We start from the raw sequence: 57,671 nt of genomic DNA on the forward strand, positions 1-57,671 counted from the left end.
ACGGTGTAGATAACATTGCATTGCATTTCTTAAAAGGCGCTGCTGATGCTGAAGTGCAATCTAACACTTTGTACGAGTACATGAATGAAAAATGCCATGCCAAATCGATAGAGGTAGGCATGCAACTTCCTGCTGCAGTCCAACCACAATTAGCTCAGATATGGGATATTGTTACTACTGCAATCAAGGTTAATGATAAGCCACATTACGATGCTTATTACGCTTAAACAAAACAAAACAAAAATGGAACGCCTGAGCGTTCCATTTTTCTTATCTGATTTATCTTAAACTTGCTCGCTAGGGTGTCCCCACATTCGCTCACTTGCGTAAGGGTCAGAGATGCTTGAAGTCGATTCACCCACGCCGTCTAATGCGCCTAAAGGTTGTGATCAATTTGTTTGCTCTGCTCTCAACCAAAACTCAGAAAGATCTTCAAACAGGTCGTCGTTATCTAAAATGCTTAAATGGTTTTCGTCGTAACCAAGAATTTGCTCAGCATTCAATTGAGCTGGGCGCGACAACTGGCTTGATAGGCTAATGACGCCATCGTTACTGCTGGTATTAAACAGTTCGCCCGAGTTATAACCAAAGGCTAGGAAGTGAGGGATTTGAATCTTATTGTTATCAATGAATAAGTCAGCGATAAATTTACCTTCTGGGTTTAAATCAACCCATGCAGGCATTACCACGGGGGAGTACTCAACCCCTTGTTTAGCTGACTCAACACCACCGAACGGCGAAGAGATGGTCGTCACGCTGCTTACAAAGTCGCATAACTGTCCAATTCGGCACTGACGAATGCTGTTGGTGACGATAAGCCCGCCCATGCTGTGGGCAACAACATGTAGTTGTTGGTTCTTATATTCATTTACAACCGTATGTAACAGATTGTTCAAGCCTTTCGAATTTAAAGATAAAGACAGGCCAGAAGGGTAGTTAAACACCCATATTTGGTATTTAGATTGGTCGATTTTTTCAATGAGAGGGGCGAAATCTAAAGCGGTGGCATTGATCCCGTGCACAAATAAGATTGGGATTTTATTTGGATCATATTCAGATAGAAAATAGAGCCCTGCATTATCTTCGAGCAAGAATGTGAGTGGTTGCCACATACCGAGTTTTGCATTGCCTTTCTCAAAAGGAGGATCCGATAAATCCACCACGGTGCCTATATCGACGAGGTCTAACTCAATTTTCAGTAATGAGGATAATGAACGATCAACAAAGGCGCTTGGGACTTCATTTTCATTAACTTCTAGGGATACTTCTATTGTGGATTTGTCTTGATGGTTACGAAGGTTAATGACACTGAATGCTTCGTCTGCTTGTAGGGTTAAGTCTTGATTTTTATCTTCAAAGACAAGTAGGTAATGGATGTTGTTCGATAGCTGTAAGTCGATACGGTCACTAGCGATTATTCCGTCGTAACCATCCACTTCGCTTTTATTGATGTCTTTGATTTGCTCAATCACCACGGCCGAACCTGAGGCGGGTTGGCTCAAAATGAGTTGGTATTGGTTGGTAATGGAGTCGATCGCATCTATCTCATGGGATAGGTTTCTAAAGTTACTGCACCCGAACAGTGCTGAACTGATTAGCAGCACAGTAAGTAATCGCTTCATTACATTTTCATCCTTAGATCAACTCGTTCCATCATTGAATCAATAGCCTGTGTTTAATAGTAGCAATAAAACAACGCTTAACAAAAAGGCAAGCAAGCGACTAAAAAGTTCGCTTGCCTGCCTTTGAGTTTTAGTTACTCAGTGAGTGAATATTGAACGCTAAAGCGTGTTTTTGTACACCTTACCGTCTTTCATGATCAGTTTCTGTGTATCGGTGTTTGCCACACATGCCACGCCTTCCAGTGGGTTACCGTCGATGATCAATAGGTCGGCATATGCCCCTTCAACGATTTGGCCTAGTTTGCCTTCTTGATAAGGGTGTTGGTAAGTTGACATCTCGAATAAACGTCCACAGTTTGATGTTGCCATACGAAGTGCTGTGATGATGTCGAATACTTGCTCAATCGCACCTAGTTCGTTCAGTTGGGTCGCGTGAACATTGGTTTCGCCCACACAATCAGTACCAAAAGCGATGTTTTTGATGTCGTATTTCTTAATCAGTTCTGCTGACTTGAACATGGCTTTGCCTACGCGTTCTGTCTTGCGGTATGTCTCTTCATTTGGCAACGGGATCTTGCGCTCTGCAATCAATGAAGAAGTAAAGTAAGAAGGAATCACCCAAATACCTTTCTCTTTAATGATCTCCGCAATGTCGTCGTCCATGATGGTCGCGTGTTCGAAAGACATCACGCCTGCTTCAGCAGCTCTGCGCATCGCATCAGAAGTGTGGATGTGCGCAGCAACATAAGTACCGTAGTCTGAAGCGGCTTGCACAGCGGCTTCCATCTCGTCAGAAGTAAATTGTAATGTGTCTAGTGGATCGAAGGTTGATGATGCACCGCCGCCTGCCATGATCTTGATTTGTGACGCGCCCATAAACAGTTGTTCACGTACCGCTTTCAATACTTCTGAACGGCCATCGGCCACTCGCATGCGCCAAGCTTCATCATTGGCGAGTCTTCGTGCCCATTAGCTAAACGTTCTTGCGCTTGGTTCTGGCGGTAATCTGAGTGACCACTAGTTTGTGAAATCGCCGCCATTGAAGGCAGAATACGTGGGCCAGTTGCGTAGCCGTTATCGATACTTTTCTTAAGGCCAAGCGTGTTACCCGCTACATCACGAATGGTGGTAAAGCCGCGCATCAGCATCTCTTCTGAAATCTTCGCCGAGCGAATCGCCACTTCTTCACGTGTCATGGTATCAATCACATTGAAAGGTGCAGATAGCGTGATATGAACGTGCGCATCAATCAAACCTGGCATTACCGTGCCACCCTGAGCATCGATAATTTCATCCGCTAACGTTGTATCAACCTCGCCAATTTGTGTAATCAAGTTGTCTTCAATAAGAATTGATACGTTCTTGATTAGGTTGTTATCAACACCGTTAAATACGTTCGCGTTAGTGATTAGCTTTTTCATAGTCTGCACCTTTTGGAAATGAGAGTGTGTCGCTGATGGAGTTATCTTATGGCGGGCAGTATTTGAAAAATGGCCATTTGGTGACAAGCAATGATGAGAGTTATCTTTTGGTGCATTTCTATATTTTTGAAAATTGCTTTATAGAGGGAAGCGAATTATTGGTGTGAGAAATGATGAATCGATAAAAACTAATAATTTCGAATGGAATGGTTGTGGTGTCATCAAATGGTAAGTTTTGCTTCGATTCGAACGCTAAGATGTATTTCAAATCGAGGTTACTTATCCAATTAGAGAGAAACAGAATGACTAAATCAGACAAAGTTTACGGATTCAATACACCACAACGTCTATTCGTTGGTTACACGTTAGCTGTGCTGGTGGACTTAGTGGTTCTTAACTTCTTTGATGAGTACTGGGACTTTGTAAACATTGAATCTTTCACTATCTCTTTGATTGCGGCGTTGTTGTTGCAGTTGTTGTTGAAGCTCTCTATTGGTTTAGAGCACAAGATTGCTGAGCACTTCAAAAGCAAGCCGGGCACCGCACCTAAGGTTTACCGAGCAATCACCACTTACATCATTTTAGTGGGTTCAAAATTCGTGATGCTAGAAGCGATTAACTTGTTGTTCGGTGAGAAGGTGAGCTTTACTGGTCCTTGGAATGGTGTGGTTGCGTTCTTTGCTGTGGTATTTACGATTCTGATTGCCGAAGTGATTGTATCGAAGATCTACTTTGCTCTTGATGATAAGCAAGACGCAAACTTGAATGAAAAGACAGCGTAAGCGAAAGTTGAATAGAAATCGGGAGTTTGAAACGAACTCTCAACTGAGAAGGGTTAGCAGTTTTGCTAGCCCTTTTTGGTTTCTGTTTACCTGCATTCCATTTATCGATTTCTTACTTATTTAATAATCCACGCAGTTTTAAGTGTGGCAGTTCAAGGCTTTCTCTATTGACTATATGAAGAGTATAGCTCTGCCGAAACTATCTTCAGAATAGCAAAATACGCTGCTTACCCATGATTCTTTTTGTGTTCAAGTCGCACACCAATTTGTACAGTCAGAGTGGTGTGAATCAATACTAATTATTTCTATCTTGTTGAATATTAGAGTGTACTTTAGGTGTTGAGATTTCTTTACTGAAAATAAAATATGCATTTTGTGTCATATTGTTTATTAGCGCATATGTTTGTGGAGGGAACACTACAAATCGATATAGGAAATCTAATGAAAGTAATCTTATCTAACCTTGGGTTAGCGACAACATGTCTATTTTCTTCGTTCGTAAATGCGCAACCACAGCTCCTAGTTCAGCCACAGCTTTCGATTCAACCACACCTACCTGTTATTGCTGATGAAGTGATGTATCAACTGTCACATCAAACGTTGACTGAAACATCGGGCGATCGATACACGCAGCAAATTGAACACGCGAGCGCGTCATTCATTAAGCTTCATTTCAATTCGCTTGTTATACCCAAAGGTAGCCTGTTGCGCTTGAGTTCGAGCACCAGTGATGAGGGTGTTGAATATCATGAGAGTCAGACAGATTGGTTTGCTCAGTCTATTTCAGGTGACACCATGTTGATTGAGGCGATGCCAAACGCAAACGGCCAATACCCTGAATTCGAGATAGACTACTACATGGCGGGTAAGAGTGCAGATGAGGAGGCATTGGCAACACTATCGACATGTGGCGTTAACGAGCGCAGAGATGTTGCCTGTTGGGAAGAGTCTCATCCAGGTAAGGTGGCTTGGACAACACCCGTTGCAAGGCTATTAATCAATGGACGTAGTTTGTGTACCGCTTGGCGAGTTGGGCCAAATAACCATATGTTCACCAATAACCACTGTGTCGCATCAGAATCAGAACTGAGAAATACAGAGGTATGGTTTAACTATCAGCGCCGTACTTGTGACGGCTCTATGGCCACCACGGTTAAAGTCATGGGAAGTAAGATACTCAGCACCAATTATGATTTGGATTACACACTTTTCACCGTTGATGATTTTTCAAAAATTGAGTCGTTTGGTTATCTAGGCTTGGATGCTCAAGAGCCAATCTTTGGCGATGGTATCTACATTCCTCAACACGGGGCGGGTAAGCCGAAAGAGCTCGCTATTGAGAGTGATCAAAATGGTTCAGGATTGTGTCAGATCGATGTGGCTTCAGCGAATGGGCGAGGATTAAATACGGATACTGGCTATTTCTGTGACACGATTGGAGGCTCGTCTGGGTCACCTGTTCTGCGAACCGATAACAACAAAGCCATTGCTTTGCATCATTTCGGAGGCTGCGAAAACCAAGGCGTAAAAATCAGTAAAATTTGGCCATTAGTGGCTTCGTATTTCAATGACGAGCTACCTAACGGCTCAGTTGGTGAGCCTAAGAATGAGATCCCAGAAGTGACTTTAGGAAGCCTAATAACCGATCTCGCCGCGACGTCCGGCCAACAAAAACTGTTTGTGCTCAAAGCCGCAAACCGTACCAGTGATGTAACTGCAACTATCAAGCAAGGAGTGGGTGACGCCGATCTCTATATTCGTTCTGGCGCGCAACCAACGAAAAGTACTTACGATTGCCGACCTTATCGCTCTGGCAACTTTGAAAGCTGCGAGGTGCCTATGGCGGATGAAGATCTCTATATCATGATTAATGCGTTCCGAAGTTTTTCCGGATTATCCCTGTTGTTGTCAGAGTCTCAATAATCAACGAGAAGTCAGTTTACGAAATTCATAATAAAGGCGAGTCGGTTAGGCTCGCTTTTGATTATTATAATTAAACAGAATGATTAATAAAAATGGAGATGGTGGTGATATTTGATAGTTTTAAATATCTAATATGTTAATAGTAAATACCATTTCCTTAATTGTTATAAGGTAATTCTATTAATATAAATCCATAATTTTTTTGAGGCGTTTAATCCTGTTTATATAAAAATATACCCGACACCAAACTTTAATATTCATAAAAGTAATCATTGCTTTAACCAAGATCACAAATATCAATGAGCACTGTATTGCATATTTTGTTTTTGAGTTATTTTCCTGCCGCCAATCATAAAGGAAAAATAATAATGAAAAAAACAATAGCGTTAGTGTCTGTAACCGCCTGCCTAAGTCCGTTTACTTATGCTGATAATAGTAATGTTATCACCGGTGAATCGCCTGAAGGTGTCTACGTTCAATACCAATCGATGAATCAAGTGACTGAATCGATGAAGCAAGATGGCTTTACTTTGCATCGTTGTGGGATCAACACGCTTCGCAATAACATCCAAGCAAATCAAGGCTTGGAAGTCCCTCATAGTCAGATCCAATGTGTGTATTCAAAACCGGGTCAATCAACGAGTGATGAGTCTGAGCTAATCTATTGGCATTTGAACATTCTTTATAGCATGGAGAATGAAAACTTCGTTGCTGAGAGTGAATTTTCTGAGCGTTATACCAGCGAGATCTATACCCATAACCCTGAATATCTTCTAGACATTGGTCCGCATTATTACCGTCAACGCTCGGAAGTTGAAGCGTTGGGAATGAAGGTAGGTGAATGTAACCTACAAAAAATCTATTACTTTAGTGCACCTACGGAAGAGTCATACTTGTCAGATCTAGCATCTTGCCCTGTATATAAGGCCGACGGTGAGCTTTCTGGTAATATTACAGTGGAAATTAATCATACCCCGGCTAATTTGGGTTACAGTGAGCGTCTTGTCAAATTTTACGCTATTTAATCGTGTGAAAGTTTGAGCGGATTTTTATATTAATAATCTGGCCCATATTCATTTGAACATTCTAATTTAGTATTAAATGAAAAAGGGTTGGTAATAAATACCAACCCTTTTAGGTCTATCGAAGTTTATGTACATATAGAGATGCCACAGAAAACTCAGAATCGTGTTTTTATTAAAAAGGTTATGAGCTATATAGCATTCAGTTTATAAGCCTCTATTAAATAGAGATTTAAAAATCGTATTTTAGACCAACTTGTGGCATGAATTCGCCTAAGTTGGCACCTTGAGCTTTAAGCTTTCGATAGCCGAGAGCTGCTTCAAAAGCCCAATTGCTGCCGAATTTCGTATCGGAAATGGCATACGTTTCGTATAAGTCAATGTCCTGACCGCTCTCTTCAAGCTTACTAATGCTACCCAAAACTTTCAGTGTCCAATTCTCACTCATATGAATGAAAGAGCCTAGCTCTAAACCATAACCATCCGCGGTGTAGCTCGCATCAGATATATCAGGTGGTGTTATACCATTTTTGCCAGGAGTAGAGCTTCCGGTTGTACCTTTGTAGCTTTGTTTAAATGACGTCTTGTTTACTTTTATATAAGGTGAATAAGAGCCTAACTCAAAGTAGTAGCCGATGCCGAAATCTTGCTTTGTTGTTGAAGCATAGGTTGTTGTTGAAAAATGTTGGCTTTGAAAGCTAGGGCCATCAAATGAGCTATAACTGATGTTGTAGTCAGCAAAGATATGGTCGTAGAAATTCCAAGATAAACGACCGTACCCACCAAGGCTACTTTCTGCATGCCCAATTACTGAGTCAGATAGGCCATCATCAATGCCATATTGAGCACCAAATGAGATAGAAGAGAAGTCATTCGCAGCAGCAGGTAAAGACGTTAACGCAGCAAGTAAAATTAAATGTTTCTTCATGTGTAACTTCATTATTTGTAAAAAGTTGCGGCATTGTAATTACTTTATTTAACCTGTCTGTTGCGGAAACTAACATTCTGAAAATGATATGTAATGATTGTTTTCTTGTGGTGAATAATGTTGCTTATTGTTGGTTGTAAAATCTATTCACCATTTTGATACACCACATCGCCACGCAGTACAGTCATCAATACTTGAGTCTTGGCGATGCCTCTTGCTGACAAGGTGGTGATGTCTTTATCTAGAATGGCGAAATCTGCAGACTTCCCAACTTCAATAGAACCTGTTACGTCTTCAATTCCTAGGCTCTTGGCTGCGTTGAGAGTGTAAGCGTCGATGGCTGTGTAGATATCGGTTAGGCCTGTTTTGCCCATGATTAAGCTGTTTGCGATTCCGACCAAAGGGTTGATGTCGTGAACATTCCAGTCACTGCTTAGAGTGATATTGGCGTCGGTTTTGAGTATTGCATCGAGGTTCATCATGGCTTTAGCACGGCGGGCGCCAAGGAAAGCTTCCGCCCATTGGTGTTGATGCCTTGCAACGTAATCAGAGCCGACTTGAAAATCTGCAGTTACGCCAAGTTGTTTAAATCGTGGAACGTCCTCATCATTGATCAATTCAACGTGGGTTAACGTGTATGGCTTTTGCGAACCTTGTTTACGCACGCTCTCTATGGCATCCAAAGATTCACGAACCGCACCGTCACCAATAGCATGTATATGAGCGCTAAAGCCGATTTTTTCTAGGGCCGTTAACCACTGTTTCATCTGTGCTGGTGGAATGTAGTTCAAGCCATTAGGAGAGCTTGGTAAATAGGTATCTAAGTAAGGGGCAAGCGTTTTTGCTGTGCCATTAATGAAGATGCCATCGCTGTACATTTTCACCTGTTCGACCAGTAGTAGGCGGCTTTTGTTATCGGAATACATTTTCTCGAATACCTCGAGCTGAGAAGGCATTGCCATGGAAGGGTAAACCCAAGGACGCAATGAGACGCGTGCTGTGAGATCTTGGTTTTGCTCGGCTTCTAGCCAAACGTCATACCAACCGCGCTTCCAATACATTCTACCGTCACCTATGGTGGTGATGCCGTGGGCAGCCGCTTCTTCAAGGCCGTACATTAAGCCTTGGTAGCTCTGCTCAAAGAGCTCGCTTTGACTGTTCCACGCCATTTCCATGACTTGATCACCGGCGTTGTCCAGTAAGATGCCATTGAGCTTACCGCTTGCAGGATCTTTTAAATATGCTCCGCCTTGTGGGTCTGGTGATTGCGGACTAATTCGGGCGATTTTTAGCGCTTTGGAGTTAACCCACATTGAATGTGAAGTCTGCTCCATGATCACGACTGGTCGATCGGGGAAGACACTGTCGATGATCTCAAGTGGTGTGTATTCAGAATCGCTATCGAGAGTCGATTCCAAAGAAAAGCCATAACCCATTAGCCAACCTCTGCCAACGGTATCAGCATTGATCTTACAGGCTTCTAAGTAGAGGATTTGCTCTTCGAGTGTTGCTTCAGAATCGAGTTCACAGGTGCCACCCAGCTCTGAGGCCGCTTCGAAAACATGGTTGTGGTTGTCTATGAATCCTGGAAGGACGAAGTTTTGTTTTAGGTCGATAAATTCAGCGTCAGAGCTAGCAAATTGTCGCGCTTGTTGTTCACTCCCTATGAAAGAAATCTTGCCGTTCTGCGTGACGATACTGTTGGATTCATAGTGACCATAAATGATCGCGTCAGTAAAAACGCGACTATCGGAGGCTGTGACTGTTAATGATGTAGCCAAACCCATTGTACAAACGAGTTGTTTTAATAGTCGTACTTTTAGTTTTGAGTGCATTTTCATAGTGATTCACATTAATAACTTCCCCGTCTATTGTAAGGTTAGAATAATTGATTGGCTGAATCTAAGTTTTATTTCTAAAGAGTTAAACTTACGTTTGTCGAATAAATGTTAGGTAAGTCACTGATTAACAGAGTAAGAACTGAACTTTCCTTTAAAGTTAACGTATAGGGTTATCTATAACGAATAAATTTATCGAGTCGAGGTTAGGATGAAGAAAATATTATTGCTGCTGAGTGTCATTCTGTTGGGTGGATGCGTGGGGATGCCAGAAACCGTCAAGCCAGTTCAGCAGTTTGAATTGGATAGATACTTAGGGAAATGGTACGAAGTGGCTCGCTTAGACCATTCTTTTGAGCGCGGCTTAAGTAATGTGAGCGCTGAATACAGCCTACGCGATGATGGCGGCGTGAAAGTGATTAACCGCGGTTATTCGGCTGAAGAGGGCGAATGGAATGAGGCAGAAGGCAAAGCGTACTTTGTTGAAGGTAGCGACCAAGGTTACTTAAAAGTGTCGTTCTTCGGTCCGTTTTATGGTGCCTATGTGGTATTTGAATTGGAAGAGGAAGGGTACCAATACGCCTTCGTTTCTGGGCCCGACACTGATTACTTATGGCTACTAGCAAGAACGCCTGAAGTCGCACCTGAAGTGATGGAAAAGTTTAAAGCGATGTCGAAAGAGCGTGGGTTCAATACCGATGAGCTGATCGTTGTGGAACATACCCAATAAACCGATCGCTGTTATTGGTGAGAGTGATTGAGTGATGATTGATAAGGCACAGAGGATGAACTTCTCTGTGCCTTTTTAATTATCTGAGAGTTAGTCTTGCTTACGCACTTGCAACACGCTCAGTACTGATAGCGAAAGGAAGAACGCTGGGTCGCTCCAACCAAAGCCAACAAAGATGCCCGTGAAAGCGGCATACAGAGTGATGATCGCACCGAGCATATTGGTGACAACCAAGCCTTGGATGAGTTTCTTGGCACTGACTCCCGTTTCAATATCTCGCAGTAACCATGTTATCGCTGCAATACCACCAAGGAAGATACTGGTATGTTGAGAGAGAAAATAAGCGTACTTATCATTAATTTCCACGCCGTACATAGGCCACATGACCGTTGGTAGAAAAAACAACGCGAAGGCAAAACCTGCGTAAATGATGCCGTGTAGGCTTAAAAACGTTTTATTGTTCATTTGTTATCTCTCTATCTCGTGCCTTTCGCTAATTCTTTATTCATTCCATTAGCCGTTGATTGGGCCTTTGTTAATGGTAGTTAATGGCTGGTTCACGTCAAAAATCACGCCGCGAACTTCATCTACGCCCATCTCTTTCAAGCGAGCGGCATGCATGGCTAAGTAAGCCTCAGCACTGAGTTGATCTTCAAAAAGGTAGACACCACCGCCCAGTTTTTCGGTTTGGTTTTCTGTCCAGATTTTCCAGATCATGCCCGGCTCGTTGTTGATGGACTTAGCTAGGTCGACGAGTGCGTTCGACATCTCTTCACCGAAAGGGCCGTTAAATTCAAAATCAACTTGCAGTAGTTTCATGGTGTTTCTCCGTTTAACAAATTTCGTTTAACAAAATCCGCTGAAAATAGGTGTTTAAGACAAACAAGCCATTCTCGTTTGTTGTTGAGATTTATATTGCCTGTTGAAATAGATATTACCTGTAAAAAACAGACAGGAAAGTTCATAATATTGCCATTAACTGTCAGGATTTTAGACCGATGAGATTAAAGACCACCCTCGACCAATGGCAAACACTCTATGAGATAGACCGTGCTGGCAGCATTCAGGCGGCGGCACTGCAATTGAATAAGAGCCACACCACGCTGATTTATGCGTTGAGAAAACTGGAAGATCAATTGGGCGTGTCTTTGGTTCAGGTTGAAGGTCGAAGGGCAGTGTTATCGGAAGATGGCAAAGCCTTATTGCGTAGGGCGAGCAGCATGCTGGAACAAGCGCGAGAGCTTGAGCTGATCAGTGAGCAGTTAGCAAAGGGTGTGGAATCTGAAATTGTGGTCGCAGTTGATCACCTATGCTGCCTTGAGCGTCTTTATAAGCCGATGGCTGCGTTTATGGCAGAGAACAACACCACTTCAATCCAAGTGGTTGAAACATCCTTGTCGAAGACCACTGAAATGGTCACTCAAGAACGAGCCGATGTTGCCATCATCAACCTGCCAATTACCAATTACTCGGCCGAAGCCTTTGGGTTTACCAATATGGAGCCCGTTGTAGCCAGTTCGCACCCGTTGGCTAACGTGTCATCCATATCGCTCAACCAGTTGTCGTCGCTACCACAAATAGTGGTGAGAGATTTAGGCTCGGTTGAAAAACTGGGCGAGAAAAAGGATGTGGGTTGGTTGAAGTCGAGCCAGCGTATTACGGTCGATAATTTTGACCACGCCTTTGGAGCGGTAGAGCAGGGTGTAGGGTATTGCAGGCTACCTAAACATATTGTCGATAGCCGAGGAAGTGACAAGCTCACTGTGTTGAACGTGGAAAATGGCAGTGGCTATCAAGTGCCGCTGCATCTGACTCTGCCGAAAGGTGCGAAGACAGGCCCAGCCGCAAAACGTTTCTACGAACTGCTTCTTGAATCAGCCCAGAATGCGAACTAAGTGCTATGAGAAACTTAACTATGAACTATGAGTTATGAGCTATGAGCTATTAACGAGGCTGGTTGCCGTTCAAGAATAGCGCGACACATTCACGAGTGTAGTGAAGCCTTTCTTCTTCTGACTCGCCGCTATCGTGGCCGAAGAACGACCAATACGCCGACTTACCATGAAACATCAGCAACAGTTGACGTGCCGCTATGATTGGCGAGCTTGTAGAAGAGAGCGTTAAGTCGCCAGACTCTATCTTTGTCTGCAAGTAATCAGCGAGTAACTTAGTGGTCTTCTGTGGCCCTGTTTCTAAATAAATAGAGGCAATTTCTGGGTGCGTGTTGGATTGACTCACCGCGTTCTGAAAGGTTTGTCGAGACTGTTCATCAAGTAACAAATCCTGAAACTTCACACCAAATTTCACCAACTCATCACCCACCGCCGCATTCATATCAAAGGCAGCAGGGCTAAGTTCGCGCTCTGCACACTTGGTTTGCATGCAGGTTTCGAAAAGTTCGTCTTTATTTTTAAAGTGAGAGTAGACCGTTTGCTTGGAAACGTTCGCCGCTTTGGCTATCTGATCCATATTGATCTTGAAGCCATGCTCAGAGAAAAGCTGGCTTGCTGCGGTTAAGATCTGCGATCTCTTCTGTTCACTCTTGATGATTTTAGTCACGTGCTGTTTCTCATTGCTTGGTACTTGGTGTTGCTCAGTTCAATGCATTTCGTTCTGCGTTAAGCATTATGCTTTTTGTGATGGTTTTATCAATCATTAACGATGAAACTTACTTTTAACACAATCAAACTAGACAGTCTAGTTTGGTTTGGTTAGTCTAAAAAAAGAATAGGATTGAGTACCGCATAGGAACAGGAAGTATGTATAAATTGATGAAAGGAAGTGCGGTGGCGTTGTCTCTATCGGCTTTTCTTGTTGGATGTGGCGAAAAGGAACAAGCCCAAGATTCGGTTGATTCAACCAATCAAACGGCTTCGAGCGTCCAAACCATTTTAACTGTAGAAACGATGGCCTTAGCGCTGTCTTCCTCTTATGCAGTGCAGCGTGAATATGTTGGTGTGGTTAAGGCAGGTCAGCAAGCTAATTTAGGTTTCGAGCTGGCAGGTAAAGTGAATGAGATTCTGGTTGATGTCGGTGACATAGTAACCGAAGGTCAACCCCTTATTCGATTAGACACTCAACTGTTACAGACTGAATCGAGCCAGCTAAAAGCGCAAGCAGAAGAAGTGAAAGCTCAACTGAGCCTTGTTGCGGCGAACCTAAAACGTCAACGTTCATTGAAAGCGAAAGGCTTCAGTGCCGAAGCGGAGATTGATTCACTAACCAGTGAGCAACGTGTGTTACAGGCTAACTTACTGCGCATTGACGCCTCGGTAAAAGGTAACGACCTAAAATTGGTTAAATCGACGATTCTTGCGCCGTATTCGGGCACCATCGCAACGCGTTTTGTATCGCTCGGCGATGTGGTCAATGTCGGCAATCCAACTCTTACATTGCTGGCATCGGAAGGCAAAGAAGCCTTCATCGGTATTCCTGCTCACCAAATGCAAAAAGTCACCTCACTTTCTTCCCCTAACATTCGAGTTGGACGTACAGATTATGCCGTGGAGCTGTTGAATCCGGGAGCCATGGTCGACACGCAATCCCGGAGTGTCGGCTTACGTTATCTTTTCCCCGAACAAGCGTCTGTTTTAGAAGGTCAACTTGCGTACCTTAAATTTGATGAACAGATTGATGAGCAAGGTTACTGGGTGCCATTAACGGGTTTGATTGATGGCTTGCGCGGTGTGTGGAATATCTTTGTGATTGGCGATGGCAACAAGGTTGAACGTAGAAGTGTTCAAGTGTTGTTTGCTAACAATCAACAAGCGTACGTGAGTGGTGCGATTGAAGATGGTGAGCAGGTTATTGCGAGTGGTTTACATCGCTTGGTTCCGGGCCAAACCGTGAAGCCAGTAAGCACTGCTGCTGAATAGGGAATAGTATGAAAATCATAGAGACTATTTCCAATACTCGACTGCTCATCTTGATGACGGCGCTACTGATGGTGAGTGGTATTTCTGCGTTCATGACACTGCCTCGTGCAGAAGACCCAGTAATCATCAACCGTTATGCAAACATCACAACCAGCTTTCCCGGTGCCAGTGCCGAACGTGTAGAAACCTTGGTCACTGAGGTGATTGAGAACAAACTGCGTGAGCTGAGTGAAGTTAAACTGGTGAGCTCAACCTCAAGGCCGAGCGTGTCGATTGTCACGCTAGAGCTTAATGACACCATCACTGAGCCCGAACCCGTCTGGTCGCAAGCGCGTGACAAGCTATCTGATATCGAATCCATTTTACCTGCGGGTGCGCATTCTCCCGATCTCGATAGCGACCATACCTATGCTTTCACGACCATCGCATCTCTGACTTGGTCTGGCGCAGGTGAGCCTGACCGTTTAACTCTCGGGCGTTATGCCAAAGAGCTCGCCAAGTGGTTACGAACGTTGTCGGGTACCGAATTCGTTGATGAATACGGTATGCCGCAAGAAGAGATTCAAATCAGTTTACGTACGGCCGATGCCGCTGCTTTAGGGCGTTCAAGTGCCAATATCGCCGAATCGTTGGAAGGGGCAGATGCTAAGAACTCGGCGGGTGAACTGGTCAGTGCGTATTCACGTTTTGGTTTAGAGATTGAATCAGAACTTGATTCCATTGAACGCATCAAGCAAGTCCCAATTGCCACCGACAGCAATGGCCACATCATCCGTATGGAAGATATTGCTTCTGTGAAACGTGGTGAAAAAAAACCACAAGACCAAATTGCCATTATTGATGGTGAGCCGGGAGTCATTGTCGCGGCAAGAATGCACCCTGATCTGCGTGTTGATAACTGGACGTCTCGAGCCAACGCGCTGATTAGCAAGTTTGAGCAAGAGTTACCAAGTAACGTTAAGGTGACTGTACTATTTAATCAGCAAGGTTATACCGAGACTCGCTTAGACGATTTAGGCAAGAGCTTGATGATCGGTTTCGGTCTGATTTTGATTGTTCTATTTGTCACTTTAGGCGTGCGTGCCGCGATCTTAGTGGCAATTTCTCTGCCGTTAACCTCATTGTTGACCCTGTCGATCATGAAAATGACCGGTGTACCGATTAACCAAATGTCGGTGACAGGCCTAATTGTAGCGCTGGGGATCATGGTCGATAACGCGGTGGTGATGGTCGATACTATTCAGGCATATCGCTTGAAAGGGCAACACAGAGCGGAAGCGACCATGAATGCGTTGAAGCACTTGTGGGTGCCGTTATTAGGCTCAACCTTAACTACCGTGTTGGCGTTTGCCCCGATTATTTTGATGCCGGGTGCATCGGGTGAGTTTGTCGGTGGTATTGCGATTACCGTTTCGTTCTCGTTGATAGGTTCTTATGTGATTTCGCATACCTTAATTGCTGGCTTAGCGACCAAGTTACTGCCGAAGCAACTCAGCGACGTTGATAAGAAAGGGCAACATCATTGGTATATGACAGGCTTAAGAATTCCTGCATTAACACGTTGGTTCTCATCTTCTGTTCGCTTTGGTGTCACGCATCCAATCATTACTATTGCTTTGGTGTTGTTGGTTCCGTTTACTGGCTACTGGAGTATGTCTCAACTGACTGAGCAGTTCTTCCCGCCATCAGACCGAGACATGTTTGAGATTCAGGTATACATGCCACCTCAAGCCAGCATTTATGCGACGAAAAATACCTCGGAAAAAATAGACGACATCATTCATCGCTATCCAGAAGTGGAGCGCATTGATTGGCTAGTGGGTGCTAACTTCCCATCTTTCTATTACAACTTGCAAGCAAGGCAAAACAACGCGCCTTACTTCTCACAAGCGATGGTTAAAACAGAGAACTTTGACCAAGCCAACGCACTAATCCCTGAGTTGCAAAAAGTGCTAGATAACGAGGTGCCGGAAGCACAAATCTTGGTACGAAAGCTTAATCAAGGGCCTCCATTTACTGCGCCCGTTGAGCTGCGTGTTTATGGTGAAAACCTCGATACATTAAAAGCGATTGGTGAAGATGTTCGACTGATTCTGGCAGGTGTGCCTCATGTGACTCACACACGAGAAACACTGCAGCCGGGTACGCCGAAGGTGTGGTTGAAGGTTGATGAGGACACTGCGAAACTTAACGGGATTTCACTCAACCAATTTGCAGGTATGCTGCAAACTACGCTAACAGGCCGTGAAAGTGGCTCTGTGATAGAGGGCAGTGAATCGGTACCAATCCGTGTTCGTGTTGCAGATGATGCGCGTGAAAACTTAGCGCATCTGAGTAACATTCGTTTGCCGATTAGTTCTGATGTTTACTCAACGGGGATTAACGTTTCAACTTTAGCAGAGCTTGAACTGACGACCAGTCGCGGCGCGATTACTCGTCGTAACGGACAACGAGTGAATACCATTGAAGGCTACATTGAAGCGGGCGTCTTACCACAAACCGTCCTTAACGAGTTCCAAAAACGCTTAGAAAGCTATGAGATGCCATCGGGTTATACGATTGGTTTTGGTGGTGAATCAGCTGAGCGTGACAATTCAGTCAACAGCCTTATTTCGAATGTCGCCGTTGTGGTGGTATTGATGGTGTTAGTGGTGGTGATGTCGTTCAACTCGTTCCGAATGAGTAGCATCATCTTCATGGTGGCAGGATTAGCTGGTGGCCTAGGGTTGCTGTCGGTGTGGATCTTCGGGTATCCATTTGGCTTTACGGTGATCATCGCTATGCTCGGGATTGCGGGCTTAGCGATTAACGCTGCTATCGTGATTCTGACGGAATTGAAACTCGATGAACAAGCTTCATCCGGTAATGTGGATGCGGTAGTTGAGGCGGTGATGTCGTGTACGCGTCATATCAGCTCAACCACGATAACAACCGTTGGCGGTTTTATGCCATTGATCATCGCTGGTGGTGGCTTCTGGCCTCCGTTCGCGGTCGCGATTGTTGGCGGAACGGTATTAACCACGCTTATTTCTTTCTACTTTGTGCCTGTGGTTTATCATTTAATGACTAAAAACCAGCGTAAGAAAGTCGTCATAGCAACAGCATAATCCCTCTCTTAAGGACGATTACTCCTCTCCTTTGAGGGGAGCAATACTCACTGAAATACATCAAAATACTCATCAAATCGGCTTTTTAGATCGATCTTTTCCATTGTTTTTCGGTACCTCACTGGCATTATTATCAATGAAAAGTAGTGTGTTATTCGAATATCTAATGGGTTGCTGTCTGAAGTGATGTCTTTTCTAAATACCTTTAAAATCGTATGTGAATTCATAAATTTGACATGTGTCACACTTTACTTAATTCGCTCTTTCTAATGTAATCAATCATTGTTGCTTCTACTGCGTGTTTACTTTTCTCTCTCCCGTTTCGCTTTAATCCTTTTCCGCACATGGCTCAACTCGTGTGGCACGTATATGGTGTGCGTCTGAATTGCATCAATTTCCCACATCTTACTTTCATAACTGGAAGGTTAGTTTCCAAGTTTGTTTGGTGAGCTTTCAATTTCAACTCCTCATAATGCGCCAAATGTAACAATGTATTTCAAAGTGTAACAATTAAGTCATATTTTTTGTGTGGTTTTAACTGTGCGGCAATGTTTCGGCTACGCTGTGCTGTCGTTTTAATTCGGCAGTTTTAACTGTACTGAGAAGGGTTTAATTCAGTTTCGCTTTGAGATGCGTCGTTTCACATGCTCAACACATAAATATTCTAATGACCATGACAACCAGTACTCGGGCGTTCGTTCTGAGGCTGGATAACCATCGAGAAAGTTAATGGAAGCTTCAAGATATAAACGCATTTTATCGAGAGCAAATCTGTCGAGGATTGGTTTGGTGGGAACCGTCCTGATGCTCGAAGGATGCAATTCAGCATTGCTCGACCCAAAAGGTAGCGTTGGCGTTCAGGAAAAGGAGCTAATTATTACTGCTCTGTTGCTGATGCTGATTGTAGTCATCCCCGTGATTCTGATGACCATCTACTTTGCTTATAGATACCGTGAAAGCAACACCACAGAAGAGTATGCACCTGACTGGGCGCACTCAACCAAGATTGAAATAGTGGTATGGACGATTCCAATCATCATTATTGCGATTCTGGCCACCATCACTTGGCGAACAACACACGAACTGGAGCCTTCCAAGCCTCTGGAGAGTGACGTTAAGCCTATGGTGATCGAAGTTGTCTCTCTGGACTGGAAATGGCTGTTCATCTATCCGGAGCAAAACATTGCGACGGTTAACTATGTTGCGTTCCCGAAAGATGTACCGGTGACGTTTAAGCTGACTTCAGACAACATCATGAACGCGTTCTTTATCCCGCGTCTTGGTTCGCAGATTTATGCGATGCCGGGAATGGTGACCAAGCTGAACTTGATTGCTAACCATGAAGGCGACTTCAAAGGTTTTGCATCGAACTACAGTGGTAAAGGGTTCTCTCAAATGAAATTCACCGCATCAGCAATGCCTGACCAAGTGGCGTTTCTAAACTGGGTGGAAAAAGTGAAGGCTAGCCCAGACCGTATTGAAGATTGGGAGCAGTTCCGTTCATTGGCTGCGCCAAGTGTTGCTGAACCTGTGACTTTTTTCTCCAGTATCCCACCATTTTTATTCACTGATGTCGTGACCCAGCACCCTGGTTCAATGAACTGTTTGCCGGAAACCCAAGGATAATCGTCATGTTTGGAAGATTAACTCTAGACTCAATTCCCTACCACGAACCCATTATTGTAGTCACTTTAACCATGATTGCTTTGGTGGGTGCTTTAGTGGTGTTCGCGGTAACTAAAGCAGGTAAGTGGCAATACCTTTGGAATGAATGGTTTACGTCTGTAGACCACAAAAAACTGGGCTTCATGTACATTGCGGTTGCGATGGTGATGTTAGTTCGTGGCTTTGCTGATGCGGTAATGATGCGTAGTCAGCAATTGCTTTCTGCAGCCGGTGAGACGGGCTATTTACCGCCACATCACTACGATCAGATCTTCACGGCTCACGGCGTGATCATGATTTTCTTCGTAGCGATGCCATTGGTTATCGGTTTGATGAACATTATCGTGCCGCTGCAAATTGGTGCTCGTGATGTTGCATTCCCTTACTTGAATAACTTAAGCTTCTGGCTGTTTGTGGTGGGTATCATTCTAACCAACATGTCACTGGGCTTAGGTGAGTTTGGCCGTACGGGTTGGTTAGCGTATCCACCGCTTTCCGGCATTGAGGCAAGCCCGGGAGTAGGTGTCGATTATTGGATATGGGCACTGCAAATATCCGGTGTGGGTACCACACTAACGGGTGTGAACTTCTTTGCGACCATTTTGCGCATGCGTACTCCGTCTATGCCAATGATGAAGATGCCAGTGTTCACATGGGCATCTCTGTGTGCCAACATCCTGATCATCATCTCTTTCCCGATCCTAACTGTGACCATTGCGTTACTGACTTTGGATAGATACATCGGCACGCACTTCTTCACCAATGACCTTGGTGGCAACGTGATGATGTATGTGAACCTGATTTGGGCATGGGGACACCCTGAGGTGTACATCCTAATCTTGCCTATTTTCGGAGTGTTCTCTGAAGTTACTGCGACTTTCTCACGTAAAAAACTGTTTGGTTATACCTCACTGGTATGGGCGACGGTGGCTATCACTATTTTAGCGTTTGTGGTTTGGCTGCATCACTTCTTCACCATGGGTTCAGGCGCCAATGTGAATGCCTTCTTCGGCATTGCAACTATGATTATCTCTATCCCGACCGGGGTTAAGATCTTCAACTGGTTGTTCACCATGTACAAAGGTCGTATCCGCTTTACCACACCTATGTTATGGACGGTCGGTTTCCTTATCACCTTTACGGTGGGTGGTATGACAGGCGTATTGATGGCAGTTCCGGGCGCAGACTTTATTCTGCATAACTCGGTATTCCTGATTGCTCACTTCCACAACGTAATTATCGGTGGCGTAGTGTTCGGTTGTTTCGCTGCTATTGGTTACTGGTTCCCGAAAGCGACGGGTTTCACTCTGAACGAACTTTGGGGAAAACGCGCATTCTACTGCTGGATAATCGGTTTCTTGATGGCGTTCTTGCCGCTTTATGCTCTGGGCTTTATGGGCATGACGCGTCGTTTGAGCCAAGACATCAATCCTGAATTCTTCCCTCTACTGGCGGTTGCGGCTGCAGGTACGGGCGTGATTGCGATGGGTGTTGTTTGTCAGTTCGTTCAGATTTACGTGAGTGTTCGTGACCGCGACCAAAACCGAGATCTAACCGGTGACCCGTGGGGCGGACGCACATTCGAATGGGCAACGTCTTCACCACCGCCGTTCTACAACTTTGCAAAATTGCCTAAGGGCGATGAGATCGATTCGTTCTGGTATCAAAAGCAAAGTGGTGAGTTTGATCCAACTCAGGAAGAAGAATACGAACGTATTCACATGCCTAAGAATACACCGACAGGCATTTATGTGTCTGCATGGGCGTTGGCATTTGGTTTCGCAATGATTTGGTACATCTGGTGGCTAGCGGCGGCAAGCTTAGTGGGCATCGTGGTGACGTGTATTCAACACAGCTACAACGACGATGTGGACTACTACGTGGAAGTTGAAGAGATCAAAGCGATTGAAGCGGCTCGACGTGCACAGCTTGAAGAAGCTAAGAGACAGTCAGTGAAGGGCGACAACTCTGGTCGTGGTAACAGCGCTGACGGTGACAGTGATAACAACAATAAAGATGATTTGGAGACGACGTATGCAAGCTAATACTCCGTCACACACTTATGATCTTGCACACTCGCATGATCATCACCACGAAGCTGCGGGCAACAAGTTGTTTGGCTTCTGGGTTTACTTGATGAGTGACTGTGTCCTGTTTGCCACACTTTTCGCGACTTATGCCGTGCTTGAGAGTGGTTCAATCGCAGGGCCTACAGGCAAAGACATCTTTGAACTGCCGTTCGTGTTTGTCGAAACCATGATGCTGCTGTTCAGTAGTATCACCTTTGGCTTTGGCATGATTGCAATGAAGCGCAAAGACGTTACGGGACTGAAGCGATGGATCAAAGTTACTTTCGTATTGGGCTTAGCCTTTATCTGTATGGAAGTGTATGAGTTCCATCACTTGATTGCAGAAGGTTATGGTCCTCAAGAGAGTGCGTTCCTTTCTGCGTTCTTTACCTTGGTTGGCACACACGGGTTGCACGTAACGTTTGGTCTGATTTGGATGGCAGTGGCGTATCACCAGCTTTCAACCAAAGGCTTGAACGACAACATGTCGATGCGTTTCCAGTGTTTAAGCTTGTTCTGGCATTTCCTTGATATCGTTTGGATTTGTGTATTTACCATTGTGTACTTAATGGGGGTGATGTAATGGAACAGCATCTAGACAGCGGTGCAATGGATTATGTGAAAGGCTTTATTGCGTCACTAATTCTGACCATTATTCCGTTCTACATCGTGTGGTCACATGCGCTACCAAGCACGGAAACTTACGTGATCTTGTTCGGGTGTGCGCTGGTGCAAATCTTTGTGCACTTTAAGTACTTCTTGCATATGGAAGCGAAATCTTCCGATGGGCGTTGGAACTTGGTGTCACTGATGTTTACCGCCATCGTTGTATTGATTCTTATCGCTGGCTCGGTATGGATCATCTACAACATGAACGTCAACATGAAGTTGTAGGCTAGGGTATGCTGAAAAGATATCTGTCTATTACCAAACCGGGCATCATTTTCGGCAACCTGATTTCTGTTGCGGCGGGGTTCTTCCTCGCCGCAAAAACAGAACCAGCCAGTGCGATGTTGTTACTGACAACATTAGCGGGTGTGGGGCTTGTGATTGCATCAGGTTGTGTGGTCAACAACATCTTTGACCGAGATATCGACCAGAAAATGAAACGAACCCAGAACCGTGAATTGGTTCAGGGCAACATCAACACAGACGTCGCATTTATCTATGCGTTAGTCATGTTGTTGGCAGGCACGGCGTTGCTGTTTCAATTCGTTAATCCGATGTCTGCGGTGGTGGTGTTGCTTGGTTATGTGTTCTACGTTTTTTTCTACACCATGTGGTACAAGCGTAATTCAGTTTACGGCACCTTAGTGGGCAGTATTTCTGGCGCGGTTCCACCATTGGTTGGCTACCTTGGCGTGACGAACTACCTGAGCTTAGAAGCCGTTCTGCTGTTCATTATGTTCTGCTTATGGCAAATGCCACACTCGTATGCGATTGCGATGTTCCGCATTCAAGACTACCGAGATGCAGGCATTCCCGTTTTACCGGTTAAAGAGGGTGTGGATAAGGCCCACAAACATATGAAAGCGTATGTGGTCGCTTTTGGCGCGGTTGCTCTGGGGTTATTTTTACTCGGAGAGGCGGGTTATGAATACCTAGCCGTGTCGGCAGCCGTTTGCTTTATGTGGACCAAAGTGACGTTCCGTAAGGTCGACTGCCTCAACTACATTCAGTGGTCAAAGACTGTGTTTAAGGTGTCCCTGCTGGTGGTAATGAGCATCAGTGGTGTTCTTGGACTGGAGTTGATTCCACTGCCTTTTTCGTAAGGTTGGAACAAGATTAACCTATCAAGCAGTTCACACCAATAATATAAATACCCCGACGAGCGGGGTATTTTTGTTTATCTTCTATCCAACTCTTACGCGTAACTTGTTTACCAAGCACCTAAGTATGACTTGTAAGATTGTAGGCGAACGGTTGCTGCGCCAATCACATCAATGAAGCCCCAGAATGGGTGTGGCTTCTCAGCCGAGATCCAAGCCGCGCCAGTTGAACCAATCGGGATGTTGTAACCTTCTGGTTCGATGATCTCAAGTACGATAGTACGACCTAAACCATTGCCGTTTCTTACTACGTGTTGACCGACACTTTGTGGCCCCTGAAGTGGAGAAATACTCGACTCACCGGTACCTGCATTAAAGCTGTGTACTTTTGCCCGGAACACGTGACCTGGATAAGCGTCTACGAAGAACTCAGCAAAGTCACCCACTTGAACATAGCCGTATGTTTGGTCAGAGATGCGCATCTCTAAGAACTTTTTGCTGGTGTTGTAAAGGTGCATATTGCCCATTACCGAGCCTTCCGCAATGTTCACGATAGAGACTTGGCCATCAAATTCAGCTCGAATGGTTTTCTTCTCTTGTGCCCAGTTAACTTTCTGCAAGTCGGCTTTTAATGACACAAGTTCAGCGTGCAGCACTCGAAGATCGGAGTCGTATTTTTCCACGTCACGCATATTGAAGATTTCAGGTGACGTTTCAGCGCGCTCTAAGTCGCGATTCATTTGCTTGATCTCTTCTTCTTTCTGAACAATTGAAGATTCGATCTTTGCTTTGTCTGCGGCAGAGTCAATGTCGACGAGTGTGTAAATTACGTCGCCTTCTTTAACCATTTGGTTGTGCTCAACAAGCACTTGGTCGATCTGCTGGCCAAAGATAGGTGACATCACGGCGTGCGGTGCTTTCACTGTGGTTGAGTTGGTTAAATCAACGGGTGCCCACAAGCGAGAGATAACTGCTAATACCGCAAGAATCGTTACACCGCCAATGGCAGCCCAGGTGTAGTTTTTGAAATTCTTCTTAAGTGCGCCTGTCGCAAACAGTGACCATACAATTAGGATGTATGGAATCATCATCTCTTTCATTATGCGACCTCTTTATTTGTTGGAGTCTTTTCTTTTGAAGGCTGAGCTTCTGAAGACTGTTCTACTGGAGATTGTTTCGTTTGAGACGGCTCTGTTACCGATTCTTCAGGTGATACGTGGACTACGGCGGCCTCTGTACTTGTCGCATCTTGTTTAGGCTGTACACCACGGCGAATTACATCACTCAGTGATTGGCCAATATGTTTCCAGTTCGCCAATGCGATAACCAAGGCGATCACCCAGAATGTTTTGCTGATGAAGAGTCCGCAAAGTGATAGTGCAAACACGATCTGAACGTGAGCGCTCTTATGCTCTTTTGCTTTATGCACACCTAGTTCATGCAACTGCCACATGCCGTAAACACCGGCTAATACCACAGCAATGGTCACTGAGAACAAGTAGCCAGAGAAGTACTCCATCTGGAAGAAGTTCATCATCATTTCATTGGGATGATTGTTGAATTGAGACATGTCGATGTCTTTAGAATGGATTGTGCCTAACGGTGCAAGAGCCCATGCACCAGCAAACATCACCGCCATAAACAGGCAGAATTTAATCAAGACCATTACAATGGCCCAGATTTTCTGGAAAACGAGTTTTATAAAGTTCATATCTCAACCTACATCAATAAGAAGAGAGAATTTGCAGCCTAGAAGTGACCTTTAATGACATCTTAAAAAGTAGATGTCTATTATGTGGGTAGATTGGTACGCATAATAAACAAAAGTAATAGATGCTATTTAAAGTGATACTACTCAGTCCAGACAACCGATTCTCGGTATCAAGAAGCGAATATGCTCCCTTACAAATCAATCTTATTATTTGTCAGTAGACGCAAACAGAATGGTAATTAGACTATCGACTTAACCTTCGTAGCGACTGTCTTTATTATGGGCTGCGCCTCGACCATAGAGGGCTGTTTCATGATAATTGACATGCCACAGTAAATATTTGTCATTTTTCTGTTTGGGATAATAATTGATTTGCTGGCAGGATAATAGGAAGAGTTTTGAGCAGTATCTACCCAGTATACCGATTTAATAATATCGTAATTACGATGAATTGGCATGGCGCAAAATCGGCAAGTTGAATTATTTGCTAGTGCTCAAATTCGGCTTTAAAACATTGTTAATTAAATTGGCTTGGATCAATGAAATGACTAATAAAAGCATCAATAATAGAGTTGATAGAATTTATCTTTTTACACGCTTTTTACAATAAAAAGAGTAATACGAATGAATGATGAATTATATACGTACGACAATAAAATTCATTTGTCAGAAAGTATTCATAAAACCTTAAGAAACACATTAATGATACGCTCAGCATATGATTGTAGCTATTAACAAGAACATCTTCTTTGAGCGCTGAATTAAAAATATTGTAGCTATAATTATTTAGATGTATACCTCAATCACTCTGAACACAGTGTCATGACAAGCGAGACAATAGTCCGTTTTATCATTGTCATTAGAGCGTCACTAATTGGCGAGGTTTCTCATCTAAAAGAGTAGTGTATCACGGGATATTAGTGTCTCAATTTATAACTTTAAATTTGAGATTCTTATTTTATGCTATCGTTTTTACGATAGCATAGTGCTTATGGCAGCCTTGAGAGTAATGATATATGAGTAACGACATTCCAAATTTCAATTTACTTGCTGTCTTTTCTGCGGTGATGGAGCAGGGGAGTTTAAGTAAAGCTGCTGATCAACTTAGTACCAATCAATCGACTATTAGTACTGCCTTAGCACGTTTAAAGAGTGATATTGGGCAGGAGCTTTTTGTCCGAAAAGGACGGGGGGTGGTGCCTACTGCATATTCTCAAAGCTTGTATGAGCAAATTAAAGCACCGATCAATGAGTTAAATGGTGTCTTTCAATCGATGACAAATTTTGATGAGCAAGTTTCTGAGCGTAAGTTTGTTATTTCTTCACCTGAACACCTTCAGTGGGTATTGCTCAATAGTTTTGCGGCTCTTCCAAATCAAAATCTCTCGCTTGAAGTCTATGATCAACCAGATAATGATGATCGTATCTATGAAAATCTTCTGACTCAAGAGTTTGATGCGATGATCGATATTTTGGTTCCTGAACATCCTAGCATCGCTAGCGAAACCTTGTATCAGGGAGATTTTGCCATTGTGTGTCGTGAGGGGCATCCACGAATTCAAGGTGAAATCAATGAAGCTCAGTTTATGACCGAAAAACATGCTGTTTTAGATCGAACTCGCCGTAAAGTTCGCAGTTTGAATCACTACACATCTTTAGATCTGTCCCAGCGTAAAATCGTATTTCATGGGCGTTCGCTGTTCAGTAATATCTTGCTGTGTAGCCAATCCGATTACATCACTGTAGTGCCTTTATCCATGGCCGTGCAGTTTCAAGAAAAGTTAAGTTTACAGCTGTTCAAGCCACCTTTTGAATATCAGCCGATGTCTCATTACCTGATTTGGTTGAAGAAGCAGAACAGCGACCCCGCTCATAAATGGTTTCGAGAGCAAGTGATTAATACATCTGATGCGATGTCGAAAACGCTTAAAGATAGGCGTTTGCGGTTTTAATTGAGAGTCGAAATCTAAGGGGAGCATTGGCTTCCCTTTTTTGTGTCTCTTAGTTTGTATTAGTCAATATGTTAATAACAAAAAATTATCACAATGAGAATTTATGATAATTTCATTTATTTGCTGTCAGCTCGTATATTAACCCTAACAAAGAAGTGGATAACCTCCACTCACGATTATATCGGCTCAGGTTACTGGGCTTAAAAAGGGTGAAATATGAAATTCCTACACACAATGATTCGAGTTGCTGATCTAGACAAGTCTATTGAGTTCTACACCAAGGTATTGGGAATGAAGGAACTTGAACGCCATGAAAACAAAGACTACCGCTACACATTGGTTTTTGTTGGCTATGAGCAAGGCGGCACGACTATCGAGCTAACGTACAACTGGGATACGAATGAGTACGAGATGGGCAGCGCGTTTGGTCATCTGGCATTGGGTGTAGAAGATATTTACGTGGCATGTGACAAGATAAAATCGCTGGGTGGCAACGTCACTCGCGAAGCGGGTCCAGTGAAAGGCGGTTCAACTCATATCGCGTTTATTACTGACCCAGACGGCTACCAAATCGAACTGATTCAACTAGGTTAATCGAGGAAACCATTATGACAAACGCACTATTGCAACCAATTCAACTTGGTAACATTGAGCTTAAAAACCGTATTGTTATGCCTCCGATGACGCGCTCACGTGCGACGCAACCTGGTAATTCAGCAAACGACATGATGGCGGCTTACTACGCTCAGCGCGCTTCTGCAGGTTTGATCATCGCTGAAGGCACACAAATTTCACCTATGGGCCAAGGCTATGCTTGGACTCCAGGTATCTACTCTGACGAGCAAATTGCTGGTTGGAAAAAAGTAACCGATGCAGTACATGAAAAAGGCGGCGTTATTTTCGCTCAGCTTTGGCATGTCGGTCGTGTAACACACCCAGATAACATCGGTGGTGAACAGCCAATTTCGTCTTCTGCTATCAAAGCGGAAAATGTAAAAGTCTTCATCGATAACGGCACTGATGAGCCGGGGTTTGTTGACGTGGTTGAGCCTCGTGAAATGACCAAAGAAGACATCAAAGAAGCGGTTGAGCAATATCGCCAAGCAGCCCTTAATGCAATCGAAGCAGGCTTTGATGGCATTGAGCTTCACGCAGCAAATGGCTACTTGATTAACCAATTTATTGATTCTGAAGCAAACAACCGTAGCGATGAATACGGTGGTTCAATTGAAAACCGCCTGCGTTTCTTAGGTGAAGTGGTTGAAGCGATGGTTGAAGCGATTGGTGCTGACCGTGTTGGTGTTCGTCTTGCTCCGTTTACTTCGCTAAATGGCACGGTTGACGCGACGCCAGTTGAAACTTACACAGCGGCAGCCGTGTACCTAAACCTATACAAGATCGTTTACCTGCACATCGCAGAAGTAGACTGGGATGATGCGCCGGAAACGCCAAAAGCGTTCAAAGTTGCGGTTCGTGAAGCATTCAAAGGTGTACTGATTTACGCAGGTAAATACGACAGCGAGCGTGGCGAGCAAGCAGTCGCAGAAGGCGTGACAGATATGGTTGGCTTTGGTCGTCCATTTGTAGCAAATCCAGATTTGCCAGCTCGTATTCAAAATGGTTTTCCTCTAGCTCCGCACGATCCAAATACTCTGTTTGGCGGTGCTGAAAAAGGCTTAACGGATTACCCAGAATACGCAGGCTAAAAACTGCTGCCTGAAACAGAGTATTAAGATAGTATCTTGATCCTGTTGAGAGTTTATAAAAAGCAACCTTGCAGAGCCTGGTTGCTTTTTTGTTATTGGAACGAATAAAAATGATGAACGTGAAAGCAATGCGTGGCGAGCTTTACCTCTTGTGTGCCACTTTACTGGCAGGGGTAGGATGGATTGCATCTAAGCTTGTGGTCATGGAAATGCCGGGACCTGTGTTCATTGGTGTGCGTTTTGTTGTCGCGAGCCTGATTCTACTGCCATTCTGTATTCATCATATTCGCAATCTCTCATTTAAGCAGATCCTGTCATTGTGCGGTGTCGGCTTACTCTTGTCTGCCTCACTTCAGGTGTGGGTGTTTGCGGTTTCGGTAACGGAGAGTTTATCGGAAGGGGCATTTATCATGAGCCTCGCGATGATCATTGCGCCATTCGTCTCTTGGGTTCTGTTTCGAGTAAAGCCTAATCGCGCATTTTGGATGTCATTCCCTATCGCGATCCTTGGTATGTTACTGCTTACCCTCACCAATGGTTGGCATGTTGAACAAAGTCAGATCTACTTCTTGTTGGCTTCTATGTTGCTATCCATTCACTTTGTGATGAACAAGCGTGTGATCACCAATATTAAGCCTATCGCATCAATCTGTGTGCAATTGTTTGTTGTGGGTGTGAGTGGTTTAGCCTTTGCTTCTATGACAGCTCAGCCGGAGTTCGAAATCACCAAAACCTTAGTGTTCTGGTTTATCGTATCTGCGGTGATCGCAACGTCTATTCGTTACTTGCTGCAAACGGTCGGTCAGCACTCCGTGAACATGGAAGTGGCGGCATTGATCATGATTCTTGAGCCAGTGTGGACATTGTTACTGAGTGTCAGCATGTTGGGTGAAACAGTTGAGGTACAAAAGCTGGTCGGTGGAGCGGTGATCATTGCTTCGCTGTTTTGCTATATCAAATGGTCGCGGAAAAAATAAACCCTCGTTCAGGGCGAGGGTCTTATTCAGTTTCTAAGTGGTTACTTTAGCGTGAGCTATTGATCTAGACAGCTGCGACCATTTTTTTAAGTAAACCGATCATCTGTTGCTGCTCTTTTGCATCAAGCGAGGCCATTAGCTCTTCATTCAACTTCACAGGGATGGGTATTAACACTTCTTCAAGTGCTTTACCTTTCTCTGTTAGGTAGATTCTAAAAGAGCGGCGACTGTGTGGATCTACTCTACGCTCTACCAGTTCAAGCTTTTCCAACTTATCTAATGTTCGTGTTGTCGTTGAGTTTTCTACTTTCGACTTAGCGGCAATATCACGCTGGGTAACGCCTTCTTCTTCCCATAAACACATCAAGGTTGGCCACAATGCGATGCTTAAGCCGTGTTTCTTTAGCTCAAGGTCGAAATCTTTGGTCGCTTTGTTGGCGATAACATTGATCATCCATCCAAAACTATTCTGTCTATCAAACTCTTCTGGCATTGGTTAGCCCCTAATTCTTATGACATAACAACTATTGTCATCGTAACTAATACCGATGCAATTAGCACCAACAATGCTTTTCTATTTGATGAGAAAGCCAATTGAGTGCCATTTCCGGAATGAGCGGTAGATAACGATTGATTTTGTTTGCCTGTGATCATAGCGAGCACTAAAGGCTTTGAACGCAGTTTGTAGGTCAAGATAGCCAATAAATGCAGTGCTACAAAAGCGATTAACATACGTGCGGCAATAGTATGAGCTGTGCCGAGTAGGTCAAAAACATCGTCTGTGATGATGATTTCTGAATATGGCAATGTGTCGAAGAACCCAGCTATCGCTAGGCCAGTTATGCATTGGGCGAATAAGGTTGTAATCATCCCCACAACCATCCAAGCACCTAGAGGATTATGCCCCGGCTTAGGTTGAACTCGGCCTCGTAAGTACAGCCAAGCAGATCGAGGTGAGCTCATAAACTGCGAAAAACGGCTGGTATCGCTACCAATCATTCCCCAGACCAAGCGCCAAAGAATCAAACTAAACAGTGCTAGCCCTAGATAAATGTGTGGGCCATTGCCACTAAAGCCTGATGCCGCTAGACCAATGAATAGTGTGGCTTGTAGCCAGTGGTACAGTCGAGTCGGTAGATCCCAAATTTTCATTGTTCAATTTCCTGCTTGTCACTTTTCAAAGTGAGGTTAATTTACACAACAATAGTTGCGTGTGCAACTATTGTTGTGTAAATTAAATGCATCTCATCGATTCCCGATTGAAAGATCAACAAATCAACCGACCAATGAACAGGAGTGACACTATGAAAAAACTGACTATCGCTTTACTTATCGCCGCGCCAGTAATGGCTATTGCTGCAACTGAAGCTGTGAATAATCGCCAACAGGCTTTCAGCTCAATTGAAAAACTCAATAAACAAGTGTCTTCAGAATTAGGAAACCGAAATACAGATTGGAAAAAGGTTGAGGAGTTAAGTGAAATGTTGGTGGAACATGGTGATGTCTTGAACGCGAGTTTTGCTGAAGCTGATACAGGAGGTAAGGCCAAGAAGGAGGTTTGGAGCAAGCCTGAGAAATTTAACCAACTGATGTTGCAGATGAATCAAGGCTTTGCAGAGGTTTACCAAGCGAGTGTTGAACAAGACTTGTTGAGTGCAGAGCGAGGGTTAACTTCTGCGAATAAGACGTGCAAAGGATGTCACCGTACTTATCGTTCTCGTTGGTAACGATTCTAACAACGAGCTTTGAATATAGGTGGTAAAGTCGACCCCTTACCACCATAGTCCTATCGCGCAGCCTTCTTTTCTTTGTGCAATCAATTCGAATGCATTAGGGGCGGGAAAGTACGTGAGTGAATTAGTCGCGAACAGTGACTTTAGTAATCACAATATCTTCGCAAGGTACATCTTCATGTCCCCAACGAATGGTCGTTGGCGCGGCTGCGATCTTGTTTACCACATCCATACCTGCCGATACTTTACCAAATACAGCGTAACCCCAGCCTGCGTTGGTTGTTGAGGTGTGATCGAGGAAATCGTTGTCATCAAGGTTGATGAAGAACTGTGCCGTTGCAGAATGTGGTGCATCAGTACGAGCCATCGCTAGAGAGCCAATCACGTTCTTTAAGCCACGGTTTGCTTCGTTGACGATGGGTGCGCGAGTTGGTTTTTCTGTCATGTCGATAGTGTGCCCACCACCTTGAATCATGAAACCTTCAATAACACGGTGAAATGTCGTGCCTTCGTAGAAGCCATCTTGGCAGTATTTAAGGAAGTTTTTCGATGTTACTGGCGCTTTTTCAAGGTTCAGTTCAATTTCAATGTCGCCAAAGTTTGTGGTCAGAATGATCATAAAGGTCCCAATATTTGAGTGTTAATACTTTGAAGGCTACAGCACAGTGGTTAGCTTATTTGAGTGCAGTATATGAAAAATTGTGGAGGATGCCAGTTAACAATGCTTCCCAAGCGGATTTATGGGAATGGTGAGTGGCTAGGGAGACTTCATATATAAGAAAGCCAGCGATGAATCACTGGCTTTGAGATGAAAAACGGACTTAGAGCGTTAGTAGGTAATTCACTAGTTGGTTGTACTCTTCGTAGCTCTTGATTTGATCCGGTTTCACGATGTATTTGTTGTTAACCAGAACTCCAGGAACACCTGTTAGTGTGCTTTGCTCAAACTCTTTATCGAAACGTTTTTGCATCGAGTTCACTGCAAAGCTGTTGTATGCTGCATCAAACTTCTTCGCATTGATACCGTTATCAATGAAAACGTCACGCAGTTCTGCTTCATTTTTTGGTGTTTGTTGCTTCTCATGGATCTGAGCAAACATGGCAGGAACCATGCTTTCTTCAGCGTCTAGCGCAACCATGGTCGCGTAAGCCTTCGCCATTGGCACTGACATGTTGTTACCCATAAAAGCGACGTGCACTTTTTGGAAGCTTGCTGACTTTGGCAAGTCTGCTTTTAGGTACTTAATGACCCCTTCAAACTTGTAACAATGTGGGCAGTAGAAAGAGAAAAATTCGGTAACGACAGGCTTGTCGGCCTTTGCTACATCAAGGATTTTGTAGTGCGTGCCTTCTTCAAATTGTGCGGCGTTTACTGAAGCGCTTAAGAGTAGAGCAGCAAAGAGGCTAAATAGTTTTTTCATGTGTTAATTTCCTAAATTCGGATGTCATTTGATACAGCAAAAATGCTGTTATAACTTGGTGGCAGAGATTGCCAAACAGGGACAAACGATTAGGAAATAGGGGGGCGGTATGGCGCTTGTGGTGCAAAAATCGCTTTGTGCGAAGATTCTTTTTCTATCAGTGCCAGTGATTCAATCTGCGGTTCGAAAGATTCAGAAACGATAAGTGGTGGCATTTTCAGTAGACAGACCGATCCACAGCAGTGGTGCTCAACGTTGGATTGTACGCTGGAAAAAGGTGTTGGGGCGATCTCTACAGAACTGATGTTAGAAGCAGAGAAAGATAAGCTATTGGCAGAAGTTGATTGAGCTTGGGGGGCTTGCAGAGCATTGCTGCTCGCGATGCTGTCCACACTAATGGTGGCCATTAGCATAGCGAAGAGCATGAAAGCGTGTACCCAAATTTTGTTAATCAACTTTGGCATCAATTCTTAGTCTTGGTATATGAACGTGTGTTGGTGCGAATAAAATTGTGCAACCGCTAACCGTAAAATAGGTAAAGTGCAAACGTTCCGATAATACACGACTTGTTTCAGCATCTCTAATCAAACCCGATGAAACTTGCCAGGGTTCTATTTTGTTTGACCTATCAAGGTGCGCTGCATTCGTTAATTTTACCTCAATCCGTGTATTGATAATTAGGGAGCAGCTGTTGAATCGCTTTGCAATGGACTGCGGGTATCATAGAATCGAAAACGTATGCGAATTTTATTGATATCAACGGAAGAGAATAAACAATCAATGAGTAGTATTTTAGAGTGTATTCGTACAGTTGGACGAGGAGAAAGAGGGCGTAAGCCTTTATCGTTCGAACAAGCCTACCGCATCATGGATGAGTATTTAAGCGGAGAAGTCGGCAACGACCAAATGGCTATGCTACTGATGCTGATTCGTGTGCAGAATGAAACCAATGAAGAGATCGCTGGCTTTGTAAAAGCGTTTCAATCTCGAGTGCCAGATTTAGGTGCTGATATTGATTGGCCGTGTTATGCAGGTAAGCGTAACGATAACGCCAGTGGTAAACCTTGGAACTTGCTGGCAGCAAAAATCCTCGCTGACAGTGGTTATAAAGTCTTAATGCATGGCTACATGGACAAACCGAGCGGTAGGACACACGTTGAAAGCCATTTGCAAGATGTTGGTGTGCAAAGTGCAGAGAACCCTGAACATGCTAAGTCGATTCTTGAACAAGACGGCATTGCTTATTTACCGCTAGCTAACTTTGCTCCCGAAGCGCAAACCATGATCGGTTGGAAACACCGTTACGGATTAAGAACACCAATTAACACGGTAGTTCGAGCATTGAATCCCGGTGGTGGTCGTTTAGGTCTGCGTGGTAGTTTCCATCCTGGCTTCCCACAACTTCATGCGGAAGTTGAGCATGTCATTGGCAATAAATCCCACTCGGTGATTTCATTCAAAGGGATGAACGGTGAGTCGGAATATAATCCTAAAGTTAGCCAAACGGTGTGGATGAGCTCTCCTGATAAAGTCGAGTCGTTCTACTGGGAAGAGATGATGAACTTAGAACTGCCACTTCCTCGTCAATGTGTACTTGGTACGTCGACTGAAGAGATGGCGCTAATGGCGAATACCGTTGTCGACAGCATGACAGCTATTCTCTTTGCAGAAACGCACGATAAAACTGAGGCATATCAGAAAGCGGTGCGCTTGTGGCATGAGTATTGTGCGCGTTAGATGATGGTTTTTAACCAATCAGAGAAGGTCAGCGAGCGCTGGCCTTTTTTATGTTTGATTTATAGCAAAGGGCTTTTTGCTAATGCCCAAACAATAGAGCTACTTCACTCGCATCAATCGATGCATTTTGTCTTCGAACTGAATCTCAATGACTTGTGAAATTTTCATTTTCTCAACTCGTTCAAGCATTGCTGCTTGATAGGCTCGCTTCTTCATCCACTCTAACGGTTCTTTAAAGCCATCTTCATTAATCACAAATGACTGATCGGTAATAGAGTCTTCAAAGATATGAACCACCCAAATGCGTGATTGGAAATCCAATAACTCGCTAAAGTAGCTTTTTAACTTAGATAAGGAGTTAGAGAGATACGTTCGAGAAGACATAGTAAACCGTATTTAGACAATGAAAATCGGCAAGGGCACCGTCTGATCATTATAGCCTTTACCCGTTAGGCTTGTCAGGGCGAATTCGGCAGCCATTATGGCTAATGCTAATGCTAATGCTAATGCTGCTGTGGCTGCCAGTTCGTGATTAACCAAACCAGTGTCGGACTCACTATTTTACGAATAGGCCGAAGTCGATCTCTTGCTCTCTTTGATACTTCACCAGCTTCACTTTTAGGTCGTGTTTTGCTGCTAAGTCAATGGCTAAGCACGACATGCGTTTTATCTCATCAACGCAGCTTGAAATAAGCGGTTTTTCTTGATTATCTATAGTGGCGATGAGTGTGTTTTCTGTGCCGTCGTTACCTGCATAAACATACGCGTACATGTTGTTGTCGTGTTGCATAAACTTCCTAAATCCGGATTTCTAATTATTAGTGCGGAGAAGATTACAGGGTTTATCTACTCAGGCTAGTTCGGCTAAGTAAGGTTAAGCAAGGGAAAGTAAGGCTTTGTAAGGGCTCTTTTTTTTCCTTTTTTCTGGTGGTCTAAAACGTGCTCAAGCCTTTGTTTGTCTCGCTTTGTTGTCTTGTTAGGTTTTGCCTATCAATAAAATTGTTGAAATCCATTTAGTAAAATCAAGATTTTAGACAACAATTAACTTAACAAGATAGAAAAATATATAACGCAAAGTATTTAGGGAGAACGCAATGCATTCTATTAAAGTGAAAGATTACATGACGCAGCAGGTTGTGACATTTACTCCTGATATGCCGTTAAGTCTAGCGTTAGACAAAGTGATGCGTAGCCACCACATGGGTGGACCCGTAATCGATGATAACGAACAAGTGATAGGCTTCCTTTCTGAGCAGGATTTACTCGAGAAACTTGTGAAGGTCAGTTACTTCTGCCAAGACACACACCTTGTGGGTGATTGCATGCACCAAGAAGTACTGTCGGTGTCACCTGACTTATCCATTATTGAATTGGCGGACATGATGCAGGTGGGCAAACCTAAAGCATACCCTGTAATCGATAATCGAAAACTGGTGGGTATGATCACCAGAACCGATGTTTTGAGAGCAATCGGCAAGAACTTGGAAGAATGCTTCAAACATCAGGTATAGTAGCGTGTTAAGAACGATTATTTTTCTCAATACCCTCAATTGAAAAAAGGCGCACTAGCGCCTTTTTTATGTATAGCACTTTTCTTGGTCGATCCTTTCTTTGTGGATCCCTAGCCTGTTGATTAGTTGATAGGGCTTTAGCTCTTGGGTATTCCAACTTTTGGAGGTTTCATGTCAAATCAAACGGCAAAGTTTGTTGAAGGTTCAACGATGCGCCACATATTGGTGATGTCGGGGGCTGGCTCTGTCGGTTTGATGGCGTTATTTGTGGTTGATTTACTCGACATGTTGTTTATCAGTATGCTCGGGCAGGTCGAATTGGCTGCTGCGGTAGGCTTTGCAGGTACGCTGACTTTTTTCTCTACCTCTGTTTCGATTGGTACTTCCATTGCCATGGGCGCATTAGTGTCCAAAGCCATCGGCTCAAAGAATCAAGAACACGCTCGAAACCTAAGCACCAGTATCATGTTGACTGCGTTTGTTATCAGTTCCACCGTAACGGCAATCATGTTCGCTTATATTCCAGAGCTGCTAGCCGCGATAGGCGCCAAAGGTATTGCAGCCGAGCGTGCTCAAGCTTACCTACAGATTTTGTTGCCAAGTGGTCCATTTTTGGCGTTGGCGATGGCCGCGGGTGCGGGCTTGAGAGCGGCGGGCGATGCGAAACGTTCGATGTGGGCGACTTTGTCAGGCGGTATTGTTAACGCGATTCTCGATCCTCTGTTTATTTTTGGTTTTGGTTGGAACATCGAAGGGGCAGCTATCGCTTCGGTTGTTGCTCGCTTCTCGGTGCTGTTCTTCTCGCTTTATCCTCTGATTCGCAGCCATCAGCTGGTGGCTCCACCTTCGTTTGTGCAATGGCGCCTTAATATTCGACCAATATTGGCGATTGCGCTGCCTGCGATTATCACCAATACCGCAACGCCTATCGGTAATGCGATTGTGACGACAGGTATCGCACAATATGGTGAGGATTTTGTCGCGGGCTTTGCCGTGATCGGTCGTCTAACACCGGTTTGTTTTGCGGTTATCTTTGCCTTGTCTGGCGCTGTGGGACCAATCATTGGTCAGAACTTTGGTGCAGAACGCATGGACAGAGTTAAAGAAACACTCAATAACTCATTGCTGGTGACGACACTTTATACCATTGCCGTTTGTATTCTGTTGTACTTCGTTCAAGGTTATGTCATTCAAGGCTTTAGCTTACAAGGTGATGCGGCCGTTATTGTTGCTGCGTTTTGTACTTATGTAGCGCTGACCTTCACCTTTAACGGCGCACTGTTTGTTGCCAATACCTCCTTTAATAATCTAGGTAAGCCTCTTTATTCAACGGCGTTGAACTTAGGCAAAGCGACGTTAGGTACTCTGCCGTTCGTTTATCTAGGTTCACAATGGTATGGCGCTTTGGGTGTTCTCTATGGTCAAGCCTTTGGTAATGTTCTGTTCGGGATTTTAGGTATTTTGGTACTTCGACATCATATTGCTGAGTTAATGCAGGGCTCTCAAGTTGATCCAGTGGAAGATGATGTGTCGATTGTCAGCTTGAACACTCAGCCATTCTGTTCACACGATGCGGTTCTTATTGATGATGTATCGGCGAACCGTGAAGAGTGTGCGGAGCTTAAATCTCAGTAAGCCATCGGCGCTGGCATAATATTTTTGTTTTCTTGATAACTTCTTCTTGACCTTGGAGTAGCCTCCAAGGTTTATACTTTTGATGAACTTAAGGTTCTGTTGCTCGTGAGTCAGCAACAACCTCAAGGCTTTTGAGTATTAAGGAGATACATTATGTGCGCAAAACATGCAGCGTGCCGCTCAACAAAAGTGGACGTTCAACCTCAAGCGGTGGGAGCTGGTTGCTCTAGCCCTAAAATTTCCAGCATTACGGCAGCAGGTACTTCATCTGGCTGTTGTAGTTCTTCTTCTGCGGCTCCTTCATCGTCAGGGGATGATTGTTGTAGTTCGGACAGTGGAGAAGAGGACAGTCAGTCCTTACCCTCATCTTTCGACGCTCAATTTTCGAAAAGTTGGTTGGTTGCCGGAATGGACTGCCCAGCTTGTGCAAGAAAAATAGAAAACGCGATCAGCAATATTGACGGTGTTATTCAAGCGAAGGTTCTCTTTGCTACCGAAAAGCTGGTTGTGAAATTCGATAATGAAAGCCTTGCCGACACCATTGAACAGGTCTCTATTAAAACGGGTTTCCCTCTTACGGAAGTCGGTTCAAAGAAAGAAAAACAACAACCTGAGACTTTTTGGCAAGCTCATATCCAACCTAATTTACAGATTATCGCGATTGCAGCGGCAATGCTGTTTGCTGCGCTTCTGAAAAGTACCTCTCCTCAATTAAGTGAAGGCTTGTTTACGGTAACTTGTTTGCTTGGTTTATATCCGGTGGCGAAGAAAGCGGTTCAGTTGGCACGCTCAGGTACACCGTTTGCTATTGAAACCTTAATGAGTGTTGCCGCACTGGGTGCTTTGTACCTGGGTGAAACCGCGGAAGCGGCGATGGTTCTATTATTGTTCTTGATTGGTGAGCGCTTAGAAGCGTTTGCTTCATCTAGAGCAAGAAGTGGCGTTCAAGCGTTAATGGCATTGGTACCAGAAAATGCAACTAAGATTATCAACGGTGAACGTGTTGAAGTAGCAGTCAGTGAACTGGTTCCTGGTGATGTGATTGAAGTGGCTGCGGGTTCTCGTTTACCTGCTGACGGTCAATTGATTACAGACGCGGCGAGCTTTGATGAAAGTGCGTTAACCGGTGAATCTGTTCCTGTTGAACACACCGAAGGTAACAGCATTATGGCTGGTGCCGTCGTCGTGGACAAAGTGGTTCGTATAACCATCACTTCAAAACAAGGTGAAAACGCAATCGACCGTATTCTTCACTTGATTGAAGAAGCAGAGTCTCGTAAAGCACCGCTGGAACGTTTCCTTGATAAGTTCAGTCGTTGGTACACGCCATTGATGATGGTGGTGGCTTTACTCGTTATTATCACGCCACCACTGTTGTTCGCTCAACCTTGGGAAACATGGGTATACCGTGGCCTAGCGTTATTATTGATTGCTTGTCCGTGTGCGTTAGTTATCTCGACGCCAGCAGCGATTACTTCTGGTTTAGCGGCAGCAGCGAAACGTGGTGCACTAATTAAAGGCGGTGCAGCACTGGAGCAGCTTGGTAAAATCCAAACTATCGCCTTCGATAAGACGGGCACACTGACCGAAGGTAAGCCTCAGGTTACGGATATTCAGCCTCTTTCGGGTTGGCAACAAGATGCGATGCTGCGTGTGGTTGGTGCAATTGAAGTTGGCTCTATTCACCCATTGGCGCAATCACTTGTCGCTAAAGTAAAAGATCTGAATATTGAGATTCCTGAATCACACAACAAGATCGCACTTATCGGTAGTGGTGTTGAAGGTGATGTTGATGGCGTTAAGTATCAGGTTCTGTCACCGTCTAAAATAGCGTTCGATCTTGGTGCCGATGTGGTTTCTCAGGTAGAAGCATTGGAAGGCGAGGGCAAGACGGTTGTGGTTGCTCTTGAGCTTAAAGATCAAGAAGAATCAAAAGAGCAAAATACGACAGTGATTGGTCTGATTGCTTGGCAAGATACGTTACGCAGTGACGCTAAGTTTGCGATTGAACGACTCAATGATTTGGGTATTCAATCTATCATGCTGACTGGCGATAACCCGCGCAGTGCGGCTGCGATCAGCAGTAAGATTGGTATGCAATACAAGGCGAGCCTACTTCCAAGCGACAAGGTATCTTACGTTGAGGAGTTATCTCAACAGTCGCACGTTGCAATGGTTGGTGATGGCATCAATGATGCGCCAGCAATGAAAACGGCGAATGTCGGCATCGCAATGGGCGGAGGGACTGATGTTGCCTTGGAAACGGCGGATTCAGCACTAACTCATAACCGCTTAACAGAATTACCAGCGATGATTGAGCTATCGCAAGCAACTATGAACAACATCCGTCAAAATGTTGCGTTAGCGCTCGGTTTGAAAGGTGTATTCTTGGTGACGAGCTTATTAGGTATTACTGGCTTATGGGTTGCAGTGTTAGCGGATAGTGGTGCGACAGCTTTGGTGACATTGAACGCATTGCGTCTGCTTCGATTCAAGTCTAAGGCGGATTAAGTTCAGATCTCTGACATAGATTATGTCTTATTCAAAGCGACGAATATAGAAAGCGTCTAATCTAAAAAGCGCCTTTAGCGGTAATACGTTAAAGGCGCTTTTTGTCTCATTAGTATGCAACATAGGTATACGGATTGCTTATTTTTGTGATGCCAATCGGTTTTTTGTGAAACTTGAATTCTTGTTGCGATCATTCGTGTGACATGTGTCACTTCATTTTGTAATAAGCTTGGTTAGAGTGTGTTCGTACCCCACGAATTTACTATGAGCTTAAATAAGGGTAAAAAGCCCAATAAGCCAAAAGGAGCGAACTATGTCTCAAGCTGTTTTCCACTTAGGTGTTACTGAAGCAGATCTTAACGGTGCTACTCTGGCGATCATCCCTGGTGATCCTGCTCGTGTGCAAAAAATTGCGGAAGAGATGGAGAATCCAGTATTCCTTGCTAGTCACCGTGAATACACGCTTTACCGCGCAGAGCTAGACGGCAAGCCAGTTGTTGTATGTTCAACAGGTATCGGTGGCCCATCTACTTCTATCGCTGTAGAAGAGCTTGCTCAACTTGGTGTTCGTACTTTCCTACGTGTTGGTACTACTGGTGCTATCCAACCTCACGTAAACGTGGGTGACATGATTGTTTCTACAGGTTCTGTTCGCCTAGACGGCGCTAGCCTGCACTTTGCTCCAATGGAATTCCCAGCAGTTGCTGACTTCGAAGTGGCAACAGCGATGAAAGCAGCGGTTGAAGAATCAGGCGCAGCAGTTCACATGGGCGTAACGGCTTCAAGTGACACTTTCTACCCAGGTCAAGAGCGTTACGATACGTTCTCTGGTCGTGTTGTTAAGCGTTTCCAAGGTTCTATGCAAGAATGGCAAGACATGGGCGTTCTAAACTTCGAGATGGAATCTGCAACGCTGCTAACTATGTGTGCAAGTTCTGGTCTGAAAGCAGGTTGTGTTGCTGGTGTAATCATCAACCGTACTCAAAAAGAGACGCCTGATCACGACACACTAAAAGTAACAGAAGCGCGTTCAATCAAAGTAGTTGTAGAAGCTGCTCGTAAAATGCTTTAAGTTGCAAAAAAGATTTAAGTCTTAAACTGACTGCAAATTTTGAAAATGGCCGTATCGAATGATGTGGCCATTTTTTATGTGGCAGAGAAAGTGGACAAGAAAAAGTATCAGATACAAAAAAGGCGAGTGACTTAATCGTCATTCGCCTTTTTAACAATCTGCTTAAGAGCATTTAGCTCTCATGAGTTTATTTGTTTTTAGTACTCTAGATCTTCACTACCACCCGCAGCCGTAAACCATGCCGTTAGGTGTGTTTTAAGATCTTTCAATTCGTCAGGGCCAATCAATGCAAGGCCAAGATCTTCTGCTCGTGTGATGTCGTTATGGCGAAGAGGGCGGAAGCTCACTAACATTGCACGTGCTTGTAGGCCACCCAATAGGTCTCTAAGCGATTCCAGTTTGTACAAGGTGTCATCACCATCGTCACGCATACCTTTGGTCTTACATTCGATGATGTGCAGCTTATTGTTCACCACTGAGGCAACATCAAGCTCGTTACGAACTTCTCGTTCACCCAGTTGACGGTATACCTGAACATTCAAAGAACGATCTTGAATGGTCGGCATGTCATCTTGGATTTGTTTCACTGTGCTGTGAACCAGAGTCTCCAGCCATTCACCGTTTGAGAAGCGGCGTGCGTCTTCATTAGCAAAAGTTAAAATACCATTGTCGTAAGTCGCAATCTTCGCTTCAACTAAATCGCTCAACAGCATGTTCAGTTCACGGTAACCTTGTTGCTTCTCAGAGAGACCAACATCAAGCTTCTGTTCTTTACGGCAGGTCGTTGCAAGGTAGTTTAATGTCGCAAGGCCTGGGCCCAATTCTAGCGCGTTACTTGCCCAACGTTCACCCAGTTCATAAAGTTTCTGATCAAGTTGCGGAGATAGCTGAACATCGCTGAACTCGCCACGAGCCCCAAATACCGTTAGGTAGTCGTCGATAGTAATGCGGTCTTGAACTTGTGCGTCTTCTTTTCCGTTCGGGTACAACCAGCACAGCTTGTCACTGTTTGGTTCAACCACGAAGATTGGCCAGTGGTAGGTACGGAATACTTCATACACCGAAAGTAGGCGGTGACGGAGGCCACAACTAGCGTTGAGCTTCACTTCTTGACCGCGAGCTTTGAGGTCTTCGGCAAGAGTTTGGATAGATTCTTTGATTACAGATGTGTTTACGATGGTCGGAATTTCGAAAAACTCACTGGTAATGTCGCGCTTATGTAAAACGCTGTCTAAACGTTTGTACATACTGACTTGATTCTTGTCGCCGATAAACACGATGTGAGTGCTGACCGTTCGGTTATCAAGTAAAGGGGTGAGCAAGCGAATAGGGTCTTGATCGATAATGCCAACATGAACAGCCATATAAATTCCTTAATAGCGGCTCGCTCATAAAGGTGAAAGAAAAAACGGGAAGCAGCAAGCCTTAATAATCATATAATGACAAAGCTCATAAAAAACAAGGGCAACCCTTGATAAAAGTTGCCCTAGCTCAATTAGTTACCACTATTGGGTATGAAGTCTCAACAATCTCACTAAATATCTATCAATTCTTCATTTATCTATAGTTTGAATTGATGTACTAAATCACCTTGCTGATTTGCCAGAATCGTTAGGTTTTGGCTGGCTTCTGCAATTGATGACATCGCTTGGTAACTCTTATCTGCGATGTGGTTGATGTCTTCGATATTACGCGCGATATCGCCAGACGTTTCACTCTGCTCTGCGGCTGCTTGAGAGATATGTGTGCTCATGTGGCTAATCTCTAGAATCAAGGCTTGGATCTCTTCCATCGCACTGTTTGCACTTGAAGCTTGTTGGACTGACATGTCCATGTCGCTCATACAACTTTCAATCACGTTACTTGCTGTTTTCGAGCTTGATTGCAGGTTGCTGATCATGGTTTCGATTTCTGACGTTGATTGAGTGGTCTTTTGCGCTAGCACTCGTACTTCATCGGCAACAACTGCAAAACCACGACCTTGCTCGCCAGCACGCGCTGCTTCGATTGCCGCATTCAGTGCAAGTAGGTTGGTCTGTTCAGCAATGCCACGAATAACGTCAAGGATTGAACCAATCTGACTACTCATTTGTTGCAACTCACCTACAGCACCTACAGATTCGGTCAAGCGAACCTCAAGCTGATTGATAGTGCTAATGTTGGTGTTCATGATCTGACGACCAGACTCAGAAGCCGATTCTACTTGTTGAACCATGGTGAGTGAGCTTTGCGCGCTGTTTGCCACTTCTTGTACAGAATGAGACATCTCTGTCATTGCGGTCGCGACAGTTGCCGTTTGTTCACGTTGGCTGTTCAGCTGAGCTTGCGTTTCAGAAGAAGTCTTTTGGTTTACGCTTGCTGTCTTGGTTAAGTCATCTGAAGCATCATTCAGCTTCACAAGGATATTGTGCAAGTTGTCCGCCAAGGTGTTGATGTGGCGACTCACACGGCTGAATTCGTTGTCGTAGCGAATATCGATACGTTGAGTCATATCGCCTTGAGTCAGGCCTTCTAATGTTCCGAGAATGCGAGTTAATGGCTCTCTTACGCTATGTGCTATGTGGTAACCAATCGCTGCAGCGAATACGGTCACAATGATGCCAATTGCGATCGCATTGAATAGGCCTTTGTCGTAGATGTTGCTTGCGTCAGCTAACGACGAGTTCAGTTGCTCTTCAGCGGTCACGTTGAATGAATCTAGCACTGCCATTGCTTGGTCTACTTCTACGGCTAGGTTTGCAATGTTGATATACAGAGCTTCTTTCGCTTTCAAGTAGTTGTTGTGTTTGTCCAAGACACCGCCTTTCTGACCAACATCTTTGGTGAACTTTTGAACTGATTCATCAAAGACATTTTTAAGTGCTGGTAGTTGTGTTGATAGGCCACGATAAGCGTAGTTAAGGTGAGTAACGGCCTTTTTATTTTGGTTAACGGCTTTTTGAACGAAGGCTACATCAGAGCTAGCAAGTGCATCAGAGGTAATGACTTCTGCGTCTTGCAGTTTAATGAAGTAGCTTTTTGCCATTACTTTTACAGAGATGCTTTTTTGGTCGGCCACGTACTCTTTCATGCCAACGGTTAATTCTGAATGTAAGCGTTGGAAATCGCGAGACGCTTTTTGTACTTGTTCTTGTGCTTCAAACATAGCGACGTAGTTGTTCATCGCTTCGTCTGCTTCGGCGAAGTAGCGCTCTTCCATCGCTCTTAATTGGGCGATACGTTCGGTGAGCGAAACATTGTTTTGGCTTGCTGCTTCTAAGTTACCTAGCACTTCAGAAAACGAGTTTTGTGATGCAGCAAACTCTGTACGCATTGCAGACATGCGTTCAGCGTTTTGTGTGGTTAAGAAATCTTTGAATGACTTATCAGCAGAGAGCAATTGAACACTTGTTTGATTTGAAAGCGCGACAAGTGGTAATGAGGTTTCTGAGACACTCTCAAAATTGCTGTGTATCTGATTCATGCTGTTCATCATGATGGTTATCGTGACTGCGAACATGATGATGATCAGTGCGAAACCAGCGTACATACGCTTGATCACAGATCCCTTCATGGCTTTCTCCCTAAATAAAAATGCTGACCTAATGTCAGGTCAAAGTAAAACTAACAAAATTATCAGCATTCTATTGAGCTCCGCTTGCGCATTTTATGACGCACACGTCAAAAATAACCCTCAGTTATAACCAACATGCCATTCTTGAGAGCTGAGGCTCGTTTTCTTTGATTTGAACGGTGTTTTTTATTATGCTTTAAAGCAGATTTATTGTGGTTTGATGCGGCATAGCGCATACTCAAAGCATTAAAAAATAAATGTTTTATCGGAGAGAAACATGGCTGAAGAAACCATTTTTAGTAAGATCATCAATAAAGAAATCCCTGCAGATCTACTATACCAAGACGATTTAGTAACCGCATTTCGTGATATTAACCCTCGCGCGCCAAGCCATATCCTAATAATCCCTAACAAGTTGATTCCAACAACTAACGATGTTGAAGTCGAAGATGAAGCGATGATGGGCCGCATGTTTACCGTTGCTCGGAAGTTAGCAAAAGAAGAAGGCATCGCAGAAGATGGCTATCGTCTTATCGTGAACTGCAACTCTCACGGTGGCCAAGAGGTTTATCATATTCACATGCACTTGGTTGGTGGCCGTCCACTTGGTCCGCTATTAATGAGCTAATAAAAAGTTAATGAGCTAATGAAAAGCTAACGAGTTACTGAAAGTTAATGAGCTAGTTTAAACGAGATCATTAGCGGGTTAACACTAGTAGTTAGTTGGAAAATTTGTAGTTTGTATGCCAACTTTAAGTTCTATCTGTTGTCTGAATATCGGCATCGCCTAGGCAGAGGCTAAATCAGTAGGGTTTCAACTGGCTTGAGATCCTTTTTACAATACGTTTCGTTTTGATAATGAGACCACGAAAGGTCAGCAGACCCTAACAAAGTTGGCATTTTAAACATGCACGGAGACGATAAGTGAAGCAACAGTTTAGATTCGCTTCAATTGCCCTGTTATCGGCGTTGACCGTAGGTTGTGCGAGTATTTCTGCAGGAAGCCTATTTAGTCATTACAGCGCACAAAACAAAGCGATCTACCAAGCCGTTAAATCTGGAGATTATTCAGAGGCTCAGCAAGAGCTACCAGATTACGCGGCAGGCGACATCCTTGATAACTTTGAAAGAGGCAGAATTAACCTGCTGGATCAAAAATATCCTGAGAGTAAGTCTTCGTTTGAAGTGGCTGATCAGGCGGTTACTGAGCAGCAACGAAAAGCCGTAATCTCAATCTCAGACAGTGCAACCAGCGTGGGTGCGTTGGCTGTGAATGACAATATTACCGAGTATGTGCCAGCCGATTATGAGTTGGGCTTTCTTCATCTCTATCTCGGTTTAAATTACCTCAAGAAAAATGATTTAGAAGGTGCGGTGATCGAAATGCGTCGCGCCAACCAAGTGCAAGAGCAAGCGAAGAAGCAACGCGAAGCTGAGTTAGACCGGGCAGCTAACGATGCGAAGAAGCAAGGTTTGTCTGCCAATGTCGGTAGCATCCTTGCCAACTACCCAGATGCGGGTAAAAAACTGCAGTCGGTACAGAATGCATATCTGATGTTCTTGTCTGGTCTGCTTTATGAAGCTTCGAATGATCTAAACAGCGCTTATGTTGATTATCGTCGTGCTTTGGCTGTGATGCCAGATAACCAAGAAATCATCGACAGAACCATGGCGACAGCCGCTCGTTTAGGGATGCGACAAGATTTAGCGACACTAGAAAAACGTTATAAGCAGTCTTCTAAACTTAATGTAGGTGAAGGGAGAGTAATTGTTCTTCAAGAACAGAGCGCTGTGCAAGCTATGGACAGTTGGCGACTAGATTTACCTGTTTATGACAGTCGCGATCAGGGAGCGATATACTCTCTTGCGCTGCCATATTACCCGAGCCAAAACGTAGAGCGTTTTTCTGCATTGCGAATCAGTGGGCAGCCGCTACAAGAGCATTTGATTACCGATGTAAATGCAATGGCTCAAAACGATTTATCTGAGCGTATGACGAGCATTGTTATTCGCCAAGCGCTACGTGTGGTTGCGAAAGATCGCATTCGTAAAGAAGCCACCAAAGGCGATGATGTCGGTAATATTCTGTTCAACGTGTGGAACACACTGACAGAGCAACCAGACACTCGCAGTTGGCAATCTTTACCAGCAGAGATTAAGAGCAGCACGTTTGTAGCAAACAGTGGTCAATATACGTTGGAGGCTGGCGCTAAAACGTATGACTTTGATATTCGAGAGGGGCAGACCACCTTGGTGTGGATTTCTCGACAAGGAAACAACGCAACAATGTGGCATAAACAGCTAGGGAGGCTGTAATGAAAAAGTGGTTAGTGAGCTTAGCAGCGGTTATGGCTCTGGCTGGTTGTGCTGATAATACAGCTGGTGTAAGGGTCGATAGTCTGACTCAGAACGTTTTCTTTGGTGACAATGTATTGGGCAGCCGCTTACAAGTTGAAGATATCCGCACTGATTTAGTCGACGGTCATACGCGAGGAATCGTTCGTTTAAACAGTAACTATAAAGGCGATCAACATATCCTTTATCGTTTTTACTGGTACGACGATGCCGGCCTTGAGGTCAACCTAAAGCAAGGCCCTTGGAAGCAAGCGATTGTGCGTGGCTTTGAAAGTATTTCGTTGTCGGAAGTGTCGGTAAACCCGAAAGCGACTCAGTTTAGAGTTCAGTTCCGAGAGCAGTAAGTTAGATAAAACGGATCTAATGGTTCGTAAATATAAGAATTTAAGAGTGTGGGTAACCCCACTCAGTGATAAGTTGAGGAAACAAAATGAAAAAGAGTGTCATTGCGCTACTAGGTTTAGCGGTTATTTTAAGCGGTTGTTCGAACAAGGTAAGCTACGGTGATGCACAAGCAGTAGAAACCACGACAATCGATTTCGGTTCAACTGACCTTCAAACGATTGCGGGTGAAATGGTCGATAGCATGATGGCGTCTGGTTCAGTGGCTTACATTACTCGTGAACAGCGTCCAATCGTGTTCGTTGAGCGAATCAAGAACAAAACAAGTGAGCACATCGATACTGAGTCAATCACTGACACAATCAGTACTAAAATGTTGAATTCTGGTAAGTTCCGTTTCGTTGATATGGATCGTGTTGAGTCTGTTCGTGATCAACTGAACTTCCAAAACAACGATGAGCTTGTAAACCAAAGTTCAGCGATTCAGTTTGGTAAAATGGTGGGCGCTCAGTATATGTTGTACGGCAACCTATCAAGCATCGTTAAGAAAGCGGGTAGCGATGAAGACGTATACTACAAAATGACGATGCGCCTAATGGATCTTGAGTCTGGCTTGATTGAGTGGGCTGACGAGACTGAAATCCGTAAGCAACAATCTAACAGCCTTCTAGGCCTTTAATTTCGCTTACTTGCCAACTAACGCAGCCAGTTTTGACAGCGCTAGTCTTGGCTGCGCATAGTTTGGCCACATATAGCTTGGTCACACGCCAATGCAGTGCATGATGTGCTGTTTATGAAGAGACACTGGCTTTTGGTCAGTGTCTTTTTTTAGGGAAATGAAGACGTTTATAGGGAATGAGCAATGGCAATTTTTTCTTGGTCTGAGGCTAAGCTTCTTGATACCAGTCTGAGTTCGCTTGATGGTTACTTTTCTGAGCCTCCAGTTAGAGCTCAGACATTAACAGGCGGTTTGACCAATCGATGTTGGAAATTGGTTGATGTCGATGGCACTGCGTATGTTTGGCGGCCAACCACAGCTATCACTAAAGCCTTCTTCATCTCTCGTCATGAAGAGTACCAAGTGTTGTCGGCAATTGAGCGTCTCGGCATCGGGCCAAGCCCAGTGGTGGTGAATGAACAGGGTTTATTGGTTGAGTGGATTGCAGGTGAGACACTTTACGAAGATCTAGAGATCGATGACCTGTTGAAAACGCTGATCTCTGTGCATCTGGTCAATACTGCGCGATTACCACTGCAACCATTCAGTTTCACAGCGCGAGTCGACCACTATTGGCTGCAGCTTGATGCGATTCATAAGACCGAAGCCTGCACTAAGGTTTATCAAGAGTGGCGCGTGGCCCCGAGTGTTACCAATGTCGACCTGTCTTTGTGCCATTTTGATTTAGGTGGTTATAACCTAGTGAGAAACAGTAACGGTATTAAGATTATCGACTGGGAATACTCTGCGCTAGCAGACCCTAGGCTCGATTTAACCTTGACCATTGCGGTTACTGGAGTGCCGGCTACTGAAGCGGTTGAGAAGTACTGTCAGCTGCGAGGTATCCATGATGTTCAGCCTTGGCTAGATGGTGTAGCAGCGTGGTTACCAAGAAGCCAAATGATGGCGATGCTTTGGTATTTACTTGCTCATCAGCTTTGGGGCGATGAAAGTTATTTGCAGGAAGCAGAGGCTCTGAGTCACACTTTATGTAGCTAGGATCACGTTTAGGAAGTGAAAAATATAATTTCTCAGCTGTTACCTTTAAAACCTTGTTTTTCGTGTTAGATTGATCAAAACGTACCAATATTCAACGGGGGAGGTACAATGATTATCTATCTACATGGCTTCGACTCAACAAGCCCGGGCAATCACGAAAAAATACTGCAGTTGCAATTCATTGATGATGACGTTCGTTTCATCAACTACAGTACTTTGCATCCAAAACACGATATGCAGCATTTGCTAAAAGAAGTGCATAAAGTGATAGAGCAATCAGATGATCCGCATCCAATTATTTGTGGTGTAGGTTTAGGTGGTTTCTGGTCTGAGCGCATTGGTTTCTTGTGTGGTATTAAGCAGGTGATTTTCAATCCAAACTTGCAACCTGAAAACAACATGGTAGGTCGAATTGACCGTCCTGAAGAGTACGAAGATATTGCGACCAAGTGTGTTGAGCAGTACCGTATGAAGAACAAAGGTCGCTGTTTAGTGGTGCTTTCTCGTGAAGATGAAATTCACGACAATAGCAAAACAGCCGCTGCACTCGAAGATTACTACGACGTAATCTGGGACGAGAAAGAGAGTCACAAATTCAAAAAAATCTCTCAACATCTTCAGGCAATGAAAGCGTTTAAGAACGCTTAATTACTCCGGTTATTTTATAAAAGCAGCACTCATTTGGGTGCTGCTTTTTCACATCTGAATCTTAGATATTGGTATTGATAAAACAGTTGTATATGTTTTATCGGTCGGTTTGTGCATTTATAGATAAGTTTGCGCAAACGTTAACTAATTAGCCGCGAATCCTCATTGTGGGTAAGGATTTTTGTTGCGGTCATCTTTTTGCTATATATAATGTTCTTAAGCAAAATATTTTGATAAATATCAAAAAAAATTGAGAGCGAGTGAAAAACTTGCCCATAATTTGCGTTCTATCTCTCAGCTAGACGCCTTTTTTATCCATGTGAGCAAAGCGACAAACGAATGTTTGTTGTTTGTTATCCCTCTAACTACTCGGTTAGCTGTCGTTATTCTTTTTCGCGGTTATCCAATATGTCACAGCCTTATCAACAAGGCCGAGTAGATACATAGAATTTATCGGTTGGAGTAATCGAGCCGAACCCCATTTATTCATTTTGTAGAGGATTGTCATTGTGACAAAAATTATCGTAGTAGGCGGCGGTGCTGGTGGTTTAGAGCTAGCAACTAAGCTAGGCCGAACTTTAGGTCGTAAGAAGCGTGCCCAGATCACTCTGGTAGACCGTAAAGCAAGCCACCTATGGAAACCATTACTTCATGAAGTAGCAACTGGCTCACTGGATGAAGGTGTTGATGCATTAAGCTACCGCGCACATGCAAAAAACCATTACTTCGACTTCCAAATGGGCAGCCTGAACGACATCGATCGTGAACGTAAAGTGATTGCACTGAGCGAACTGAAAGATGAGCACGGCGAATTGCTGATGCCAAGTCGTGAACTTGAATACGACATTCTTGTTATGGCACTAGGTTCAACGTCGAACGACTTCAACACTCCAGGTGTTCGTGACAACTGTATTTTCCTTGATAGCCCAGAACAAGCGCACCGTTTCCGTACTGAAATGAATAACCAGTTCTTAAAGCTTCACGCTAAGAACGGTCAAGGTACGGTAGACATCGCGATTGTTGGCGCGGGTGCAACAGGTGTTGAGCTTTCTGCAGAGCTACATAACGCAGTAAAAGAGCTTCGTACTTACGGCTTCGGTGATCTAGATTCAAGCAAGCTGAACGTGAACCTAGTTGAAGCGGGTGAGCGTATTCTTCCGGCTCTACCTCCTCGTATTTCAAGCGCAGCACACTCTGAGCTAACGAAGCTTGGTGTGAATGTTCGTACTAATACTATGGTGACTCAGGCGGACTCTGACGGCCTAACAACCAAAGATGGCGACAAGATCCCAGCACAAATCATGGTATGGGCAGCAGGTATCAAAGCACCAGACTTCATGAAAGATATCGGTGGTCTTGAAACCAACCGTATCAACCAGTTGGTTGTGAAAAACACGCTGCAAACAACACTGGATGACAACATCTTTGCTATCGGTGACTTGGCACAATGTACCCAAGCAGATGGTTCATTTGTTCCACCACGTGCACAAGCGGCTCACCAAATGGCAAGCTGTGCATTCAGCAACATCATTGCTAAGCTGAACGGTCGTGACCTAAAAGACTACATCTACAAAGATAAAGGCTCACTGGTTTCGTTAAGCCGTTTCTCTACCGTAGGTAGCTTGATGGGTAACTTAACTAAAGGTTCGATGATGGTTGAAGGTCGTATTGCTCGTGTGGTTTACATCTCTTTGTACCGTATGCACCAAATGGCGCTTCACGGCTTAATCAAAACATCACTGATGATGCTGGTTGGTCGTATTAACCGTGTACTTCGTCCAAACCTAAAGCTTCACTAATCAGGTAAGCCTTATAAGGGCATTTCGCTGATAATAAAAAAGAGCTCTTCGGAGCTCTTTTTTGATCGTGTTGATTGAGTACTATCGCTGGTTGCAACTAATTGAAGTAGTTAAGAGGTTGGAGGTAGCACAGAATAAACCACGCCATCTTTCGGTTTACCGTTAAACAGAAATCGATTCTTGGCAATGGTTTCTCGCTCAGCGCCACACTTCTCTATCAGCTTTTGGCTTGGTAGGTTCTCGGTATCGCAGACAATCTCCAAGCGCGTTAACTTCAGTTGCGCAAAGCAAAATTCAAACAAGGCCAGCATCGCTTCTTTGGCTATTCCTCTCCTTTGAAAGTCATCACTCACCCAATAACCTAAACTCGCCATATTGAAGGTGTGATAAAGCTCATTGATCGCCACCATTCCGACCAGCTTATCGGTTTTTCGCTCAAAAATACCAAAACCAAACGCGTCGGCTTTCACCCAGTTCAGGCGAGTTGCTAGAATAAACTTCTCGGCTTCGACGATAGAAAACTCATCGTGGCACCAATCTACCCAAGGTAATAAACTCGGTGAAGATTTGATCAGCTGAGCAAACTCTTGAGCATCTGAGGCTTCAATGATTTTGAGGCTTAGATTTTGTGTATTGATCTGAAAGTCTGGGCTCATAGGACGTACCAAATAACATGTAATGGCTAATAAAACGCCCTCACAATGGAGGGCGTATTGAATGCTTAATACAACTTCAATTCTTTATATCAAGTTCCACTCTCTATAAGAATAGTTGAGCTGCTAGCTGAAGACTGATTACGTGGTTTATTGAGCGACGCGACGTACTTGAATCACCATGCCAAGAAGCGGGTGGTCTAGGTAGTGAGTCTCTGTACTGCGCATGCGACGTTTTTGGTCCATGCGGTAGCTTTTAAGGAACTCTTGCACTTCAACGGTCGGAGAGATCTCAGTAAGGTTACCCACCTGAACATTGCTCTCTGCACCACTTACTGGCGAGTCTAGCTCGATTTGCTGTTCTTGCAGCGTCACTTCACGAACGCTTGGCGCTTTTAAATCCAGAGTCGTTTCAGCATATAGATAGTGCTGTACGTAGATCTGTAGCTTGCCGTCTAATTCGTAAAGCGGTTTATCAATAGTCTCTTCTTGGAAGCCATCTGGGTTTGATGCAGTGACAGCACCTTTCTCAGAGCCGTCGGCATTAAACTGTTTAGAGAAGTCTTTACCTGCTTGAATGTGGAAAACAGGTGCTGAACTTTTACCTTGGTCACCTTGACGCCAAGCAGTGTGCATCAGAACTTCAAAGCCTGCGTGTTTGCGTAGCTTGTCCTTCTGAGGCGTTAACTTGTATTCCGAGTAAGGAAGCATCTGCACGCCTTTCTTCGCTCGGTACTGGGTATCTTGAAATGAACCAACGCGCTCAAGTGAAATCTTAGGCTGTGTGTTTGGCCAAGATTCATTTACTTTTTCTGCATCAACAGCGCGCTTAAAAATGATCACTTCTATATCAAATTGTCTCTGTGCCAAACTTGGCAGTGAGACGAACAATAGTAGCAGTGGGATCAGTCTTTTCATTTTTACTCCGTCTTCCAGCCGAACTATCGGCTGGATAATTTATATGTGCAGTGGATTGGGTCTTATGCTGAAGGCAGCAAGTTTTGTCTGAATTCGTCCAATAAATCACTAACAAATTGAATTCGTTTCCGTCTGTCGACCAATGGTATCGTAAACTTGAACTTAGTTGGTCCTTCCATTGAAAACTTTTGCGGTTGAGATTGCAACAGTTTAACAAGGTAGTTCGGGTTTATGTCAGCATCCGGGTAGAATTCGATAAATCCGCCTTTATCGTGCGCTTCAATTTTCTTGGCTTTGATAGATGCCGCCGCTAACTTAAGCTCGGAAACCGATAATAAGTTCTTGGTTGCATCAGGAAGAATACCGAAGCGGTCGATAAGCTCGACTTTTAGCTCTGCAAGTTCATCCGTGTCACTCACGCTCGCAATACGCTTGTATGTTGATAAACGCGTGTTGATGTCTGGAATATAGTCGTCTGGCAATAGTGCAGGCAGACGCATCTCAATTTCAGTTTGTTCACGCAATAGATCATCAAGTGAAGGCTCTCTACCTTCTTTCAATGCTTCTACTGCTTGCTCAAGCATCTCCATGTACAAGGTGAAACCAACCGACTGGATTTGACCACTTTGCTCATCGCCTAATAGCTCGCCAGCACCACGAATCTCTAAGTCATGGGTTGCTAGCGTAAAGCCTGCACCTAAGTCTTCAAGTGAAGCAATGGCGTCCAATCGTTTGACCGCGTCTTTGGTCATTGCTTTCGGGGGAGGTGTTAGCAAGTAGGCATAAGCTTGGTGGTGAGAACGGCCCACACGACCACGCAATTGGTGTAGCTGAGCTAAACCAAGGTTATCGGCTCTGTCCATCAAGATGGTATTAGCTGTTGGTACATCGATACCGGTTTCGATGATGGTTGTACACACCAACATGTTAAATCGCTGGTGGTAGAAGTCATTCATGATGCGTTCCAGTTCGCGCTCTCGCATCTGGCCATGAGCCACGGTAACGCGCGCTTCTGGAATCAGCTTCTGTAGTGACTCTGCTGTTTTCTCAATCGTGTCGACTTGGTTGTGCAGGAAGTAAACTTGCCCACCACGCATAATTTCACGCAGCACCGCTTCTCTGACGATCGCATCATCACTCTCGCGAACGAAGGTTTTAATTGCCAAGCGTCGTGCGGGTGGTGTTGCGATGATAGACAAATCACGCATACCACTCATTGCCATGTTCAGCGTTCGCGGGATTGGTGTAGCAGTGAGCGTTAGGATGTCGACATCCGCACGCATTGCTTTCACTTTCTCTTTCTGACGCACACCGAAGCGGTGTTCTTCATCGACAACCAGCAAGCCAAGGTCTTTAAACTTAATATCGCTAGAAAGAAGCTTGTGAGTCCCCACCAAGATGTCGACCTTACCCTCGGCGACATCTTGCATGATCAGCTTTTGCTCTTTAGCTGATTTGAATCGGGATAGAACTTCAACACGAATCGGCAAGTTGGCGAAACGGTCCCTGAAGTTTTCGAAGTGTTGCTGAGCAAGCAGGGTAGTAGGGACTAAAACCGCCACTTGCTTGCTGTTATCGGTACACACGAATGCCGCGCGCATCGCCACTTCTGTCTTACCAAAGCCCACATCACCACACACTAGGCGGTCCATGGCTTTTGCTTGGCACATGTCAGACATCACTGCATTGATGGCCATAGCTTGGTCATCGGTTTCTTCAAATGGGAAACCAGACTTGAAAGTCGCGTATTGGCCACGGTCGAGCACAAATTTGTAGCCAGGTTTCAGCTCACGCTTAGCGTAAACATCAAGTAGCTCCGCTGCAACATCACGGACTTTCTCTGCGGCGCGTTTACGAGCTTTTTGCCACGCTTCGCCACCGAGTTTATGCAGTGGTGCAGAATCTTCAGCGCCACCAGAGTAACGCCCGATTAAGTTCAAAGACGCAACTGGCACGTAGAGCTTGGCATCGTTTTGATACTCAAGCGTTACGTATTCGGTTTTCATGCCGCCGGCTTCGAGTGTTTGCAAGCCGATGTAACGACCAATACCGTGGTCAATGTGCACAACAGGCTGACCCGGTTTAAGTTCTGCCAAGTGGCGAATTACGGTATCGCTATTAACGCTTTTCTTATCTTTCTTACGACGCTGAACAACACGATCGCCAAGTAAGTCGCTTTCACAGATAAGGGCGATGTTGTGCTCTTCATGGATAAAACCGTGTTCAGCAGAGCCAAGGATCAGGCTGAACTTATCTTTGCCTTTAATCGCTTCGTCGAGGTTTTCAACTTCGCTTGGACGAACTTTAATGCCTCGAAGCAACTCACTCAGAGCCTCACGGCGACCTTCAGACTCAACTGAAAAAACCACTTTGCCTTCGAAGGCTTCAGTGAACTTTCTTAGGTTTGCGAGTGGCTCTTTATTCTGATGCTGAACACTGAGGTCAGGCAATGTCACGACCGGTAAGTTAGTGCGGCCTGCTTTCTCTTCAATCGAATCTAGGCTTAGGTTGACTTGTGGCTTCTGTTTGAAGTGTGCGAATAGCTCGTCTTTCTTTAGCCATAGTTGTTCAGGTGTCAGCAGTGGTCGTAATGGATCAACACCGCGCTGTTCGTATCTGTGAGTAACATCAGCAAGGAAAGAATCAACAGCTGTTTCTACGTCACCAAGAACTAAGAGTTGCGCTTCATCGGCAACGTAATCAAACAAGGTTTCTGTGTGATCGAAGAACAGCGGTTGCCAATACTCAATACCAGCAGGCCAAGTCCCTTTTGAAACCTGCATATAAACCGATTCTGGTTCGCGGCGCGCATCAAACTGTTGGCGCCAACGAATACGGAAATCTTCAATCGCTGTTTCCGAGGTTGGAAACTCATGAGCAGGTAGAAGGCGAATCTCGGAGATATCTTCGATAGAGCGTTGATTCTCAGGATCGAAGGTACGAATCGTATCGATTTCATCATCAAAGAAGTCTATACGATATGGGTCTTTACTGCCCATTGGGAATAGGTCGAGAATAGAACCACGGCTTGCGTATTCACCTGGGCCAAACACTTGATCAACGTAACGATAGCCTGACTTTTCAAGCTGCAAGCGCAGTTTCTCAAGCGAGTAGAGATCGCCCGTTTTCACCATTAGAGTGTGCTGCAGCAAAAAGTCGCGCGGTGACTGGCGTTGCAATAACGTGCTGATCGGAACGATCGTGATGCCATTTTTTAGCGTTGGCAGGGCGTAAAGGCGTGCGATACGATCTGAGATGATCTCTTGGTGCGGCGAAAAGCTGTCGTAAGGCAGTGTTTCCCAGTCTGGGAATAGTGCGACTTCATGTGCCGTAAACTGTTCAATTTCAGATTGTAGCTTAAGTGCGACTTGTGGGTCTGGCACTGCAAGTACGGTATGGCTGTTGTGCTGCTCTGCGAGTTTAGCAATGGCCAGAGCGAGAGACGAACCGACTAGGTTACCGATATGCTTTTTGTCACCGGCACCTTTAAGTTTAGGTAGTGTAAATATGGATTTTTTGGTCATGTTAATTTACTTGTTATCTCGGTCTAGAGAGCGTTGACGCAAGAGTTTCTGTTGTTGATGAAGTGCCGCTTTAATTAGCAGGTCTTGGTCGGTATCGCGAAGATGAGCGTATTTAAATTTGATTTCGAAACCTGAGTCTTTCGCTTCGCTAGCAAATACTTCTGCGTAGCAATAAATGGCTGCTGCTGGGTGCTCTAGGAAAAGTTTGGCTTTTACTAAGCGACCCGGTTCGATGTCTACTTTTGAAAAGCAGGAAAACTGACTCGCACCAAATGAATAGGTGTGAGTACGAAATTTCTCATCATCTTGCTGCGATAACATAAAGCTCAACAAGAGGTTTAATTTCGAGTTTTGTGCATCCAATAAACTGGTGACATTCTTCAAGTCGCTGTTTTTCAGTTCAGCACGAGCGCTGTCAGCTAACAGATCCAATTGGCTAAATTCACTTGCCACCACAAATGGTGCTGGGATCTCAGATTCGAATTGAATTTGAGAGGGTAAAGTGAAGCCGCTGTCCATTGGTTCAATATTAGCGGTAAGGCTATGGTGAACGGTGAAAAACTCTTGTTCTGTCATGCGTTAGTTCCTTGAAGTGATCTATTGATTATCGCTATGTGGCCGCAGTAATCAAGGTCAGTTAATTGAAAGTCTCAAATAGTTGTTTGAAATTTGGCAATTTGACAAGGTTCTGTTTTTCAAGCCTAACTAATTGAGTTAATTCACTCTATATTTTCAATTAACCCCTACACAGTAACAGCAATACCCGTTACATTAACCCGCATCCCCTTTAGATGGTTCAAAGTATGTTTCATCCTATTTCGTTGTTTGTTGGCCTACGCTATTTGAAAGGCCGTTCAGGTGATCGCTTTAGCCGTTTTGTTTCTTATATGTCGACGGCAGGTATCACCATTGGTGTGCTGTCTTTGGTTACTGTTTTATCGGTAATGAATGGATTCGAAGCGCAGTTAAAAGACCGAATTCTTGGTGTTCTTCCTCAGGCCGTGGTTTATGAGCAAGGCGGCACCACCTCTCTTTCTGCTAAAGCGCCTAATTTTGCAGAGCAAATGTCTCTTAATGGTCACGTTGAGCCGATTGTTCGCAGTGAGGCAGTAATTCAGAGTCCGGCTCAGTTATCTGCAGGGCTGTTAATCGGCATTGAGCCTAATTCAGATGACCCTCTTCAGAACCACTTAATTGCAGGTCGATTGTCTTCACTTAAAGCGGGTCAGTATCAGCTATTTCTTGGTCATACCTTGGCGAGAAATTTGAAGGTATCTATGGGTGACAAAGTTCGCCTGATGGTGACCAGCGCTAGCCAATACACACCATTAGGTCGTATTCCAAGCCAACGAAATTTCACTGTTGCTGGTATTTTTAATACTGGCTCTGATATCGATGCTCAATTGATGGTGACAGATATTAAAGATGCTGGGCGTTTGATGCGC

Annotated in this window: 52 protein-coding genes and 2 pseudogenes (2 of these 54 cut by a window edge); 31 read left to right on the forward strand and 23 right to left on the reverse strand. The window is 44.4% G+C overall.

Going from position 1 to position 57,671, the window contains the following annotated elements; all coding sequences use genetic code 11:
- A protein-coding gene (locus CWO08_RS09200) for an AAA family ATPase (RefSeq protein WP_108020327.1) crosses the window boundary here: on the forward strand, window positions 1–227 show its 3' portion. 1,987 nt of this gene lie to the left of the window's left edge; 227 of the gene's 2,214 nt are visible here — the last part of the coding sequence; its start codon lies beyond the left edge, outside the window; its stop codon occupies window positions 225–227.
- Window positions 228–284: 57 nt separating this feature from the next.
- On the opposite strand, the pseudogene CWO08_RS24370 reads toward CWO08_RS09200, so the two are convergent.
- The 3 genes and pseudogenes from CWO08_RS24370 to CWO08_RS09215 all read right to left on the reverse strand — a co-directional run.
- Window positions 285–377 (reverse strand): annotated as a pseudogene (locus CWO08_RS24370) (GNAT family N-acetyltransferase); the annotation flags it as partial.
- 12 nt (window positions 378–389) lie between these two features.
- Window positions 390–1,622, reverse strand: coding sequence for an alpha/beta fold hydrolase (locus CWO08_RS09210; protein ID WP_108020328.1), 1,233 nt, complete (start codon window positions 1,620–1,622; stop codon window positions 390–392).
- A gap of 159 nt (window positions 1,623–1,781) precedes the next feature.
- A pseudogene (locus tag CWO08_RS09215) lies at window positions 1,782–3,043 on the reverse strand (amidohydrolase family protein).
- A gap of 302 nt (window positions 3,044–3,345) precedes the next feature.
- Between CWO08_RS09215 and CWO08_RS09220 the strand changes: the two are divergent.
- From CWO08_RS09220 to CWO08_RS09230, 3 genes are all read left to right on the forward strand, one after another.
- A complete protein-coding gene (locus CWO08_RS09220; protein ID WP_108020329.1) occupies window positions 3,346–3,825 on the forward strand; it encodes a hypothetical protein in 480 nt (159 codons plus the stop codon).
- Between the two features lie 441 nt (window positions 3,826–4,266).
- On the forward strand, window positions 4,267–5,748 hold the full coding sequence (locus tag CWO08_RS09225; protein WP_102432860.1) for a serine protease: 1,482 nt from the start codon (window positions 4,267–4,269) through the stop codon (window positions 5,746–5,748).
- A 368-nt stretch (window positions 5,749–6,116) separates the two neighbouring features.
- The gene (locus CWO08_RS09230; RefSeq protein ID WP_108020330.1) at window positions 6,117–6,773 is read left to right on the forward strand and encodes a hypothetical protein; all 657 of its coding nucleotides are present in this window, start codon (window positions 6,117–6,119) and stop codon (window positions 6,771–6,773) included.
- 229 nt (window positions 6,774–7,002) lie between these two features.
- On the opposite strand, the gene CWO08_RS09235 is transcribed toward CWO08_RS09230, so the two are convergent.
- Both CWO08_RS09235 and CWO08_RS09240 read right to left on the reverse strand, forming a co-directional pair.
- Complete coding sequence (locus CWO08_RS09235; protein ID WP_108020331.1) at window positions 7,003–7,698, reverse strand: outer membrane beta-barrel protein; 696 nt, start codon at window positions 7,696–7,698, stop codon at window positions 7,003–7,005.
- A 143-nt stretch (window positions 7,699–7,841) separates the two neighbouring features.
- Complete coding sequence (locus tag CWO08_RS09240; protein ID WP_258185310.1) at window positions 7,842–9,485, reverse strand: amidohydrolase; 1,644 nt, start codon at window positions 9,483–9,485, stop codon at window positions 7,842–7,844.
- A gap of 262 nt (window positions 9,486–9,747) precedes the next feature.
- Between CWO08_RS09240 and CWO08_RS09245 the strand changes: the two genes are divergently transcribed.
- Window positions 9,748–10,266 carry a lipocalin family protein gene (locus CWO08_RS09245; RefSeq protein ID WP_048669028.1) on the forward strand — a complete coding sequence of 173 codons (519 nt, stop codon included), beginning with the start codon at window positions 9,748–9,750 and terminating at the stop codon, window positions 10,264–10,266.
- A gap of 90 nt (window positions 10,267–10,356) precedes the next feature.
- On the opposite strand, the gene CWO08_RS09250 is transcribed toward CWO08_RS09245, so the two are convergent.
- Entirely contained in the window at window positions 10,357–10,731 is a 375-nt protein-coding gene (locus CWO08_RS09250) for a hypothetical protein (protein WP_102432627.1), read from the reverse strand.
- A 48-nt stretch (window positions 10,732–10,779) separates the two neighbouring features.
- Window positions 10,780–11,085 carry a monooxygenase gene (locus CWO08_RS09255; RefSeq protein ID WP_055320113.1) on the reverse strand — a complete coding sequence of 102 codons (306 nt, stop codon included), beginning with the start codon at window positions 11,083–11,085 and terminating at the stop codon, window positions 10,780–10,782.
- Window positions 11,086–11,264: 179 nt separating this feature from the next.
- Between CWO08_RS09255 and CWO08_RS09260 the strand changes: the two genes are divergently transcribed.
- Complete coding sequence (locus tag CWO08_RS09260; RefSeq protein WP_108020333.1) at window positions 11,265–12,161, forward strand: LysR family transcriptional regulator; 897 nt, start codon at window positions 11,265–11,267, stop codon at window positions 12,159–12,161.
- Between the two features lie 49 nt (window positions 12,162–12,210).
- Here the strand turns inward: CWO08_RS09260 and CWO08_RS09265 are convergent, their stop codons facing one another.
- Window positions 12,211–12,825: a TetR/AcrR family transcriptional regulator gene (locus CWO08_RS09265; protein WP_102432624.1), complete on the reverse strand. Its 615-nt coding sequence runs from the start codon at window positions 12,823–12,825 to the stop codon at window positions 12,211–12,213.
- Between the two features lie 200 nt (window positions 12,826–13,025).
- Between CWO08_RS09265 and CWO08_RS09270 the strand changes: the two genes are divergently transcribed.
- The 7 genes from CWO08_RS09270 (at window position 13,026) to cyoE (ending at window position 22,754) form a co-directional block, all read left to right on the forward strand.
- On the forward strand, window positions 13,026–14,141 hold the full coding sequence (locus CWO08_RS09270; RefSeq protein WP_107898745.1) for an efflux RND transporter periplasmic adaptor subunit: 1,116 nt from the start codon (window positions 13,026–13,028) through the stop codon (window positions 14,139–14,141).
- A gap of 8 nt (window positions 14,142–14,149) precedes the next feature.
- Window positions 14,150–17,248 (forward strand): efflux RND transporter permease subunit, encoded by a 3,099-nt coding sequence (locus tag CWO08_RS09275; protein WP_108020334.1) that lies wholly within the window; start codon window positions 14,150–14,152, stop codon window positions 17,246–17,248.
- A 729-nt stretch (window positions 17,249–17,977) separates the two neighbouring features.
- The gene (cyoA, locus tag CWO08_RS09280; protein ID WP_080585195.1) at window positions 17,978–18,874 is read left to right on the forward strand and encodes a ubiquinol oxidase subunit II; all 897 of its coding nucleotides are present in this window, start codon (window positions 17,978–17,980) and stop codon (window positions 18,872–18,874) included.
- A 5-nt stretch (window positions 18,875–18,879) separates the two neighbouring features.
- Window positions 18,880–20,958, forward strand: coding sequence for a cytochrome o ubiquinol oxidase subunit I (gene cyoB, locus CWO08_RS09285; RefSeq protein WP_048669033.1), 2,079 nt, complete (start codon window positions 18,880–18,882; stop codon window positions 20,956–20,958).
- Window positions 20,948–21,565, forward strand: coding sequence for a cytochrome o ubiquinol oxidase subunit III (gene cyoC / locus CWO08_RS09290; RefSeq protein ID WP_010439790.1), 618 nt, complete (start codon window positions 20,948–20,950; stop codon window positions 21,563–21,565). Before cyoB ends, cyoC begins: the two co-directional genes overlap by 11 nt.
- A complete protein-coding gene (gene cyoD / locus CWO08_RS09295; RefSeq protein ID WP_108020335.1) occupies window positions 21,565–21,876 on the forward strand; it encodes a cytochrome o ubiquinol oxidase subunit IV in 312 nt (103 codons plus the stop codon). The genes cyoC and cyoD overlap by 1 nt, the downstream gene beginning before the upstream one ends.
- An 8-nt stretch (window positions 21,877–21,884) precedes the next feature.
- Complete coding sequence (gene cyoE, locus CWO08_RS09300; protein WP_048669035.1) at window positions 21,885–22,754, forward strand: heme o synthase; 870 nt, start codon at window positions 21,885–21,887, stop codon at window positions 22,752–22,754.
- Window positions 22,755–22,861: 107 nt separating this feature from the next.
- On the opposite strand, the gene CWO08_RS09305 is transcribed toward cyoE, so the two are convergent.
- Window positions 22,862–23,851 carry an efflux RND transporter periplasmic adaptor subunit gene (locus CWO08_RS09305; protein ID WP_012604427.1) on the reverse strand — a complete coding sequence of 330 codons (990 nt, stop codon included), beginning with the start codon at window positions 23,849–23,851 and terminating at the stop codon, window positions 22,862–22,864.
- The gene (locus CWO08_RS09310; RefSeq protein WP_102480741.1) at window positions 23,851–24,462 is read right to left on the reverse strand and encodes a magnesium transporter; all 612 of its coding nucleotides are present in this window, start codon (window positions 24,460–24,462) and stop codon (window positions 23,851–23,853) included. The genes CWO08_RS09305 and CWO08_RS09310 overlap by 1 nt, the downstream gene beginning before the upstream one ends.
- 1,016 nt (window positions 24,463–25,478) lie before the next feature.
- Here CWO08_RS09310 and CWO08_RS09315 point away from each other — a divergent pair.
- The 4 genes from CWO08_RS09315 to CWO08_RS09330 all read left to right on the forward strand — a co-directional run bounded on the left by CWO08_RS09315 (window position 25,479) and on the right by CWO08_RS09330 (window position 29,097).
- Window positions 25,479–26,414: a LysR family transcriptional regulator gene (locus tag CWO08_RS09315; protein WP_102432619.1), complete on the forward strand. Its 936-nt coding sequence runs from the start codon at window positions 25,479–25,481 to the stop codon at window positions 26,412–26,414.
- Window positions 26,415–26,630: 216 nt separating this feature from the next.
- Window positions 26,631–27,008 carry a lactoylglutathione lyase gene (gene gloA / locus CWO08_RS09320; RefSeq protein WP_102479107.1) on the forward strand — a complete coding sequence of 126 codons (378 nt, stop codon included), beginning with the start codon at window positions 26,631–26,633 and terminating at the stop codon, window positions 27,006–27,008.
- 14 nt (window positions 27,009–27,022) lie between these two features.
- Complete coding sequence (locus CWO08_RS09325) at window positions 27,023–28,120, forward strand: alkene reductase (RefSeq protein WP_102479108.1); 1,098 nt, start codon at window positions 27,023–27,025, stop codon at window positions 28,118–28,120.
- Window positions 28,121–28,230: 110 nt separating this feature from the next.
- Window positions 28,231–29,097, forward strand: coding sequence for a DMT family transporter (locus CWO08_RS09330; protein WP_057621756.1), 867 nt, complete (start codon window positions 28,231–28,233; stop codon window positions 29,095–29,097).
- Between the two features lie 64 nt (window positions 29,098–29,161).
- Here the strand turns inward: CWO08_RS09330 and CWO08_RS09335 are convergent, their stop codons facing one another.
- Window positions 29,162–29,590 (reverse strand): MarR family winged helix-turn-helix transcriptional regulator, encoded by a 429-nt coding sequence (locus CWO08_RS09335; protein WP_048658261.1) that lies wholly within the window; start codon window positions 29,588–29,590, stop codon window positions 29,162–29,164.
- A gap of 17 nt (window positions 29,591–29,607) precedes the next feature.
- Window positions 29,608–30,249 (reverse strand): cytochrome b/b6 domain-containing protein, encoded by a 642-nt coding sequence (locus CWO08_RS09340; protein ID WP_048658262.1) that lies wholly within the window; start codon window positions 30,247–30,249, stop codon window positions 29,608–29,610.
- A 152-nt stretch (window positions 30,250–30,401) separates the two neighbouring features.
- Here CWO08_RS09340 and CWO08_RS09345 point away from each other — a divergent pair, with 152 nt between their 5' ends.
- Window positions 30,402–30,824, forward strand: coding sequence for a cytochrome c (locus CWO08_RS09345; protein WP_048658267.1), 423 nt, complete (start codon window positions 30,402–30,404; stop codon window positions 30,822–30,824).
- A 130-nt stretch (window positions 30,825–30,954) separates the two neighbouring features.
- Here CWO08_RS09345 and CWO08_RS09350 read toward each other — a convergent pair whose 3' ends face one another.
- The 3 genes from CWO08_RS09350 to CWO08_RS09360 form a co-directional block, all read right to left on the reverse strand.
- Window positions 30,955–31,449: a peptidylprolyl isomerase gene (locus CWO08_RS09350; protein WP_108020336.1), complete on the reverse strand. Its 495-nt coding sequence runs from the start codon at window positions 31,447–31,449 to the stop codon at window positions 30,955–30,957.
- 202 nt (window positions 31,450–31,651) lie between these two features.
- The gene (locus tag CWO08_RS09355) at window positions 31,652–32,251 is read right to left on the reverse strand and encodes a thiol:disulfide interchange protein DsbA/DsbL (RefSeq protein ID WP_108020337.1); all 600 of its coding nucleotides are present in this window, start codon (window positions 32,249–32,251) and stop codon (window positions 31,652–31,654) included.
- Between the two features lie 89 nt (window positions 32,252–32,340).
- A complete protein-coding gene (locus CWO08_RS09360; RefSeq protein WP_108020338.1) occupies window positions 32,341–32,715 on the reverse strand; it encodes a hypothetical protein in 375 nt (124 codons plus the stop codon).
- 286 nt (window positions 32,716–33,001) lie between these two features.
- Between CWO08_RS09360 and CWO08_RS09365 the strand changes: the two genes are divergently transcribed.
- Complete coding sequence (locus CWO08_RS09365) at window positions 33,002–33,988, forward strand: glycosyl transferase family protein (RefSeq protein WP_258185311.1); 987 nt, start codon at window positions 33,002–33,004, stop codon at window positions 33,986–33,988.
- A 99-nt stretch (window positions 33,989–34,087) separates the two neighbouring features.
- Here CWO08_RS09365 and CWO08_RS09370 read toward each other — a convergent pair whose 3' ends face one another.
- Together CWO08_RS09370 and CWO08_RS09375 are read right to left on the reverse strand one after the other, a co-directional pair.
- On the reverse strand, window positions 34,088–34,372 hold the full coding sequence (locus CWO08_RS09370) for a hypothetical protein (RefSeq protein ID WP_108020340.1): 285 nt from the start codon (window positions 34,370–34,372) through the stop codon (window positions 34,088–34,090).
- A gap of 172 nt (window positions 34,373–34,544) precedes the next feature.
- Window positions 34,545–34,778 carry a hypothetical protein gene (locus tag CWO08_RS09375; RefSeq protein WP_048609358.1) on the reverse strand — a complete coding sequence of 78 codons (234 nt, stop codon included), beginning with the start codon at window positions 34,776–34,778 and terminating at the stop codon, window positions 34,545–34,547.
- 304 nt (window positions 34,779–35,082) lie between these two features.
- Between CWO08_RS09375 and CWO08_RS09380 the strand changes: the two genes are divergently transcribed.
- The 4 genes from CWO08_RS09380 to udp all read left to right on the forward strand — a co-directional run bounded on the left by CWO08_RS09380 (window position 35,083) and on the right by udp (window position 40,717).
- Window positions 35,083–35,499, forward strand: a complete 417-nt coding sequence (locus CWO08_RS09380; RefSeq protein ID WP_048658272.1) for a CBS domain-containing protein — start codon at window positions 35,083–35,085, stop codon at window positions 35,497–35,499.
- A gap of 171 nt (window positions 35,500–35,670) precedes the next feature.
- Window positions 35,671–37,134, forward strand: a complete 1,464-nt coding sequence (locus CWO08_RS09385) for an MATE family efflux transporter (protein ID WP_102432612.1) — start codon at window positions 35,671–35,673, stop codon at window positions 37,132–37,134.
- 153 nt (window positions 37,135–37,287) lie between these two features.
- On the forward strand, window positions 37,288–39,645 hold the full coding sequence (locus CWO08_RS09390) for a zinc/cadmium/mercury/lead-transporting ATPase (protein WP_108020341.1): 2,358 nt from the start codon (window positions 37,288–37,290) through the stop codon (window positions 39,643–39,645).
- A gap of 313 nt (window positions 39,646–39,958) precedes the next feature.
- Complete coding sequence (gene udp, locus CWO08_RS09395; RefSeq protein WP_017632176.1) at window positions 39,959–40,717, forward strand: uridine phosphorylase; 759 nt, start codon at window positions 39,959–39,961, stop codon at window positions 40,715–40,717.
- 197 nt (window positions 40,718–40,914) lie between these two features.
- Here udp and CWO08_RS09400 read toward each other — a convergent pair whose 3' ends face one another.
- Window positions 40,915–42,081 (reverse strand): DUF1887 family protein, encoded by a 1,167-nt coding sequence (locus CWO08_RS09400; protein ID WP_017065293.1) that lies wholly within the window; start codon window positions 42,079–42,081, stop codon window positions 40,915–40,917.
- A 197-nt stretch (window positions 42,082–42,278) separates the two neighbouring features.
- Window positions 42,279–44,270, reverse strand: coding sequence for a methyl-accepting chemotaxis protein (locus CWO08_RS09405; protein WP_108020342.1), 1,992 nt, complete (start codon window positions 44,268–44,270; stop codon window positions 42,279–42,281).
- A 277-nt stretch (window positions 44,271–44,547) separates the two neighbouring features.
- Here CWO08_RS09405 and hinT point away from each other — a divergent pair, with 277 nt between their 5' ends.
- The 7 genes from hinT to CWO08_RS09440 all read left to right on the forward strand — a co-directional run bounded on the left by hinT (window position 44,548) and on the right by CWO08_RS09440 (window position 51,131).
- Window positions 44,548–44,898 carry a purine nucleoside phosphoramidase gene (gene hinT, locus CWO08_RS09410; protein WP_004736268.1) on the forward strand — a complete coding sequence of 117 codons (351 nt, stop codon included), beginning with the start codon at window positions 44,548–44,550 and terminating at the stop codon, window positions 44,896–44,898.
- Between the two features lie 296 nt (window positions 44,899–45,194).
- The gene (locus tag CWO08_RS09415) at window positions 45,195–46,586 is read left to right on the forward strand and encodes a COG3014 family protein (RefSeq protein WP_102478373.1); all 1,392 of its coding nucleotides are present in this window, start codon (window positions 45,195–45,197) and stop codon (window positions 46,584–46,586) included.
- Complete coding sequence (locus CWO08_RS09420) at window positions 46,586–46,969, forward strand: YcfL family protein (RefSeq protein ID WP_019822451.1); 384 nt, start codon at window positions 46,586–46,588, stop codon at window positions 46,967–46,969. The genes CWO08_RS09415 and CWO08_RS09420 overlap by 1 nt, the downstream gene beginning before the upstream one ends.
- Before the next feature lie 86 nt (window positions 46,970–47,055).
- Window positions 47,056–47,646 carry a penicillin-binding protein activator LpoB gene (gene lpoB, locus CWO08_RS09425; RefSeq protein ID WP_108020343.1) on the forward strand — a complete coding sequence of 197 codons (591 nt, stop codon included), beginning with the start codon at window positions 47,056–47,058 and terminating at the stop codon, window positions 47,644–47,646.
- A gap of 183 nt (window positions 47,647–47,829) precedes the next feature.
- Window positions 47,830–48,684, forward strand: coding sequence for a phosphotransferase (locus CWO08_RS09430; protein WP_102478374.1), 855 nt, complete (start codon window positions 47,830–47,832; stop codon window positions 48,682–48,684).
- A gap of 108 nt (window positions 48,685–48,792) precedes the next feature.
- Window positions 48,793–49,332, forward strand: coding sequence for an alpha/beta hydrolase YcfP (ycfP, locus tag CWO08_RS09435; protein ID WP_048658279.1), 540 nt, complete (start codon window positions 48,793–48,795; stop codon window positions 49,330–49,332).
- Between the two features lie 509 nt (window positions 49,333–49,841).
- Entirely contained in the window at window positions 49,842–51,131 is a 1,290-nt protein-coding gene (locus tag CWO08_RS09440) for an NAD(P)/FAD-dependent oxidoreductase (protein WP_048658280.1), read from the forward strand.
- A 110-nt stretch (window positions 51,132–51,241) separates the two neighbouring features.
- Here the strand turns inward: CWO08_RS09440 and CWO08_RS09445 are convergent, their stop codons facing one another.
- The 4 genes from CWO08_RS09445 to CWO08_RS09460 all read right to left on the reverse strand — a co-directional run bounded on the left by CWO08_RS09445 (window position 51,242) and on the right by CWO08_RS09460 (window position 56,802).
- Complete coding sequence (locus CWO08_RS09445; protein WP_048658281.1) at window positions 51,242–51,787, reverse strand: GNAT family N-acetyltransferase; 546 nt, start codon at window positions 51,785–51,787, stop codon at window positions 51,242–51,244.
- 147 nt (window positions 51,788–51,934) lie between these two features.
- The gene (locus CWO08_RS09450; protein WP_086712213.1) at window positions 51,935–52,702 is read right to left on the reverse strand and encodes a peptidoglycan binding protein CsiV; all 768 of its coding nucleotides are present in this window, start codon (window positions 52,700–52,702) and stop codon (window positions 51,935–51,937) included.
- A 62-nt stretch (window positions 52,703–52,764) separates the two neighbouring features.
- The gene (mfd, locus tag CWO08_RS09455; protein ID WP_108020344.1) at window positions 52,765–56,226 is read right to left on the reverse strand and encodes a transcription-repair coupling factor; all 3,462 of its coding nucleotides are present in this window, start codon (window positions 56,224–56,226) and stop codon (window positions 52,765–52,767) included.
- A 6-nt stretch (window positions 56,227–56,232) separates the two neighbouring features.
- A complete protein-coding gene (locus tag CWO08_RS09460; RefSeq protein WP_048658284.1) occupies window positions 56,233–56,802 on the reverse strand; it encodes a hypothetical protein in 570 nt (189 codons plus the stop codon).
- Window positions 56,803–57,029: 227 nt separating this feature from the next.
- Between CWO08_RS09460 and lolC the strand changes: the two genes are divergently transcribed.
- Window positions 57,030–57,671, forward strand: the 5' portion of a protein-coding gene (lolC, locus tag CWO08_RS09465) for a lipoprotein-releasing ABC transporter permease subunit LolC (protein ID WP_102478377.1). 567 nt of this gene lie beyond the right edge of the window; 642 of the gene's 1,209 nt are visible here — the first part of the coding sequence; the start codon lies at window positions 57,030–57,032; its stop codon lies beyond the right edge, outside the window.

Origin of the sequence: Vibrio sp. 10N.286.48.B8, from assembly GCF_003050085.1 — a bacterium.
GTDB classification, from domain to species: Bacteria; Pseudomonadota; Gammaproteobacteria; order Enterobacterales; family Vibrionaceae; genus Vibrio; species Vibrio crassostreae.

Excerpts from the sequence above, each read along its gene's own strand:
- CWO08_RS09210 (WP_108020328.1), bottom strand. The coding sequence starts at position 1,622 with ATGAAGCGATTACTTACTGTGCTGCTAATCAGTTCAGCACTGTTCGGG.
- CWO08_RS09220 (WP_108020329.1), top strand. The coding sequence starts at position 3,346 with ATGACTAAATCAGACAAAGTTTACGGATTCAATACACCACAACGTCTA.
- CWO08_RS09225 (WP_102432860.1), top strand. The coding sequence starts at position 4,267 with ATGAAAGTAATCTTATCTAACCTTGGGTTAGCGACAACATGTCTATTT.
- CWO08_RS09230 (WP_108020330.1), top strand. The coding sequence starts at position 6,117 with ATGAAAAAAACAATAGCGTTAGTGTCTGTAACCGCCTGCCTAAGTCCG.
- CWO08_RS09235 (WP_108020331.1), bottom strand. The coding sequence starts at position 7,698 with ATGAAGAAACATTTAATTTTACTTGCTGCGTTAACGTCTTTACCTGCT.
- CWO08_RS09240 (WP_258185310.1), bottom strand. The coding sequence starts at position 9,485 with ATGGGTTTGGCTACATCATTAACAGTCACAGCCTCCGATAGTCGCGTT.
- CWO08_RS09245 (WP_048669028.1), top strand. The coding sequence starts at position 9,748 with ATGAAGAAAATATTATTGCTGCTGAGTGTCATTCTGTTGGGTGGATGC.
- CWO08_RS09250 (WP_102432627.1), bottom strand. The coding sequence starts at position 10,731 with ATGAACAATAAAACGTTTTTAAGCCTACACGGCATCATTTACGCAGGT.
- CWO08_RS09255 (WP_055320113.1), bottom strand. The coding sequence starts at position 11,085 with ATGAAACTACTGCAAGTTGATTTTGAATTTAACGGCCCTTTCGGTGAA.
- CWO08_RS09260 (WP_108020333.1), top strand. The coding sequence starts at position 11,265 with ATGAGATTAAAGACCACCCTCGACCAATGGCAAACACTCTATGAGATA.
- CWO08_RS09270 (WP_107898745.1), top strand. The coding sequence starts at position 13,026 with ATGTATAAATTGATGAAAGGAAGTGCGGTGGCGTTGTCTCTATCGGCT.
- CWO08_RS09275 (WP_108020334.1), top strand. The coding sequence starts at position 14,150 with ATGAAAATCATAGAGACTATTTCCAATACTCGACTGCTCATCTTGATG.
- cyoA (WP_080585195.1), top strand. The coding sequence starts at position 17,978 with ATGGAAGCTTCAAGATATAAACGCATTTTATCGAGAGCAAATCTGTCG.
- cyoB (WP_048669033.1), top strand. The coding sequence starts at position 18,880 with ATGTTTGGAAGATTAACTCTAGACTCAATTCCCTACCACGAACCCATT.
- cyoC (WP_010439790.1), top strand. The coding sequence starts at position 20,948 with ATGCAAGCTAATACTCCGTCACACACTTATGATCTTGCACACTCGCAT.
- cyoD (WP_108020335.1), top strand. The coding sequence starts at position 21,565 with ATGGAACAGCATCTAGACAGCGGTGCAATGGATTATGTGAAAGGCTTT.
- cyoE (WP_048669035.1), top strand. The coding sequence starts at position 21,885 with ATGCTGAAAAGATATCTGTCTATTACCAAACCGGGCATCATTTTCGGC.
- CWO08_RS09305 (WP_012604427.1), bottom strand. The coding sequence starts at position 23,851 with ATGAAAGAGATGATGATTCCATACATCCTAATTGTATGGTCACTGTTT.
- CWO08_RS09310 (WP_102480741.1), bottom strand. The coding sequence starts at position 24,462 with ATGAACTTTATAAAACTCGTTTTCCAGAAAATCTGGGCCATTGTAATG.
- CWO08_RS09315 (WP_102432619.1), top strand. The coding sequence starts at position 25,479 with ATGAGTAACGACATTCCAAATTTCAATTTACTTGCTGTCTTTTCTGCG.
- gloA (WP_102479107.1), top strand. The coding sequence starts at position 26,631 with ATGAAATTCCTACACACAATGATTCGAGTTGCTGATCTAGACAAGTCT.
- CWO08_RS09325 (WP_102479108.1), top strand. The coding sequence starts at position 27,023 with ATGACAAACGCACTATTGCAACCAATTCAACTTGGTAACATTGAGCTT.
- CWO08_RS09330 (WP_057621756.1), top strand. The coding sequence starts at position 28,231 with ATGATGAACGTGAAAGCAATGCGTGGCGAGCTTTACCTCTTGTGTGCC.
- CWO08_RS09335 (WP_048658261.1), bottom strand. The coding sequence starts at position 29,590 with ATGCCAGAAGAGTTTGATAGACAGAATAGTTTTGGATGGATGATCAAT.
- CWO08_RS09340 (WP_048658262.1), bottom strand. The coding sequence starts at position 30,249 with ATGAAAATTTGGGATCTACCGACTCGACTGTACCACTGGCTACAAGCC.
- CWO08_RS09345 (WP_048658267.1), top strand. The coding sequence starts at position 30,402 with ATGAAAAAACTGACTATCGCTTTACTTATCGCCGCGCCAGTAATGGCT.
- CWO08_RS09350 (WP_108020336.1), bottom strand. The coding sequence starts at position 31,449 with ATGATCATTCTGACCACAAACTTTGGCGACATTGAAATTGAACTGAAC.
- CWO08_RS09355 (WP_108020337.1), bottom strand. The coding sequence starts at position 32,251 with ATGAAAAAACTATTTAGCCTCTTTGCTGCTCTACTCTTAAGCGCTTCA.
- CWO08_RS09360 (WP_108020338.1), bottom strand. The coding sequence starts at position 32,715 with ATGCCAAAGTTGATTAACAAAATTTGGGTACACGCTTTCATGCTCTTC.
- CWO08_RS09370 (WP_108020340.1), bottom strand. The coding sequence starts at position 34,372 with ATGTCTTCTCGAACGTATCTCTCTAACTCCTTATCTAAGTTAAAAAGC.
- CWO08_RS09375 (WP_048609358.1), bottom strand. The coding sequence starts at position 34,778 with ATGCAACACGACAACAACATGTACGCGTATGTTTATGCAGGTAACGAC.
- CWO08_RS09380 (WP_048658272.1), top strand. The coding sequence starts at position 35,083 with ATGCATTCTATTAAAGTGAAAGATTACATGACGCAGCAGGTTGTGACA.
- CWO08_RS09385 (WP_102432612.1), top strand. The coding sequence starts at position 35,671 with ATGTCAAATCAAACGGCAAAGTTTGTTGAAGGTTCAACGATGCGCCAC.
- CWO08_RS09390 (WP_108020341.1), top strand. The coding sequence starts at position 37,288 with ATGTGCGCAAAACATGCAGCGTGCCGCTCAACAAAAGTGGACGTTCAA.
- udp (WP_017632176.1), top strand. The coding sequence starts at position 39,959 with ATGTCTCAAGCTGTTTTCCACTTAGGTGTTACTGAAGCAGATCTTAAC.
- CWO08_RS09400 (WP_017065293.1), bottom strand. The coding sequence starts at position 42,081 with ATGGCTGTTCATGTTGGCATTATCGATCAAGACCCTATTCGCTTGCTC.
- CWO08_RS09405 (WP_108020342.1), bottom strand. The coding sequence starts at position 44,270 with ATGAAGGGATCTGTGATCAAGCGTATGTACGCTGGTTTCGCACTGATC.
- hinT (WP_004736268.1), top strand. The coding sequence starts at position 44,548 with ATGGCTGAAGAAACCATTTTTAGTAAGATCATCAATAAAGAAATCCCT.
- CWO08_RS09420 (WP_019822451.1), top strand. The coding sequence starts at position 46,586 with ATGAAAAAGTGGTTAGTGAGCTTAGCAGCGGTTATGGCTCTGGCTGGT.
- lpoB (WP_108020343.1), top strand. The coding sequence starts at position 47,056 with ATGAAAAAGAGTGTCATTGCGCTACTAGGTTTAGCGGTTATTTTAAGC.
- CWO08_RS09430 (WP_102478374.1), top strand. The coding sequence starts at position 47,830 with ATGGCAATTTTTTCTTGGTCTGAGGCTAAGCTTCTTGATACCAGTCTG.
- ycfP (WP_048658279.1), top strand. The coding sequence starts at position 48,793 with ATGATTATCTATCTACATGGCTTCGACTCAACAAGCCCGGGCAATCAC.
- CWO08_RS09445 (WP_048658281.1), bottom strand. The coding sequence starts at position 51,787 with ATGAGCCCAGACTTTCAGATCAATACACAAAATCTAAGCCTCAAAATC.
- CWO08_RS09450 (WP_086712213.1), bottom strand. The coding sequence starts at position 52,702 with ATGAAAAGACTGATCCCACTGCTACTATTGTTCGTCTCACTGCCAAGT.
- mfd (WP_108020344.1), bottom strand. The coding sequence starts at position 56,226 with ATGACCAAAAAATCCATATTTACACTACCTAAACTTAAAGGTGCCGGT.
- CWO08_RS09460 (WP_048658284.1), bottom strand. The coding sequence starts at position 56,802 with ATGACAGAACAAGAGTTTTTCACCGTTCACCATAGCCTTACCGCTAAT.